Consider the following 56,815-nt stretch of genomic DNA (forward strand, 5'->3'; position numbering starts at 1 on the left):
GTAGTAAGCACATGGCATGCCAAGGGAAAGAGTTATAATTTTATTGTTTAATAACAGAGAGTTAAGTATCTACCCAGCAAGATCGGGGATGCTTGGTCCAATCAACATACTGCCAACTCTGCCAGGTCGGCAGTCATTGGCAGTCAGTCGCTGAATGAGGTTCAGGACAAACCTAGCGCCTTCAGTCGTCGGTACAAAGTACGCTCGCCAATGCCCATGTGCTTGGCCAGCTCACTGCGGGTGCCTTTAAAAGTAGCCAATACCTGTGCCAACGTGCTGTTGTCGAAAAGAGCTGGAGTGGAAATCCGCGGAGACATCTCGGCGGCTGTCCTGGGTAGATGTACCGCGCGGATGATGCCATCGTCGGCGAACAGGCAGGCTCTTTCCATGACATTACGCAGTTCACGGATGTTACCGGGCCAGGCAAACCGCTGCAGTTGCATCAGAGCATCAGCCTCTATAGTCAGCCTACGTTTGCCAGTACCCGTACGTTGTAAAAATGAATTCACAAGCAAACCAATGTCTTCAACCCGATTACGCAATGGCGGCAAGTGGATGGGAAAAGCGCTGATTCGGTAATACAGGTCCTGCCTGAACGTCTCCGTCTCCATCATTTTTTCCAGTGGCTTGTGGGTCGCGGCAATTAACCTGAAGTTTGCATGAAGGGTCTCGACGCCACCGACCCGACGATAGGTGCCAGACTCGATCAGGCGCAACAGTTTCACCTGCATGGCCAGCGGAACGTCGCCAATCTCATCGAGAAATAACGTGCCGCCTTGTGCGGTATCAACCAACCCCGGCTTGCGCGTGATGGCCCCGGTAAACGCACCCTTTTCATGGCCGAACAGCTCGCTCTCAAATAGCGTTTCGGTCAACCCCGAGCAATCAACGACTACAAACGGCCCAGTGGCGCGCTCGCTCGTTTCATGCACGGCGCGGGCGAACAACTCTTTGCCGGTACCGGACTCTCCCAACAACAATACCGGCAACATTGACGGCGCCACCCGCTGTAGTGCTGACAAGGCAAGGTTGAAAGCCGGCGAACAACCGACCAACCCCGCCTTGCTCGGTCGTGCCGACGCACTGCGAACCATGGTAAGCCGCTCCACATAAGCGGTAATCACACCATGTTCATCCAGAATCGGGCGCAGCTCGACTTCAACGTGCTCAGGGCCACGGTGCGTGTGGTGAATGTGCAGCACTCGATCCAGACCGCGCATTTCCTGGGCCTTTTTCATCGGACAATTCTCACCTGCCTGATCACAAGGGACGTCGTAGTGGTGGGAGATCCGATAACACTTATGCCCGATAAAGGGTTTGTCAGCACTGCCAAACTGCCGTTGATAGGCAGTGTTGGCAGCCAGGATGTTGTAATCGGGATCAAGCACGATCATCGGATGGGCTTCGTACTCAAGAAACGACACCAGTGATTGCACTTGGTCCCGGCGTGGGAGTGAGCTGGCTGGCGTGGGCAGGATGTTTGTCATCGTGGCTCCTAGGAATCCATTTATCCTGTCGTGGCACTGCCACTTATGTCAATACGCACTAGCAATGGCAGTGCGTTTAGGAGGGCAAAAAAAATATCAACTCGAGACAGAAGAATTAATCCAATACATTCAACTAGATAAGATATTTTTCCAGCGCAGCTTCGCCCTGGCAGACTTATTGCGTATGTCAGTCCCTAGTGTGAGTGGCTCGGTAGAAGCCCCCCTAAGGAGACAGATCATGAGCATGAAACTTCACGTCGAAGGATTCTTCGATCCGGCTACCCATACCATCAGTTATCTGGTGCTCGATGAAAGCACCCGCCACTGTGCATTGATAGACAGTGTGCTGGATTACGCTGCTGAATCAGGCCATACAGCCACAACATCTGCCGACAAACTGATTGCAAGAGCGGCCGAACTGAAAGCGAAGGTCGACTGGATTCTTGAAACCCATGTCCACGCGGACCACCTAACGGCGGCGCCATACCTGAAGGAAAAGCTCGGCGGAAAAATAGGCATCGGCAGCCAGATTTCGACGGTGCAAGAGGTCTTCGGGACCTTGTTCAACACAGCGGACGACATGGCGCGTGACGGAAGTCAATTTGATCATCTGTTCGTCAATGACGAACCCTTCACCATCGGCACACTGCACTGCCGCGCGCTCCATACGCCGGGCCACACACCGGCCTGTATGACTTATGTGATCAGCGATGGCAGGGAAACCGCCGCATTCGTCGGCGACACCTTGTTCATGCCCGACTACGGCACCGCGCGCTGCGATTTTCCCGGCGGCGATGCCCACACACTGTTCCAATCAATCAACAAGGTGTTGAGTCTGCCGGCTGATACATTGCTCTACATGTGCCACGACTACCAGCCTGGTGGCCGCGAGGTGCAATTTGTCAGCACCGTTGCTGATCAGCGCGCCCACAACATTCATGTGCGAAATGGCATCAGCGAGGAGGCGTTTGTGGCGATGCGCAACAAGCGAGATGCATCGATGCAACTGCCGTTACTGATCCTGCCATCGGTTCAGGTCAACATGCGGGCCGGGCACTTCCCCGAGCCTGAATCGAACGGAACGCGCTATCTAAAAATTCCGCTGAACGTCACCTGACGTTGCCCGCCTCTCTCCAGAAACTCATAAGAAATATACCTATACGGAGACACTTATGGACATTCGCCGCCTTGCGCCTGGACTATCAATATCAGAACAGATTTTCCCCAACCAATTGGCAGAACTGAAAGACGCCGGTTTTCGCGCCATCGTTTGCAACCGTCCGGATGGCGAAGGCGCTGATCAACCTTTGTTTGCCGAAATCAAACGCACGGCCCAGGCAATTGGCATTGAAGCGCACTATCTTCCTGCCGAATCAGGAAAAGTAACCGATGAGCAGGGCATTGCCTTCGGCAAGCTACTTGAATCACTTCCAAAACCGATATTGGCATATTGCCGATCGGGCATGCGTTCGACAACGATGTGGGCACTATCACAAGCGGGCAAACTGCCCCTGCCACAAATCGTCGAAACCGCAAAAAAAGCCGGGTTCGACATGAAAGGGGTCATCCGCCGGATTGCGAATCAGGGGCTCACACCTGTTGAAGTTGCAGAGGCGCAGCACACCGTGGTCATCATCGGTGCCGGCGCGGCGGGTATCGCGACGGCATCCAGTTTACTGGCACGAGAACCCGGGCTCGACATCGTCCTTATCGACCCCGCAGAGGTGCACTACTACCAGCCTGGCTGGACACTTGTCGGCTGTGGTGTCTTCAGCGCCCCTCAAACTGCCCACACGATGGGCGCGACCATCCCCCGTGGAGTGCATTGGATCAAGTCGGCGGTAGCTGCTTTCGAACCCGAGAGAAATGCTGTCATTCTTGATGGGTGCAGAGTCGTCAAGTACGAACAACTGGTGGTATGTCCTGGCCTCAAGCTCAATTGGCATGCCATTGAGGGTTTGTCAGACACCCTGGGGCGCAACGGTGTGAGCTCAAACTACCTGTATCACCTCGCCCCCTATACATGGGAAATGGTGCAGCAACTGCGTGGCGGCCGAGCAATTTTCACACAACCCCCCATGCCGATAAAATGCGCGGGGGCTCCCCAAAAAGCCATGTACTTATCTGCCGATCATTGGAAACGTACCGGTGTATTGGACAAAGTCGAGATCGAGTTTTACAGCGCCGGGGCGGTGCTGTTTGGAGTTCCCGACTATGTCCCAGCGCTGATGGAATACATTACGGCTTATGGTATCGACCTGAATTTCGGCAACACGCTGACCTGTGTGGATGGACCTGCGCGAACCGCCACATTCAACTGCGTTAATCCAGATGGCAGCGCCCATCTTGTTACTCGTGACTTCGATCTGCTTCATGTGGTGCCGCCGCAGATTGCACCGGATTTTGTTCGAGTCAGCCCCCTTGCTGATGCGGCAGGCTGGATCGATGTCGACCCTGACACTCTGCGTCATAAAACCTGGACAAATATTCACGCACTGGGGGATGCGACCAACTCCAGCAACGCCAAAACCGCGGCGGCAGCACGCAAGCAGGCTCCCGTTGTTGCCCACAATGTGTTGGCTGCAATGGGTAAAGCAAAGGGCAGCGCCCATTACGACGGTTACGGCTCCTGTCCGCTGACCGTTGAACGCGGCAAGATCGTACTGGCTGAGTTCACCTATGGCGGCAAGGTCGCCCCGAGCTTCCCGTCCTGGCTGATTGACGGCACCAGGCCATCAAGACTGGCATGGCTGCTCAAAGAGCGAATTCTTCCACCACTATATTGGAAGGGCATGCTGAAGGGCCATGAGTGGATGGCGAAACCTGAGCTGGCCGACCTATGAAATCAGACGTGAAAGCAGGGAAACTGAGATGATCATAGTCTTACTGCTCGGGCTGACTGTTGGCGTCATTCTGGCACTGACCGGTGCTGGCGGAGGAATACTGGCTGTTCCATTGTTGGTTTTTGGAGTGGGATTAAGCATGGCCGAAGCCGGGCCAATTGGTTTACTTGCTGTCGGTTTAGCCGCGACCCTGGGTACGGTAATGGGACTCAAGAACGGCACCGTCCGCTATAAAGCTGCACTTTTAATTGCAGGAGCGGGGATCGTATGTTCTCCACTTGGCCTTTGGTTGGCGCAGCGTACACCCAACCGTCCGTTGACGATAATTTTTGCCTTTGTACTGATGTACGTGGCACTCCGAGTATTTCAAAGATCATTGCGCTCATCCGCCGAGTCAAAGATACCGGTCACGAACAAACCACCACCCTGTCTATTGGACGCAAATAGAGGAAAGCTAAACTGGACGGCTCCGTGTGCATGGGTACTCACCGTTTCTGGTATCGTCGCCGGAGGGCTTTCCGGTTTGCTCGGTGTGGGCGGTGGCTTTGTGATGGTGCCGATGCTCCAGCGATACACCAATCTGACAGCACAGTCAGTGCTTGCAACATCTCTAGCCGTTATTGCGCTGGTTTCAATTTCCGGCGTTGCGGCAAGCTCGGCAGCTGGGCACTTACAGTGGGCAATTGCCATTCCGTTTTCCATTGGAGCATTAGCCGGCATGATTTGCGGACGCCTAGTTGCAGCGAAGCTGTCGGGACCACACTTACAAAAGGGATTTGCCATTGTATCTATGGTGGTTGCAGTGGCCCTGCTGGTAAAAGCTGTTTAGTAGACCAAGTCGACGGCGGATTGACTTCCACCGTCTTATCACACCAGCTTTGATCCGGTTACACACACAGTAAATCAGCTTACTGCCTGTGCTTGTACTCCTAGTTTTTCAGTGTTGACTCGGCCCCAAATAGAGTCCCCGGTCACGCTCAGAACACCAACTTGTACCCAATCGAAAACAGCATGACTGCCAGAAACGGTCGCAGGACGCGATCAGACACCCGCCCGGCCAGATGACTGCCGATATAGATCCCCGGCAGCGAGCCCATCAACAGAAAGCCCAGCAGCTCCCAGTTCATATTGCCCATGCTCGCATGCCCCAGGCCCGCGACCAGGGTCAACGGCACCGCGTGGGCGATTTCCGTGCCCACCAGGCGCCGGGTCGGCAGGAACGGATAGAGGATAAACAAGGCCACCGTGCCCAGGGCGCCGGCACCGATGGAGGTCAGAGCGACCATGAGACCAAGGATCAGGCCGGTCAGTACCGTCAGCCCGTTCAACTTCGAGTCACTGATCTGCGCGTGATCGACCCCACGCCGATGGGCAAATGCCAGCAACTTGCTCTTGAACAGCACCGCCAGTGCCGTCAGCAACAGCACAAATCCCAGCGACTGCTTGATGACGCTGTTCAAGGCTTCAGGCGCGGTGTGCAGGCGGCTCAGGAACCACAAGGTCAACAACACCGCCGGCACGCTGCCAAGGGTCAGCCAGCCGGTAATTTTCCAGTCGATATTGTCGTTCTTCCGGTGAACCAGAACGCCGCCGGACTTGGTGATCGCGGCGTAGAGCAGGTCCGTGCCCACGGCCGTGGCCGGGTTGATGCCGAACCACAGCAGGATCGGCGTCATCAACGAACCGCCACCGACACCGGTCATCCCGACAATAAAGCCGACCACCAAGCCTGCGACGACAAAACCGATATTACCGACATCCATTGGCAAGCCCTGTGAATTCAGCCCGAGCATAAAAAATCTCAGGGCAGCATAGCGCTTAACGTTATGAACCTTTATATAAATATAATATAACGTTATAACTATCGCGACTGGCGACTGGGTGAATGGCTGTGTACCTATGGGCGCAGCATCCTTCATTCAGCGCGTCGACTGCCACTCCGGATACTCGGCCATTCCCTCATATGCAAGCCACGGTACGTCATGAGAGACCCAGATGTGCTCCTCGGCGATCACGCCCGGATCGTCATCCAGGGTCGCGACCCGTACGATCACGATGGGCAAGTGTGGTCTCTCGGCCATCAGATGCGAGCCGCACTGCGAACAAAAATGTCGCAGTTTGCCCGGAGAGGCTTCATAAGCCGCCAGCCTTTCCTGGCCCTTTAGCCAGCGAAAATGCTCGCGTTTGACCCCGGCGGTGGTCGTAAACGCCGCCGCGTGGGTCTTGCGACAAGTACGGCAATGACAATGCCCGATCGGCATATCGATAGCGTCGATTTCATACGCGACGGTCCCACACGCACAACTACCCTTCATACCCGTTCCTTGACCATGAACCACGACAAGGCATGATCCTAACCAGCGGGCGTCAAGCTGGCCAGTCGATATCAGTCAAGGCGCATGCAGCGATAGGCTTCGGTCCGATAAGGAAAGGCGATGGTTTCCTGGCCGCGCAAGGCCGGATGGGTATGAATCAAGGCATGCAGTTGCTCGATGACCTGTGCCTTTTCCGCCGTCGGCAATGCCGCAATGAAGCTGACCGATAGAAAGCGGTCGATGATGACTTCCTCGGGCGTGCCCACATGGCTGTACTCAAAGCAACTCAACTCCGGCGCCGAAAAGTAGTGACCGTTGAATGGCTTGCGCCAGGCACCCGTGTGGAAACGCGGGGTATCGCCCTCGTAAGGGGTAATGATCCGGGTAATGGCCGCTACCCAGTCAACCGACTCGTCACGCACATTCCACACCAGTCCAAGCCGTCCGCCCGGCTTGAGGACCCGGTGAATCTCGGCGAGCGCCGCTTCATGGGCAAACCAGTGAAACGCCTGGGCACACAGCAGCGCATCGCCAACCTCGGAGTCCAGCGGTATCGCCTCGGCAGTCCCGGATAGCGCCCGAACCGCCGGCAGGCGCGCGACCAGCTCGGCCCGCATCGCCTCGACCGGCTCGATGGCCGTCACCGTGGCGCCGGTTGTCGCCAGCAGCCGGGTGAACTTGCCAGTGCCGGCCCCCAGGTCGATAACCTGCGCGCCCGGCCCGACAGCCAGGCTGTCGTGCAACCACGGCAGCAGCTCGACCGGATAGTCAGGGCGACCATGGGCATAGGTTTTGGCTTCAGCGCTGAAACCGACTTGTGCTGCCTTGTGAATACCCGACATGGCCGTGCCCCTGTGGATTAATTCCGATGAAGACAACCGAGGATCAGTCCTCCAGATCCTTTTGCGGCGCAGCCTGCTTGCCGGCCTTCTCGGCCTTGGCACCTTTTGCGCCCTTCGCCTGCTTGGCTTCCGGTGGTGCCGCTGGTGCAGGCGCGACGGCGGCTTTCTCCGAGGCCGGCAAGGCATCGACCGCACTGAACACATCCTTGAGCGCAATCGGCCCATCGTGCTCCAGGATCTTCTGTTCGCCGTCCTTGCCCACCAGGATCACCGTGGACTTGCCCTCCGGTGTGACCCCCAGCTTGAGCCCGCGAATCAGCGCCATGGTAGCCGGTTGTTCCATCCATTTACCCGCGCGCTTGCCGACGGTCTGAGCCACTTCGTAGAGCACCAGTTGACGTTCGTCGATGTCCTTCTTGTTGGCCGGATCATCGATCGCCTTCTTCAGGCTGACCAACGTGGGATCCGCCGTACTCGGCGCAATCACGATCAACGGACGGTTTTTCCCCAGATCCTGCGCCAGCGGAGACACCTCATCGGCTGCCCAGACGGGACTTGCAGCAACGACGGACAGTACAGCGAGGGTCAAAGACCGGATGAACATACACACCTCCTTCGGATATTCATGGGGTAATGATTGCGCATCGCTGGAAAAGGTCCACACGCAACGCAGTTATTTTTCGAAATTCAAGTAACTTAATCTTTCCTCCTGCAATACATCAAACAATGCCTGGGCCGCCGCCGACAGCTCATGGCTGGGTTTGGTCAGCACACCGATGGCCCGTTCGACCACCGGATCGCACAAAGTAATGCAGCGCGCGCCCAGCTCGCGCATCTGCCCGACGCACAATGCCGGCACCGCACTCACCCCCAGCCCGCTGGCGACCATGCGCCCCACCGTGGCCAGTTGATGGCTCTCGAACTCCACCGGCAAGCTCATGTCCCGCGCCCGCAGATGCTCCTCCAGCATCACCCGCACCGTGGATGGGCGCTGCAGGGTAATGAAGGGTTGCGTCAGCAAGGTGGGCCAATCGATCTGCGCCTGATCGACCCAGGGCGAATCCGCCGGCACCACGGCGACGAAACGGTCGATATACAGCGACGTGAACACCAGCGACGAGCCCTGCGGCGGTTCGAAGGCCACGCCCAGTTCGACCTGGCCATCACGCACCATCTCCAGGACCTGCTCGTTGATCACATCGTTGACCGTGACATTAACCTGGGGATAGCGTGCCCGGAAGGTCTTGAGGAGCGGTGGTAGCAGGTTACCGGCGAATGACGGCATCGCCGCCAGGGTCACCCGGCCGCGCTGCAGGGTGAAACGCTGGCGCAGTTCATCTTCGGCATTGTCCCAATCGGCGATCAGGCGCCGGGCCAGGGGCACCAGGACCTCGCCTTCCGGGGTCAGGGCGACATTGCGGGTATTGCGACTGAACAGCCTCCCGCCCAGGCCTTCTTCCAGGGCCTTGATGGTCAGGCTCAGGGCCGATTGCGACAAATAGAGACGCTCGCCCGCCACGGCGAAGCTCAGACTCTGGGCAACGGCAAGAAAGGCCCTAAGCTGTTTAACGGTCATGAGCGAGGTCTCGACTGAGGGGAAAGGCATTCTTGATCTTTATCAATCAATCGACCCTAAAAATCAACTTAACAAATATATCTTCCAGAGCAACACTCACCTCCAACGGCGAGTCCGACAAACAACAAGAGGATGGTGCATATGGCAGGTTTCGATAAACGCGTGTATTCCTACGAAGAAGCCCTGGCAGGGCTCGAGGACGGCATGACGGTCCTGAGTGGCGGCTTCGGCCTGTGCGGCATCCCCGAGAACCTGATCGCCGAGATCAAGCGCAAGGGTACTCGCGAACTGACCGTGGTTTCCAATAACTGCGGCGTCGACGGCTTCGGCCTCGGTGTGCTGCTGGAAGACCGGCAGATCCGCAAGGTGGTCGCCTCCTATGTCGGTGAAAACGCCCTCTTCGAAAAACAGCTGCTCAGCGGTGAAATCGAAGTGGTGTTGACCCCGCAAGGCACCCTGGCCGAGAAAATGCGCGCCGGCGGCGCCGGTATTCCGGCCTTCTTCACCGCCACCGGGGTCGGTACTCCGGTCGCCGACGGCAAGGAAACCCGTGAGTTCAACGGCCGTCCGTACCTGATGGAAGAGTCCATCACCGGCGATTTCGCCATCGTCAAAGGCTGGAAGGCCGACCACTTCGGCAATGTCATCTATCGCCACACCGCGCAGAATTTCAACCCGCTGGCCGCCACCGCCGGCAAGATCACCGTGGTCGAAGTCGAGGAAATCGTCGAACCCGGCGAGCTGGAACCCTCGCAGATCCACACCCCGGGCATCTACGTCGACCGGGTCATCTGCGGCACGTTCGAGAAGCGCATCGAACAGCGCACCGTGCGCAAGTGACCCCCGGCCCTTCCCTCGACTAACGGAGAACAAGAACATGGCACTTTCCCGCGAACAAATGGCCCAGCGCGTCGCCCGCGAAATGCAGGACGGCTACTACGTGAACCTGGGCATCGGCATTCCGACCCTGGTCGCCAACTACATCCCCGCCGGCATGGAAGTCATGCTGCAGTCTGAAAACGGTCTGCTCGGCATGGGTGCCTTTCCTACCGACGACCAAGTCGATGCCGATATGATCAACGCCGGCAAGCAGACAGTCACCGCCCGTATCGGCGCGTCGATCTTTTCCTCCGCCGAATCCTTCGCGATGATTCGCGGCGGCCATATCGACCTCACGGTGCTCGGCGCCTTTGAAGTCGACGTCGAGGGCAACATCGCCTCCTGGATGATCCCCGGCAAGCTGGTCAAGGGTATGGGCGGCGCCATGGACCTGGTGGCCGGCGCGGAGAACATCATCGTCACCATGACCCATGCGTCCAAGGACGGCGAGTCGAAACTGCTGTCGCGCTGCAGCCTGCCGCTGACCGGCGCGCGCTGCATCAAACGCGTGTTGACTGACCTCGCCTACCTGGAAATCGAAAACGGCGCGTTCATTCTCAAGGAGCGGGCGCCTGGCGTCAGCGTCGAAGAGATTGTCAGCAAGACCGCGGGTAAACTGATTGTTCCCGAACATGTGCCTGAAATGCAGTTTTCCTGATGAGGAATGAAGCGATGCAAGACGTAGTGATTGTGGCCGCCACCCGTACCGCGGTAGGCAGTTTTCAGGGTTCGCTGGCGAATATCTCCGCCGTGGACCTGGGCGCCGCGGTGATCCGCCAATTGCTGGAGCAGACCGGCCTGGACGGTGCGCTGGTCGATGAAGTGATCATGGGCCAGGTGCTCACCGCCGGCGCCGGGCAGAACCCCGCGCGCCAGGCCGCGATCAAGGCCGGCCTGCCCCACGCGGTACCGGCCATGACCTTGAACAAGGTCTGCGGTTCGGGCCTCAAGGCCCTGCACCTGGCGACCCAGGCGATTCGCTGCGGCGACGCCGAGGTGATCATCGCCGGCGGCCAGGAGAACATGAGCCTGTCCAACTACGTGATGCCCGGTGCCCGCACCGGCCTGCGCATGGGCCATGCCCAGATCGTCGACACCATGATCAGCGACGGCCTGTGGGATGCGTTCAACGATTACCACATGGGCATCACCGCCGAGAACCTGGTGACCCAGTACGACATCAGCCGTGAGGCGCAGGATGCGTTTGCCGCCGCCTCCCAGCAGAAAGCCGTTGCCGCCATTGAAGCCGGGCGCTTCGTCGACGAGATCACCCCGATCCTGATTCCCCAGCGCAAGGGCGACCCGGTGGCCTTCGCCACCGATGAACAACCGCGTGCGGGCACCACCGCCGAGTCGCTGGGCAAGCTCAAACCGGCCTTCAAGAAGGACGGTACGGTCACCGCCGGCAACGCTTCGTCGCTGAACGACGGGGCTGCTGCGGTGATCCTGATGAGCGCCGCCAAGGCCAAGGCCCTAGGCCTGCCGGTACTGGCGAAGATCGCGGCTTATGCCAACGCGGGCGTCGACCCGGCGATCATGGGCATCGGCCCGGTCAGTGCCACCCGTCGTTGCCTGGACAAGGCCGGCTGGTCCCTCGACCAGTTGGACCTGATCGAAGCCAACGAAGCCTTTGCCGCCCAGGCCTTGTCGGTGGGCAAGGAACTGGGTTGGGACGCGGCCAAGGTCAATGTCAATGGCGGTGCGATTGCCCTGGGTCATCCAATCGGAGCTTCGGGTTGCCGGGTGCTGGTGACGCTGTTGCATGAAATGCTCAAGCGCGATGCGAAAAAAGGTCTGGCGACCTTGTGCATCGGCGGCGGCCAAGGCGTGGCGCTGGCGATCGAGCGCTAGTTCCCGACAAAGCCGATGATGGCGGTGAATCTTACATCGCCATCGCCGGCAAGCCGGCCACAATCTCTGTGCCGAACCGAAAGTCTGCATGCAACCGGAAACCTGTGGGAGCGGCGCTTGTCGGATCGCCGCACCGCCGCGAAGCTTTTGGCGGTCTCAAGGGCCTCTTCGCGGCGGTCCGGCGCTCCGGTAAATCCGGTTCCCACAAGGATCTGCGCCGAACACAAAATTTGCGTAAGACAACAGTCCTGTGGGAGCACACCGTGTTGCAACATATCCTACAGACTTCATAGCGTTATCCGGCACGGCCAGGTAACGATCCTGCTGCTATCCTCGATCTCTACCCCGTAGAAATCGAGCCGCCCGCATGATCCTTGTCCTGCTCCCCCACTCCGACTACGACCCCACCGAAAGCAGCGTGCCCTGGCAGGCCATGCGTCGGGCCGGAATTGAGGTGCGCTTTGCCACCCCCTTGGGCGCCCCGGCCTACGCCGATCCGCGTCTGGTGGAGCAAGGCTTCGGCCTGCTGAACCCCATGCTGATGACCCGCGACAGCGATTTGCAAAGCTACAAGACGATGATTGCCGACGAACACTTCCGCCAACCGCTGGCCTACGCCGAGGTCGACCCCGGGCAATTCGAAGGTTTGCTCGTACCAGGCGGACATGCCGAAGGCATGCGCAGCCTGCTGGAGTCCGACGAGGCCAAGCGCATCGTCCTGCACTTCTTCAAAACCGGCAAACCGGTCGCCTCGGTGTGCCACGGCCCGCTGCTGCTGGCCCGCACCCTCGACCCCGACAACGGGCGCTCGGTGCTCCACGGGCGCAAGGTCACCGCGCTACTGTCCACCACCATGGAACTGGCCGCCTGGCTGATCACCGCACCATGGCTCGGCCGTTACTACCGGACTTATCCGCGAACCGTAGAGTCCGAGATCAAGGCGGCACTGGCCAGTCCAAAAGACTTCTCCCAGGGCCCACCCGCGCTGCTGCGCGATTCCGCAGCCAAGCCGGGCCGTGGCTTCGTAGTCCGCGACGGCAACCTGCTGACCGCGCGCTGGCCGGGGGATTGCCATCGCCTGGCGGCCGAGTGGATCAAGCTGCTGAGACCCGCACAAGCCGCGTAGAAGCCGATTGGCCGGCGCTGACTGTCACCTCAAGCCTGCCTGGTTGCAGAACAGCGATGGATGAAACGAAGGTTATAGCTGAATCCATCAGGGCTGCGCGGATCCTTGCGCCCCGCGCGAACGAAAACTCCCGGGGCTCTCCCCCGTCCACTGCTTGAAGGCACGGTGGAAGGCGCTGGGCTCGCGAAAGCCGACTTCCTGGGCGATATCGGCAATGCTCATGCTGGTGCTGCGCAGCCGCTCGAAGGCAATGGCCCGGCGCACCTCGTCCTTGATTTCCTGATAGGAAAAGCCCTCACGCTGCAACGCCCGGCGCAGGCTGGCCTGGTGGATATCGAACTCCACTGCCAGTTGCTCCAGGGTCGGCCAATGGTCGTAACCACAGGCGCGCAAGCGCTGGTGGACCCGGGCGCTGAAACCCTCGCGATTACGGAAGCGGATAAACACCGACTGCGGCGCATCCCGCAGAAAGGTGTAAAGCGACTTGCGGTCCTGCAACACCGGCAAGCGCAAGTATTCGCGCTCGAATTCGATCTCGGTCACCGCCGCGTCGAACTCCACATAGGCGCCCCACAACAGATGCTCGTCGCCGTGCGGCGGACGAGCATGGGCGAAACGGGCACGGCTGATGGGAATACGCCGTCCGGCCAGCCAGCACATCAGGCCGACGATCAGGATCAGGAAGGTTTCGGTGATCACCGCTTGCAGGTAAGGGTCCCGGGTCTCGGTGCGCATCACCACGACCACCCGCTTGCCACGGATCTGCAGCTGGGCGTCGATATCACGCAGGAACAGCGCGAAATACTCCAGCGACAGGCCCAGGGCCTTGCCCACGGTCGGCGCCTGGATCAGTCCCCGGCAGATCAGGGCGAAGCTGCCGATGGGCATGCCATGGGAGTCGAAACCAAAGAATTCGTCACCCAGCTCGCGGATCACCGTCAGCCAGAGTTGCGCCAGCAGCCGGGGCGCAACCCGCTCACCCAGTTCGTCCAGCGAGCGCTCGGCAAAGCCCGCGGCCTGCAGCAGCTCGGCAATGCGCTGCGGGCGGTCGAGAAAACGCACCAGCAGCGCTTTAATGAAGTAGGACGATACCGAATGTTTTTCTTTCATGAATCCCAAGCTGCATATGGCAAAAAATCACAGGTTTACTGAGCAGTTTCGGCATAGGCCGAGTGGACCGACGGTCCTAGACTGGCCGCACTGGATGAACGGCCTCCCTCCTACACGGATCATGCAAGCTGATCCCCACAATAATCAGGACTGCCCCCATGTCAAAGCCCGAAGTGTATATCGTCAGCGCCGCCCGTACCGCCATCGGCACCTTCGGCGGCTCGCTGAAAGACGTTCCCTTGAGCGAACTGGCCACCACCGCGGTCAAGGCCGCCCTGCAACGCAGTGACGTCGATCCGGCGCGGGTCGGCCATGTGGTGATGGGCAACGTGATCCCCACCGACACCCTGGACGCCTACCTGTCCCGGGTTGCCGCGATCAACGCCGGCATTCCCAAGGAAACCCCGGCCTACAACGTCAACCGCCTCTGCGGTTCGGGCTTGCAGGCGATTGTCTCGGCAGCGCAGACCCTGTTGCTCGGCGATGCCGAAATCGCCATCGGTGCCGGCGCCGAATCCATGAGCCGCGGCCCCTACCTGCTGCCCTCGGCTCGTTGGGGCGCGCGCATGGGCAATGTGCAGGCCATCGACTATATGCTGGGCATTCTCCATGACCCGTTCCACGGCATTCACATGGGCATCACCGCCGAGAACATTGCCGAGCGCAATGGCATCACCCGGCAGATGCAGGACGACCTGGCCCTGGAAGAACAACGGCGCGCCAGCCGCGCCATCGAGGAAGGCCGCTTCACCTCGCAGATCATCCCGGTGGAAGTGCGCAGCCGCAAGGGCACACAGCTGTTCAGCGTCGACGAGCACCCGCGGGCGACTTCGCTGGAACAGCTGGCGCAGATGAAAACCGCTTTCAAGAAAGATGGCACCGTCACTGCCGGCAATGCCTCGGGCCTGAATGACGGCGCCGCCGCCCTGCTGCTGGCCACGGGTGCCGCGTTGCAAAGCGACGGCCTGAAACCCCTGGCCCGCCTGGTGGCCTACGCCCATGCCGGGCTCGAGCCGGAACTGATGGGCCTGGGCCCGATCCCCGCCACGCGCCTGGCCCTCAAGCGCGCCGGCCTGACGGTGGCCGACCTGGATGTGATCGAAGCCAACGTCGCCTTCGCCGCCCAGGCCTGCGCCGTCAGCCAAGAGTTGGACTTCGACCCGGCCAAGGTCAACCCCAACGGTTCCGGGATTGCCCTGGGCCACCCGGTGGGCGCCACCGGCGCGATCATCGCCACCAAACTGATTCACGAACTGCATCGCACCGGTGGCCGCTACGGCCTGGCCACCATGTGCATCGGCGGCGGCCAAGGTATCGCCGTTATCTTCGAACGGGTTTAAGGACAACGAACATGAGTATTCAACGTATCGCCGTGATCGGCGCCGGCATCATGGGCAACGGGATTGCCCAGGTCTGTGCGGTGGCGGGTCTCGAAGTGTCGCTGATCGACGTTTCGCAGCAGGCCCTGGACAAAGGCCTGGCGACCCTGACCGGCAACCTTGACCGACAAGTGCGCAAGGCAGTGATCAGCGCCGAGGACAAACAGACCGCCCTCGGCCGCATCAGCCTGAGCAGCGACTACGCGGTGCTGGCCCGGGCCGAACTGGTGATCGAGGCGGCCACGGAAAACCTCGAACTGAAAAAACGCATTCTCCGGCAGGTGGCCGAAGTGGCCAGCGCCGAATGCATTATCGCCACCAACACCTCGTCTCTGTCGATCACCGAGCTGGCGGCGGCCATCGACCAGCCCGGGCGCTTTATCGGCCTGCACTTCTTCAACCCGGTGCCGATGATGGGCCTGCTGGAAGTCATCCGTGGCCTGCAGACCAGCGATGCCACCCATGCCCAGGCCATGGCCCTGGCCGGGCAGATCGGCAAGACCGCGGTCACTGCCCGCAACCGCCCGGGCTTCGTGGTCAATCGCATCCTCTGCCCGATGATCAACGAAGCCATCTTCGTGCTCCAGGAAGACCTGGCCAGCGCCGAGGATATCGACGCCGGTATGCAGTTGGGCTGCAACCAGCCGATCGGCCCGCTGGCCCTGGCCGACCTGATCGGCCTGGACACCCTGCTGGCGATCATGGAGAGCCTGCACTCCGGCTTCGACGAACCCAAGTACCGTCCGGCGCAGTTGCTCAAGGAAATGGTTGCCGCCGGCTATCTGGGTCGTAAAAGCGGCCGCGGCTTCCATACGTACGAGCGCTGATCGCCATGCCCCGCAGCGCCCTCGCCGCCGTGCCTGAAGCCGAGCTTCAGGCCAGGACCTCGCGCCATCTGCAAACCCGCGAAAAGGCCGTGGCGCTGTTTGCCCAGCGCGGGTTCGCCCAGGTCGGCCTGCGTGAGCTGGCCGGGCACCTGGGCATCCAGGCGGGCTCGATCTACAACCATATCGAGAGCAAGCAGGCCTTGCTCTTCGAACTGATCGAAAGCCTGCACCTGGAGCTGTTGGGGATTGTCACGCAGCCGGTGCGTAGCGCACGGTCGGCGGAGAAACGCCTGAACGAATTGATCGCCGCGCACCTGGACCTGCATCGCGCCAAGGGCGATTTCTTCCGGGTTGCCGAGCATGAGTTCCACTGCCTGGAAGCGGCGCACCAGGCGGCGATCCTGGTCTTGCGCAGGCGTTATGAAAGTCACCTGATCAAGTTGCTGGGGCCGTTGGGATTGTCGACCGACACCACCCTGGCCCTGACCACCGTGCGCACCTTTCTCTGCCTGCTGAACAACCTGCCGGCCTGGACCGAGGAAGCCGGACTGGATGCGGCGACGTATCGGGGGTTGATGCACAATATCGCGCTGGGGGCGGTCAAGGGTGCGCTGGCCCACCCTTGCGGAGAAACACGGTCCCTGCAGGAGCCGGTTTGCCGGCGATGACGGCCGAAGAGTCGATGCAGGACTCACGGGCCTCATCGCCGGCAAACCGGCTCCTACAGGGGATGCGGTGTCTCCAAGACCGGTGGCGTTACAGGCAGGTCGCCACCGCCGCCAGCCTTCTCGTGCCAATCGGCTTGCTGGTGGTGGCGTAGTAGTCGACCCGCGTGTCCGCACCTTCGTGGCGCACGTCGGCAAAGAACTCCGAACCACGGGTATAAACGGTCGAGCCGCTCTTGTAGCCGGGTTGCAGATAAGCCGCCGCATCCACACCGAACACCGCCTCGTCCTGCCAGGCAAACTGAATGCACTGGACCACGACATCCTCGGCCTTGCTCGACGTGAAGCTCTTGGTCGGCCCGGTACTACGGGTCTGGTTCATGGCTGGCCCCATGCAGCCCGCCAACGCCACTACCGCCAACGTCCCGATTAACATGCGCATGACCGTTCCCTGCCGAAAAAAGAAGCGACTTTAGCATTGTGGCGGCCCAATACGAATCACTACGGCGTGAACAGCGCCTGCGCATCCCGCCCGGCACCGTCCATATGACTGAAGACTGTGGGAGCGGAGCTTGCCCGCGAAGCTTTTGCCGCCCTCAAGGGCCTCTTCGCAGCGGTCCGGCGCTCCGGTAAATCCGGCTCCCACAATGACCGTGCTGGCGAGTCAGCACGGATCAGACTGCGGTTCAGGCATCCTCGAGAATCAGGTCCGCGCCCTTCTCCGCCACCATCAGCACCGCCGCATGGGTATTGCCCGACGTCACGTTGGGGAAGATCGACGCATCGACAATCCGCAGCCCCTTCATCCCATGCACCTTCAGGCGCTTGTCGACCACCGACACCTGCGGGTCCGAACCCATCGCGCAGGAACCGCACAGGTGATAGATCGAGCCGCTGTTCTCGCGGAAATACTCCAGCATCGCCGCGTCGTCATTCACCGCCTTGCCGGGCAACACTTCATCGACGGTAATCGCCCGCAACGCCGGCGCCTGCATGATCTTGCGAATCAACCGGCTGCCCTGCAACACCTCGTCGATATCCTTCTCGGTGCTCAGGTAATTCGGGTCGATCAGCGCTGCATCCGCCGGGTTCTTCGAAGCGATCCGCACGCTGCCGCGACTGGTCGGCCGGCAGGGGTTGAAGCACAGCAGGAAGCCCGAATAGGGTTCCGGCTTGAGGCTGGCCTTGTTGTTCTTCGGAATCTGGTACGACAAGGGATTGAAGTACATCTGCAGGTTCGGGTGCGCCTGCTCTTCACTGCCACGGAAGAAACCGCCGGCCTGGTTCACGCTCATGGCCAACGCGCCCTTGCGGGTCAGCAGGTATTGCAGGCCCAGTTTGAGCTGGCCGAACAGCGAGCTCAGTTCATCGTTCAAGGTCGGGATATTGGCCTTGTAGTAGTAGCTCACGCACAGGTGGTCCTGCAGGTTCTGCCCCACCGCGGGCAGATGCTTGACCAGCGGCACCCGGTGTTCGCTGAGCAGTGTCTGCTCGCCGACCCCGGACAGTTGCAGGATCTTCGGCGTATCCACCGCACCGGCACACAGGATCACTTCCTTGTTGGCCTTGAACGAGCGCGCCACGCCGTGCTGGCTGATGGAAATGCCGATGGCCCGCAGGTCGTTGTCGAACAGCACCCGCTCCACCAGCGCATGGTGCTCGACGGTGAGGTTCGGCCGACTCAGCGCCGGGTGCAGGTGGGCGAAGCTGCTGGAGCTGCGCTGGCCGTTGCGGGTATTGACGTCGTAGACCCCCGCCCCTTCGAACTTCGGCCCATTGAAATCGTCGCTGCGCTGGTAACCCAGTTGCTCACAGCCCTTGAGGAACACATCGCAGATCGGGTGCGTATGCCCCTGCATCGGCGTGATGCTGATCGGCCCGCTGCCGCCGTGATATTCGGTATCGCCCAGCGGGTGATTTTCCAGCTTGCGGAAATACGGCAGCACGTCCTTGAACGCCCAGCCGTCATTGCCATTGGCCGCCCAGTCATCGAAGTCATGGGCCTGGCCACGCACATAGACCATGGCGTTGATCGAGCCCGAACCGCCCTGGACCTTGCCCCGGGGGGCGTAGATTTCCCGGTTGTGCAGTTGTTTCTGCGGCTGGCTGTAGTACATCCAGTTGAAGGTCGGGTTGTAATACATCTTGGCGAAACCGACCGGGATCTTGAACCAGAACGAGGCGTCCTTGCCGCCCGCTTCCAGCAACAGGACCGTGTATTTCCCCGAAGCCGACAAGCGGTTGGCGAGGATGCAACCGGCGGCGCCCGCGCCGGCGATGATGTAGTCGTATGTCATGCAGGTTACCGCTGATTCGTTGAAAACGCCGCCCTGTCCCAGGGCGGCAGGATGGCTCAGCCCCTGGCCGGCGACGTGTCTTTCACATCGGCGGGGGTCGGCGCCATTTGCAGGTGCAACCGTTGGCCGGTGTAGGGCGTGTGCTGGCGCACCACGTCCATGTTCAGCTCGACGCCAAGGCCCGGCTCGCGGGACGGGATGATGTAGCCGTCTTCCCATTGCAGCGGCTTGGTCAGCACTTCGGCGTGGAAACCGCCCCAGGTCATGATGCTTTCCTGGATCAGGAAGTTCGGCGTGCAGGTCGCCAGCTGGAAACTGGCCGCGGCGCCGATCGGGCCGTTGTACAGGTGCGGGGCGATCTGCGCGTAGTAGGCCTCGGCCATGCTGGCAATCTTCTTGGCTTCCAGCAGGCCGCCGCAGCGCGCCACGTTCATCTGCAGGATCGACGCGCCGCCGGCCTGCAGCAGCTTGAAGAACTCGTATTTGGTGGTCAGCCGCTCGCCGGTGGCAATCGGGATCGTGGTCTTGGCCGCCACTTGCGCCATCGCCTCTTCCTGGCCGGGCGGTACCGGCTCCTCGAACCACAGCGGATCGTATTTCTCCAGGCGCTTGGCCAGGCGAATCGCCGAGGACGGCACCATTTGCCCGTGGGTGCCGAACAGCAGGTCGCACTTGTCACCCACCGCTTCGCGGATCTTGCGGCAGAAGGTTTCGCAGCGCTCCAGCACTTCCAGGGAGATCTGGTGGCCGGAATAGGCGGTGTAAGGTCCGGCCGGGTCGAACTTCACGGCGGTAAAGCCCAGCTTCATGTTCTCTACCGCGCATTCGGCGGCGAGGTCCGGGTCGTCGTAGTCATACTCGCCACGGCTGTTGACCGGGTACAGGTAGGTGTAGGAACGCAGGCGCTCGTTGACCTTGCCGCCCAGCAGCTCATACACCGGCTTGTTCGCCGCCTTGCCGATGATGTCCCAGCAGGCCATCTCCAGGCCGCTGACCACGCCCATCATGGTCAGGTCCGGACGCTGGGTGAAACCGCTGGAATAGGCCTGGCGGAAGAAGCGCTCGATATGGTGCGGGTCCTGGTCCTGCAGGTAGCGCTCGAACACGTCCTCGATGATCGGCACCATGGCCTTGGGGCCGAAGGTGGCGGCGTAGATCTCGCCGACGCCCTCGATGCCGCAGGCGGTCTTGAGCTTGACGAACAGCCAGTACATGCCGCCGATATGCGGCGGCGGTACGGCGACGATATGGGTTTCCAGGGAGACGATTTTCATATCAGGCACCTGCCTTTTTATTGATCAGCGCACGCAGCGCCAGGGCCGCCAGGGTTCCAAGCCCGCCGATAAAGGCGATGTAGCCGAAATACAGTTTGTAACCGAGGGCGCCAGGGAAGTTTTCCGTGAGATAACCGTTGATCAACGGGATAAAGGTGTCCGGCAGGTAGCCGACCACCGAGACAATGCCGATGGCCAGACCGGTGATCCGCAGCGGGATCTTGCAGGTGTCGAGGATCGCCCAGTACAAGCCGCGAATGGCGTAGGTCATCAAGCCGATAAAGATCACCGTGGCCACCAGCAGGCCGATGCTGCCCAGCGCCGGGAAGACGATCAGCCCGAGGATGCCGAGGGTCGCCAGCAGCAGCGCGACGATCAGCACCGAGATATTCGAGAACTTGTCACCCAGGTAGCCGCCGCCGAGACCGCCGATGGGGCGCATCCACAACTTGATGGTGGTGATGGTGCCGGCCATGACCGCGGTCATGCCGCTGCCTTGCAGGTAGTCGGAGAAACTGTAGGTGGCCCAGAAGATGTGATAACCGCAGAACACGATGGCGGTCACCAGCCACAACTCGGGAATCTTCACCAGGAAGGCCAGGTCGCCGAGCAGGCTGTGCGAGGCCTTTTCTTCCTGGGTTTCAACGGCCGCCACGGACTGGGGGTCCTTGAGCGACACCAACACGCAACCGATGGCGATACAGGTGAAGGAGTACAGGTAGACCACATGCTTGAAGCCTTCGGCGGCCGACTCGCTGCGGGTCTCGGTGGCGTAGGCGAACAACCCCAGTGCCACAGTGGCGAGCATGGCTTCCACCAGGCCGCGACCGCCGTCGAGGATGCCGAAAAAACGCCCCTGCTCGGAGGCCTCGGCGATCATCTTGACCCGCTTGAGCACCGAGGCCCAGAAGGTCAGGCCGGTGGTCAGCCCCCAGCAGCCGAAGATGATCATCAGACCGGTCATGGACGGTGCGGTGGAATACCAGATACCCAGCAAGCCGGTGGCCACCAGCGAGAAGAAGATCAGCAAACGCGGCGCCAGGCGATCCGCCAGCCAGCCGCTGGGCAGGTAGCTGAGCAGGAAGAGGGTACCGAGCATCGAGTACAGGTAACCCAGCTCGCTGTGATTGATATGGAACACTTCGAGCATGGTGGTCTGGTAGACCTGGCGCAGGTAGAGGATCGGGTAGATCGCCCCGGCGGCCAGCACCAGCAACATCAGTTGGAAATAACGACTGCCCTTGTCGCTTTTGGCGGACGTGGCGGCGGCGTGAACCTGAACAGCAGCAGGCTTGGACATGTACAGGGACCTCGGGCGATCCGGCAGTGCACGGTCGCCCTTCTCTATCGATTGTTGTTATTGGAGTAGCGTGTCGCGTAACGCCTGCCTCAGTACTTCATGACCACCAGCCGGGTCTGGGTGAACTCGAGCATGCCGTGCTTGCCGTCATCGCCACCCAGGCCGGAACGCTTCCAGCCGGCGTGGAATCCCTGGTAGGGGTCGGCCGGGGTGCGGTTGACATAGAGCTCGCCGGACTCGATGGCATTCGCCACTTTCATCGCCGTGCGGTAGTTCTCGGTATAGAGCACCGACGACAGGCCGAACTGGTGATCGTTGGCCATGGCCAGCGCCTCGTCGATATCACGGTACTTGAGCACCGGCAGAACCGGGCCGAAGATTTCTTCCTGGACGACCTCCATGTCCTGGCGGCAACCGCTGAGCAGGGTCGGCGGGTAGAAATGCCCGGCGCCTTCGGGGATCACGCCACCGGTTTCCAGCACCGCACCCGCAGCCACGGCGCGCTCGACCATGGCGTGGATATTGCGCCGTGAACTGGCATTGACCAGCGGTCCCATCAGGCTGGCATCCGTCGCTCGATCACCAAACCGCACCGCGCTGATTTTCTCTTTCAGCAGGACGAGGAAACGGTCGTGCACGCTTTCGTGGACATAGACCCGCTCCACTGCCGTACACAGCTGACCGCAGTGGGTGGTCTTGGAGGCGACGATGGCGCTGGCGGCCTGTGCCAGGTTTGCATCGGCCTCGATGATCGCCGGGGTCTTGCCGCCCAGTTCCAGGGACGGCTTGGCGATATTGGCCTTGCAGTAGTCGAGCACGATGCGCCCGGCGTTGACGCTGCCGGTCAGGGTGATCAGGCCGACGGCCTTGTGGGTACAGACGCTGGCGGCAGTATCGTGGTCCATGGTCAGGATATTCACCACACCGGCGGGCAGGCCGGATTGCTGCACGGCCCGGGCGATTTCAAATGCCGAGATCGGCGTGTTGTTGCTCGGACGCACCACCACGGTATTGCCGGCGATCAGCGCCGGGGCGATCTTGCGCAGCAGGGTGTAGACCGGGTAGTTGAACGGAATCAGGCAGGCGACGACGCCGATGGGCTCGCGCTGCAGGAACAGGTTTTCATCCGGGGTATCGCTGGGAATGATCTCGCCTTCGATGCGCCGTGCCCATTCGGCATGGTAGCGGGTGATCTGCGCGGCATAACGGGCTTCATTGCTGGCGTCGGCGACGCTCTTGCCGGACTCCGCCGCCAGGGCCTGGCCGATGTCTTCGGCGCAGGCTTCCAGGGCGCTGGCCAAGCTGCGCAGATGCTCGGCGCGCTCGATACTGGTGAGTTTGCCCCAGAGTTTCTGGGCGGAGGCGGCGGCCTCGACGGCCTCGACCGCTTCGCCGCAGGTGGCGGCCGGGACATGATCGATCAGGGTTTCGGTGGCCGGGTTGTAGACCGCGATCCGGGCGGAGCCGGCGGGCTCGACGAACTGACCGTTAACAAAATTGCGCTGGGTGGACATCTACGGGTTCTCGTACTTTTCTTATCTGAGAGCCAGCAGTCTTGTCATCCGGCGCGGGATGAACAAACGATTAATTCAAGCGGTAAACATTCAAAAAATGCAGGTTACCTGCTATGTCATAGATAAATCGCACTTGTGGCGAGCGGGCTTGCCCGCGCTGGGGCGCGAAGCGGCCCTGAAACCAGGCAATTCAGCACATTCAGACAGAATGCGTCAGACGGTTTTACGACTGCTTCGCAGCCGAGCGGGGGCAAGCCCCCTCGCCACCAAAACAGCCCTGCCCCCTCTTTAACGGGCAGGCATGATCACCGGGGTAGAAGGCTCCAATTGTCGCCGCGCCAGTTGCAGTTCTTCCTGCAGCCACTGGCTGAAAATCTGCAACTGGGGGATCTGCGTCTGCTCCTGGCGGGTCACCAGCCAGTAGGACTGGTGCCCGTCGACATGCACATTGAGCACCTGGGTCAACTGCCCGCAGGCCAGTTCGCCGGCCACCATGTGCCAGTCGGCGATGGTGATACCCAGGCCGTCGATAGCCGCGCGAATCGCCAGGTCCAGCAGATCGAACTCATAACCGCTCAAGGTCTCCACGCCACTGATCCGCGCCGCGTCCAGCCAGTGTTTCCAGGTCAGGTAGCGCTGGTCCTCCTTGGCCAGCACATGCAGCAGGGTCAGGCGGTTCAGGTCGATCTCTTCCTGCCCGCTCAACTCTCGGGCATACAGGCTCGGCGAACACACGGCAATATGCCGCTCATGCATCAACAACGAACTGTCCAAGCCATCCCATTCGCCATCGCCGAAACGGATCGCGCAATCCAGGGTACTGGTCTCGGCCAGGCTGTCCTGCAGCCGCGTGGTGATGCTCAGTTCCAATCCCGGATGCTGCTGACGCAAACGCCCCAGGCGCGGTAGCAGCCAGCGGCTGGTAAAGGTCGGCGGCGCATTGATGCGCAGGCGGTTGGCGTGGTTCTTCTCCTGGATGCCGCGCACGGTCATCTCGATCTTGTCGAAAGACTGATGCAGCGCGCGCAGCAACACCCGCCCGGCACTGGTCAATTCGAGGTGGTGATGACGACGCTCCAGCAGGCTTTCGCCCAGTTGCTCCTCAAGCTGACGGACCTGGCGGCTGACGGCGCTCTGGGTCACGTTCAGCAGCTCGGCGGCGCGGGTAAAGCTGCCGGTGCTGCCAGCCACTTCGAAGGCTTTGAGCGCATTGAGCGCGGGCATTTTGCGTTTCAAGAAAAGGCACTCACCAAGGGCGGACAACCACAAGCATCGCATGGGGCCAGGGGTGGGTAACATTCCTTTTTGTCTATCGTCCTACAAAAATCAGAATCCTGTACGCCGCCTCAAAACACGAACCTGCCGCAGATCCAGAGCACGACACACATCCTGTGGGAGCCTGGCGAGCCAGCGAAGGGGCCCTCAAGATCGCTAAAAGCTTCGCTGGCAAGCCAGGCTTCCACAGGTTCCGTTGTGCTCTCAAGATCAGCGACGAAGCAGGTTGCGATCAAATGTCGCTTTTGTAAGAAAACCGTCGCTGCAAGATAAATAGCACGCGTATTTCGCACACCCCTCATGAGTATTCAGCACTGGTTCTTTTCAACTTATAAACGCTACCCTGCCCTGTAACTTTAAATGAAAAATTTCCACGCACTTACATTGGGCGCCACAGCCACTTTCGCCCCATTGTGCAGCACCTCTTTCCGATAACTTACTTTTCCAGGCCACGCAATGACAGTGATTAAAAACACGCCAACAAGAACTCTCGGCCTGCTCGCCTTTATATTTACCTGCTGCAACGCCAGCACCCACGGTTTCAGTGTCTTCCTTTATTCCGCCTTGTTACCCGAGATCCGCCAGCACTTCTCCCTGAGTTACAGCCAGGCGGCCTCAATTGCCGCGTTGCTGCAACTCTTCTATATGGGCGCCTCGATTGCCAGCGGGATCGCCGCTGCCTGGATCAGCCCCCTGAACATGGTGCGCCTGACCATGCTGCTCAGCCCGGCGTTGCTGGCGCTGGCGGTCGCCACGCCCTGGGCCCTGCCCTTCGCCCTCTGCCTGGCGCTGGTTTCGGCCTGCGCGGTGTCCAACTGGAACGCGATTGCCGCCCTGGCCGGCGAAGTGATTCCCGCGTCCCACCGCAGCCGAGTGCTGGGCCTGGCCTCCTCCGGGGCGGCCTTCGCCATCTGCCTGAACGGCATCCTGATCGCCGTGCTCCAGGGTATTTCCCTGGGCGCTTTCTGGCTGATCTGCGCCGGGCTCACATCGATCGTCACCCTGCTGACCCTCTGGGCCCTGGCGCCCCTCGGCCGCCAGCCGGACACCCGCGCCACGGCGGGCACCTCATTGGGTCGGGTGCTCCGACAGTGGCTGCGCTTATGCGTGGAGCAACCCGTCGCCCTGCATATCCTGCTGCTCAGTGGCTTTATCGGCAGCATCAGCGGCCCGTTCCTCAATTTCCTCTCGGCCTTCGTCACTGAACGCCTGGACGCCGGCCCGCAGGTCACCGGCTCGCTCTGGACCTTGATCGGCGCCTGTGGCGCATTGGGCGGGATGTCGTTGGGATCACTGGCTGACCGCTGGGGGGCGTTGCGGGTGATGGCTATCAGCATCGGTGCCTTCGGCCTGGCCATGCTCGGCCTGCTGCTGCACCCCGGTCTGCTGCTGATCTGGCTGGCCGCCGGGCTGTTCGCGCTGTTCTACTTTCCAGTCTGGGGGCTGATGGCCGCCTATCTCAGTGCTCGCCTGACACCGGTGCAAAGCCTGCAAGTGGTCAGCCTGAGCATGGTCGGCTACGGCCTGGGCAGCGCCAGCGCGAACTGGGCCAACGGTTTGTTGCTGCAAGCCGGCGGCTCGTTCGCCATCATCCATGCCTGGATCGCCGGCTGGGTCCTCGCCAGCCTGCTGTTACTGCAGGTCATGGCTCGCCACCAGCGCCGTCGACCGCTGCTCCAGAAACCGATCTGAACGAAGCAACTGGCGCCCGAGCATCTCCACCATCGCGTCGAGCCCCGGTTCCAGACAGGCCGACGAACGCCAGAGCATCAAGCGAGCCGGTTCGATGGCCGGGAAGCCGTCCCGCTCATCCAGAATCCGCCAGCCTTCCGGTACCAGCCGGCGGGCGGTCACCCCGACCGTTTCACCGCCCTCGATGGCCACGCCGATCCCCCGCGGACTCTGGCTGGTGTAAACCACATGCCAGGAACGGCCAGCCTCGGCCAGGGCGTCGATGGCATTGGCGCGAAAGGCACAGCCTTCGGCATAGACCGCCAGCGGCAGCGACTGGTCGTCGGCCCAGGAACGGGCATCTGCAGTCACCCAGACCAGCGGCTCATCGCAGAGAAATTCACCTGGCTGCAGGTTGGCGTGCTGCACCCCGAGTACCAGGTCCAACTCACCGCGCTGCAAGCGCCCGACCAGGGCCACCGAGGCTTCGCAGCAAACGTCCGGACGGACCTTGGGAAAGTGTTCGCGAAAATCGCGCAAGACTGCGGCCAGGCAATATTGCGCGTAATCCTCGGGCATCCCGACATGGATGCAGGCGAGGTCATTGGGTAGATGGGCGGCGTTGATCGCCTCGTTGTGCAGCTTGAGGATGCGCCGCGCATAGATCAGGAAGGTCTCGCCGCTGGGGGTCAGGCTGATACTGCGGCTGGTGCGGTGGATCAACGGCGTGCCCACCACCTCTTCCAGCCGTTGCAGGCTCTGGCTGATGGTCGACTGGGTTTTATGCAGGCGCGCGGCCGCCGCCGAAAACCCCTGGCATTCAATAATGGCGACAAACACCTTGAGCAATGTTCCGTCCAGATGACCTGACATAACTATCGCTCCCACCGATGGATTCGATCGTAACTCATCATTTCTATTATTCCTGTTTTTAAGCAACTATCGATTCAACGCCGAGACAACTTCGAACCTTGCACTGGCGACCAATGATCGTTAACTTCAGGAGCCCGAAATGAGCCTTCAACTTGCCGATGCCGAAGTCGGTGATATCTGCGATATCGTCAACACCGAACGTTATCCCATTCATGATTCGGGCCATGTCCAATTACAGGCGCTGATCGATCACGCCCGCGCCGAACTGGCCGTCGACGGTTGCTGCCTGCTGAAGAACTTCCTGCGCCCCGAAGTGCTGGAACAGGCCCGCCTCGAAGGCCAGGCACTCTCGGACAAGACGTTTTATTCGGTACGCAAGGTCAACGCCTACTTCACCGAAGACGATCCCTCGCTGCCGGCCGAAGACCCGCGCCGCACCTTCATGGAGCGCACCAGCGGCTTCGTGACGCGCGACATGATCGCCCCGGACGCGATTATTCACCGGCTCTACGTCTCGCCGATGATGAAACGTTTCATTGGCGCCTGTCTGGGGGAACCGGAGATTTTCGAATACGCCGACCCCTTTGCCGGCCTGGTGATCAACGTGATGCCGGAGGGCACCCAGCAGCCGTGGCACTTCGACACCAACGAATTCATCGTCAGCATGATGACCCAGAAGCCCGAGGCCGGCGGCCTGTTCGAGTACGCGCCGATGATCCGCTCGCGCACGGCGGAAAACCTCGGCGCGGTGGGCCAGGTGGTACGGGGCGAGGATCGCAGCCGGGTGAAATACCTGGAACTCAATCCCGGTGACCTGCAGATCTTCAAGGGCCGCTTTTCGGTGCACCGGGTGACCCGTGTCGAAGGCGCAATCGAGCGCAATACCGCGATCTTCGCCTACTCGGAAAAGCCCGGAATCATTGGCCGCGCCGAACGCACCAAGCAGCTCTACGGGCGGCTCTCCGAAGCCCATCTGCAAGCCGAACGCAGCCGGGTGCGCAGCGACCAATTGCTCGACTGAACACACGGGCTCCTACAGGTTTCGTTGCGCCTTCGAGACGCCGCCACGCCCAGAAAGCACCTCAGTGCTCACAAGAACCTATTTTCATCACCGACCGGTATCAGCGAGGAACACCCCATGAGTCTTTCCGGCCCCAACCGCCACCCCGCCGACTGCGAACCCACCTACGCCGAGATCCAGCAGATCCAGCTGGACCGCCTGCAACGGGTGCGCAACGAGCTGAAAAAGCGCGACTACGCCGCCTGTGTGCTGTTCGACCCGACCCATATGCGCTACGCCACCGGTTCGCGCAACATGCAGGTGTACTCGGCACGCAACCCGGCCCGCTACGCCTTTATCCCCGCCGAAGGCCCGGTGGTGGTCTTCGAATTCGGTGGCTGCCTGCACCTGGCCGAGTCGTTGAACACTGTCGATGAAGTACGGCCGGCCAAGGCCATCTCCTACTACTTCTGCGACAGTTTCCTGAGCAATGTCACCGCCGACTGGGCCGCCGAAATCGACGACCTGGTACGCCAATGCGGCGGCGGCAAGCGCATCGCCATCGAGAGCGCCACCTCGGCGGCGGCCTTCGAGTTGCAGAAGCTCGGCTACCAGGTCTTCGATGCCCAGGAACCGCTGGAACGCGCACGCTGCATCAAGGTAGCGAACGAGCTGAAGATGATCCGCGCCAGCCTGCGCGCCACCGAGGCCGGCGTGAGGCTGATGGAAAGCAAACTCCAGCCCGGCATCAGCGAAAACCAACTCTGGTCGCACCTGCACCAGCATGTGATCGCCACCGACGGCGACTACGTGGAAACCCGCCTGCTGTCCTCCGGACCGCGCACCAACCCCTGGTTCCAGGAATGCAGCACGCGACCCATCGAAGCCGGCGACCTGGTGGCGCTGGACACCGATGTGGTCGGTCGTTTCGGCTACTACGCGGATTTCTCGCGGACCTTTCTCTGCGGTGAACAGGCCGCCACGCGCAAGCAGCAGGAGTTGTACAAGCTGGCCTATGAGCAGGTGCAGACCAATATGGAAATGCTCAAGGCCGGACGCAGCTTCAAGGAGTATGCGGAGCTGGCCTGGAAAATCCCCGACCACTACAAGGCCAACCGTTATTTCGCCCTGGCCCACGGGGTTGGCATGACCGGTGAATACCCCTACGTGGTGCACCGCGAGGACATCGATGCACTGGGCTATGACGGGGTCTTCGAGGCGGGCATGACCATTTGCGTGGAAAGCTACATCGGCCACGACGAAGGCGGCGAAGGGGTCAAGCTCGAAGAGCAGATCTATATCCACGAACACGGTATCGAGCTGCTCTCGGACTATCCGTTCGACCCGCGCCTGCTGCCGAGTTGAACCCTGCGGCATGGATTCGTGAAACCACCAGGAGCGTGTCTGGCGCGGGCGGACAATCAGTAATGTGCGTTTTAGGAATTTTCCTACGCTGAATTTATCGTTTGTTCATCCGCAGCCAGATGACAAAACTGCGAGCATCTCAAATAAAAACAACACGAGAACCGCACCATGTCCTATCCCACGTCCCGCCTCCTGAATGCTCCGCGCTTTGATCTGCCGTCGACGTTTTGCCTGACCGATCACGGGTCCGCCCTGGATCGCCAGCGCTAGCTGCCAACCCTCTGTTCGCAGTGGCACCCAAAAGACGCACTTACGCCCCAGTATCGGAGAGGCTCATGAAAGACCTGACTACCCTGGACGGCTCCGCGCCGCATCCAGCCGTGGATGACCTGTGCACCCAAGCCAAGCGCGGCCAGATCAGCCGCCGGCAATTCCTCCACACCGCCACCCTGCTCGGTATCACCGCTGCCAGCGCCGGCAGCTTCCTCGGCCCGGTGCTGTTCGGTGATTCGGCCCAGGCCGCCGAGCTCGCCACCCCACGCGGCGGCGGCAGTCTGCGCTTTGCCTGCGCGATCCAGGAAATCCAGGACCCGATGCTCATCACCTGGATCGAAGCCTCGAACCTGATGCGCAACAGCCTGGAATACCTGACCTGGGTCGATGCGCAGAACATCACTCATCCCTACCTCGCCGAAAGCTGGAAGCCCTCGGACGACCTCAAGGAGTGGACCTTCAACCTGCGCCAGGACGTCAAGTGGAGCAACGGCGACGCTTTCAACACCGACGACGTCGAACACAACTTCCAACGCTGGACCGGCGCCGAGTCCAAGTCGGTCAATCGCACCGCGTTCCAGGACATCGCTTCATTCGAAAAACTCGGGCCTTACCAGTTCAAGCTGGTGCTCAAGCGGCCGATCCTGGCAATTCCGGAAATGCTCAACGCCTTCACCTGCGCCATCGTCCATCGCAGCTTCAAGGCCGGTGACGACTGGTCGAAAAACCCGCTCGGCACCGGTCCTTTCGCGCTCACCTCGTTCGCCGTGAACAAGCAAGCCACCTTCGCCAAACGCGCCGACTACTGGGGCAAGCCGGCCTACCTGGATGAGCTGCGGTATGTCGACATGGGCACCGACGTGTCCACCCAACTGGCCGCCCTGCAAGCCGGGCAAGTCGACGTGCTGTACCGCGTCACCGTGGCCGAACTGGACCTGGCCAAGCGCCTGCCCAACGCCAAGCTGCTGACCTGCAAATCGGCGCAGACCGTGGTGATGCGCATGGCCGTGGACCAGAAGCCGTTCGACGACCTGCGCATCCGCAAGGCCGTGGCGCTCTGCGCCGACAACGCGCAAATGCTCAAGATCGCCTATCGCGGCATGGGCACCCTGGGCGAGGACCACCATGTGGCGCCGTCGCACCCGGAATACTTCCCGCTGCCCAAGCGCGCCCGCGACGTGGCCCAGGCCAAGGCGCTGCTGGCCGAAGCCGGACACCCCAAGGGCATCGACATCGACCTGATCGTCGGCAACACCCAGGGCCGCTACGAGCAGGACACCGCGCAGATCCTCCAGCAGAACTGCCTGGAAGCCGGCATCCGCATCAACCTCAAGGTGATTCCCGCCACCCAGTACTGGCCGATCTGGGACAAGGCCGCCTTCAGCCTCACCTACTGGGCCCATCGCCCGCTGGGGGTGATGTCCCTGGAATTGGCCTACCGCGGCGGCGGTGCCTGGAACGAAAGCCACTACCACGACCCGGCCTTTGATGCCGCCCTGGACAAGGCCATGGGCATCGTCGATCCGAAACAGCGCGCCCTGGCGATGCAAAGTGTGGAGCAGATCCTCCAGGACGCCTGCGTCATCATCCAGCCGTTCTGGGCCGACAAGTTCACCGCCACGTCACAGAAGGTCCAAGGCTTCCAGGTCCACCCATCGGACTTCTACCCGATGAACGAAACCTGGCTCAGCGCCTGATCCGACCTCTGAAACAATGAGCTCGCCCACCCCGTGCGGCGAGCCGGCAACTGTATAGCCGGAGCATGCAAACATGGCTGATTTTCTGTGGCGCAAGCTACTGGCCCTGGCAGCGACTTTATTGTCGGTGTCACTGATCGTTTTTTTCGCCCTGGAGCTGAACATCGAGGACGTCGCGATCAACGTCCTCGGTCCCTACTCCGCCGCCGACCAACGCGCCGCCTGGCTCACCGAGCACGGCTACGACCAGCCGTTCCTGTGGCGCTACCTGATCTGGCTGAAGGACTTCGTCAGCGGCCACTGGGGCACCTCGGTGCACTTTCGCGAGCCGGTGATGGACCTGCTGCTGCCCAACCTGGGACAGACCCTGATGCTCGCCGGTCTCGCCTTGCTGATCATGGTCCCCGTGGCCCTGACCCTCGGCGTGCTGGCCGGGATTCGCCAGGGTTCGCTGCTGGACCGCCTGGTGTCGTTCCTGTCCATCGTCACCACCTCGATCCCGGACTTCGCCAGTGCGGTGTTCGTCTCGGCGATCTTCGTCTTCTGGCTCAACTGGCTGCCGGGCGTAAGCAGCATGAGCGACGGTTTCAGCGCCCTGCAACTGGCGATGCCGCTGATGGTGCTGTGCCTGTTCGGCGTCGGCTACCTGGCGCGGATCACCCGCGCCTCGATGGTCGAAGTGATGCAGGCGCCGTACATCCGTACCGCCCGCCTCAAGGGCGCCTCGACGGCGCGTATCGTGCTGCGCCATGCGCTGCGCAATGTGCTGATCGCGCCGATCACGGTGATCATGCTGTACATCCCGTGGCTGCTGTCCAACGTCATCGTGGTCGAGGTGTTCTTCGCCTACAAGGGCTTCGGCTCGCTGCTCTACACCGCCTCCCTGAACCATGACGTCTACCTGATCGAGGCCTGCGCCATGATCAGCGCGCTGGTGGTCGGCGCGACCAAGATCTTCTCCGACCTGGCCTATACCTGGCTCAACCCGCGCATCACCTTGCGCAGCCTCGGCGGGAGTGCCCGATGAATCTTCTGCATGCTTTCAAGAACCCCTTGGCGGCCCTGGGCCTGTGCCTGGTGGGCGGCTGGGTGATCCTCGGGATCTTCGCCCCGTGGCTGGCGCCCCATGACCCGCTGGAAAGCTTCACCCCGCTGCTGACGCCGTTCAGCGACGACGGCAGCGGCCAGACCTTCCTGCTCGGCACCGATGTACTGGGCCGCGATATTCTCTCGCGGCTGATCTGGGGCACCCGCACGGTGCTGCTCTGGTCGACCCTGGCGACCCTCACCGCGTTTGCCTTCGGCATCGCCATGGGCCTGTGCGCCGGCTACTTCAATGGCTGGGTCGACTCGGTCCTGTCCTATATCGCCGACACCGTGCTGTCGTTCCCGGTGCTGGTGCTGTACATCGTGATCATCATCGCCCTCGGCGCCTCGGCGCTGAACATCCTGATCGCGGTGACCTTCACCAGCGCCCCGGCGATCTTCCGGATCATGCGCGCCCTGACCATGGACCTGCGTTCACGCGACTATGTACTCAGCGCCATCACCCAGGGCGAAGGCGCGCTACGGATCATGACCGTGGAAATCCTGCCGAACTGTGGCGGCCCGCTGATCGTCGATTTCTGCCTGCGCATCGGCTACACCGCGATCATGATCGGTGCCCTCGGCTTCCTCGGCCTCGGCCTGCCACCGCCGACCCCGGACTGGGGCGGCATGATCAACGAAGGCCGCAGCATGGCCATCGCCTTCCCGCACCTGGTGATCTTCCCGTGCATTGCCATCTCCACCCTGATGCTCGGCCTCAGCCTGCTGGCGGACGGCCTGGACGAACACGCCCAGAAAGGCACAAGGAGTTGAGTATGAGCAGCCAACAAGTATTGCGCGTCGAGGGGCTGTCCATCGAACTGCCGCCAGGCGCGGACCGCCGCCATGCGGTAGAGAAGATCGACCTGGACGTGCGCAAGGGTGAAATCCTCTGCGTGATCGGCGAGTCCGGCTCGGGCAAATCTGTGCTCTCCGGCGCCATCATGGGCGACTACGCCAAGGGCCTGCGCCACAGCGAAGGGCGGATCGATTTCCTCGGCGAGGACATCTGCAACATGCCTGAAGCGCAGTTGCGCGGCCTGCGCGGCAACCGCATCGCGATGATCTTCCAGGAGCCCATGGCGGCCCTCAATCCGGCGATCCGTATCGGCCGGCAAGTGGAGGAGATCTTCGAGATCCACGCCCCGCGGATGGGCGCGGCCGAGCGCCGCGAACGCATGCTCGCGTTGCTCGAGTCGACCCAGTTGCCGGAGCCGCCACGGATCGCCCACAGCTTTCCTCATCAACTCTCCGGCGGCCAATGCCAGCGGGTGGTGATCGCCATGGCCCTGGCGATGAACCCCGACCTGCTGATCGCCGACGAGCCGACCACCGCCCTGGACGTCACCACCCAGGCCCAGGTCCTCAAGCTGATCCGCGAACTGCGTGGGCGCGGCCAGCACGGCATCCTGTTCATCACCCATGATTTCGGCGTGGTGGCGGAAATCGCCGACCGCATCGCGGTGATGGAAGGTGGCCGGCTGGTGGAGATCGGCGAACGCGACCAGGTCCTGCAGGCGCCCCGCCACGCCTACACACGCAAGTTGATCGCCGCGGTCCCGGCACTGAACCCGGAGCTGCATGCACCCTGCGCCGACGGTGAGATCGCCCTGCGCATCGAACACCTGAACAAGACCTACCACGTCGAAGGCCGCCAGGTCTGCGCGCTCAAGGATGTCTCGCTGCAACTGCCACGGGGCAAGACCCTGGCGATTGTCGGCGAGTCCGGCTCGGGCAAGAGCACCCTGGTCAAGGCGGCGATCCGCCTGGTGGACAGCGACAGCGGCCATGTCTGGCTCGGCGACAGCGACTTCCTCGCGCTCAAGGGCGAGGCGCTGGCCCGGGGGCGGCGGCAGATCCAGATGATTTTCCAGGACCCCTACGGCTCGCTCAATCCGCGCCATCGGGTCGGCGACATCATCGCCCGCGCCGCGCAATTGCGCGGCCTGTCGGCCAAGGAGGCGTGGATCGAAGCCGGCGACCTGCTGGAGCAGGTCGGCCTCAAGCGCGACGCGCTGAAACGCAAGCCAAGGCAGTTCTCCGGCGGCCAGCGCCAGCGCATCGGTATCGCCCGCGCCCTGGCCATGCGCCCGCAGGTCCTGATTGCCGATGAAAGCGTTTCGGCACTGGATGTCTCGGTGCAGAAACAGGTGCTGGAGTTGCTCGCCGAACTCCAGCAGCGACTGAACCTGAGCATCCTGTTCATCACCCACGACCTGCGCGTGGCGGCGCAGATCAGCGATCACATCGCGGTGATGCGCCAGGGCGAAGTGGTCGAGTACGGCAGCGCCGAACAGGTGCTGTTGCAACCTCGGCACGCCTACACCCAGACCCTGCTGGCCGCCGCGCCCGGGGCTTCGGTGCGACCGCCAACCCAGGCGGGACCGGCAGCGGGCCTGAGTGCCGCCGGCGCCTGACCCACGCGGCCCGCTACCACCTGGAGGCTGTTCGCAAGCTTCGTCGTAGCGGGCCCTACCCCTTTCATCCAGACCGCGCTTTTGCCGTGGCCGGGATGGCTGTTGCCAACAATAAACCTAGAGAAGAGACGGAGCGACCATGAACTTGAACACCACCCGGGCCTTGCGCTCATTGACCCCGCTGGCGCTGTTGGGCGCCCTATCCACGCCCGCGATGGCGATCCAGGTCACCGACAACCTGGACATCGGCGGCGCCATCCGCTATCGCTGGGACTACGCGCCGGATCGCGATATCCAGAAGTTCAACTTCGACACCGCGTTCATCACCGCCAAGTACAACTCCGACACCTGGATCGCCGCCGCCAAGTACCGTTTCTACGGACGCTCCTACCCCTACCAGTACACCGATCGCATCGGCGCGGTGCAGTTCGCCGAGACCGCCTGGGTCGGCTATAAATTCAACCCGGACCAGCAGGTGCAGGTCGGCCTTAACCAGATTCCATTCGGCCTGCAACCCTACTTCGGCAGCACCTTCTATGAAACCCTGGGCAACGTGGTCGGCCTGGAAGACGTGGAACAGGTCGGCGCCAAGTACATCCAGCAGAGCGGCGACTGGAACCTGCAAGCCGGCTTCTACCTGCGCCCGGCCCTGCAAGGGCGTGGCACCAGCAACGGCGACACCTACTCCAGCGTGGTCTCCCGGGCCGACAGCTATGTGACCGATGGCAGCAACAACCAGGAGCACAACACCGCGGTGGTGCGCCTGGCCAAAGCCATGCAACTGGGTAACTGGAAGTCCGAGGTGGGGATCTCGGGCCTGACCTCGACCCTGGAGAACCGCGACACCCGCGAAGACGGCCGGCGCAATGCCGTGGCCATCCACTACCTGGGCAAGGACGGTCCGTGGGGCCTGCAATTGCAGGCGGCGCGCCAGCAGATGTCACCACGCAATCCCGGCAGCAACGAGGTGGTGACCTTCGGTGGCTATGACGGCACCTTCAACGTCGCCAGCCGCGGTAACCTCTACGTCGCCGACTTGAGCTACGACGTCGACGGCAAATACCTGCTCGACCAGATCAGCGGGATCAAGCTGTACGCCAACTACAGCGCGTTCGACAAATCGGCGGACGACTTCAAGACCTCCCAGCGCCTGATCCTCGGCACCTCGTTTTCGCTGAGCAAATTCTGGGTCGCCACCGAATGGCTGATCGGCAAGAACGATCCTTACATCGGGGGCAGCAGCTATACCCAGAGCCTCGCGGCCGGTGGTACCGATCTCTGGAAAAACCAGTTGTATGTGAACATCGGTTATTACTTCTGATTGTTCTGCCTGATGTGGAGCTGGCTTGCCAGCGATGAGGCCGGTGAGTCTTGCGCCGTCTGTTCAGCCTTCATCGCCAGCAAGTCGGCTGCCACATATCACCTGCTCATTTCATTGCGCATCTTTGTGGGAGAGCACCTGGGCTCTCCCACCTTTTTCCATTCCCGACGTTTTTTTTCACTCACTCCCGTCAAGCAATGCTTGCATCGTCCCCCCGCTGATAGTCAGATATCCCCTACAGAAAAAACACTTCCGAGAACAACAATAAACCGACTCCGCACTGGTCGACCCCGTGCTTCAACACGGTGTTTTCAAGGTGTGTGCCAGCCGGCCCGGAGTATCCATTTCATGCGTCAACTGCCCTCGCTGAACATGCTCCGCGTGTTCGAGGAAGTCGCCCGGCATCGCAGCTTCAGCCAGGCCGCCGCGTCCCTGAACGTCACCCAGGGCGCGGTCAGCCGACAGATCAAGCAACTGGAGGATTATCTCGGCGTCGCGCTGTTCGTGCGCACGCCCCGGGGCTTGTCGCTGACCGAATCGGGAACGGCCCTGGCCCCTCGGTTGGGCGATGCCTTCGACCATGTCGAGCGCGCCCTGCAAGCCGTGCGCGTACCCAACCTGCGCCAGCGCCTGCGTATCCTCGCGCCACCGACCTGGGCCACCCGCTGGCTGTCGGCGCACCTGCGGGCGTTCTGCCAGCGCTACCCTGATATCAGCCTCAGCGTAACCAACCAGGCCAGTCATGACAGCCTGGCCGAGGTCGACTGCCAGATCCGTTTCGGCCTGGAGGCGGCGGCGCATTGCAGCAGCCAACTGCTGGTGATGGAGCGACATATTGCCGTGGCGAGCCCGGAGTTGTTCGAACACGGCGAGGCGCCGGACCTGCGCCACTCTCCCCTGCTGCATATCCTGCATGACGGCAAGCGTCTCAAGGTCTGGGAAAACTGGCTGGCGGCCATGGGTCGTGAGGATGTCGATGCCCGGCAAGGACTGGAATTCAGCACATTGGACCAGGTGATCAACACCGCGCTGGCCGGTGGTGGGCTGGCGGTGATCGATCGGCAGATGATCGTCAGGGAGCTGGCCAATGGCAGCCTGCTGCCCATCACCCCGGTGGAGGTGGTCGGGCCGTATGGCTATTGGCTGGATGTGGCGAACGACAAGCAGGGACTGTCGAAAGTGCGGCTGTTTACCGAGTGGTTGAGCCTGGTGAGCAATCCCTGAGTTTTTCAGTGTTTGTGAGTTCCCCTTCGCGGCGGTGCGGCGATCCGACAAGCACCGCTCCCACATCGGAGCCGGGTCGAACACCTGATGTGCAGACGACACAAAACCTGTGGGAGCGGTGCTTGCCCGCGAAGGGGCCTACAGGGTCGCCGCCTTCATCGGCTTGACCACCTCAGCGGGCACAACCGCCTCGACCTTGAGCGCCCCACCCCACAGGGAAAGACTGGTGGCGTATCAGAGACCGCCCATCAACAGATATTTGATTTCCAGATAGTCGTCCAGGCCATAGTGCGAACCTTCACGTCCCAGGCCCGATTCCTTGATGCCACCAAACGGCGCCACTTCGGTGGAGATAATCCCTTCGTTGATCCCCACCATCCCGGCCTCCAGACCCTCGGCCATGCGCCAGACGCGGCCGATATCGCGGCTGTAGAAATACGCCGAGAGCCCGAACGGCGTGTCATTGGCCCGACGCAATACCTCGGCCTCGTCCTTGAAGCGGAAGCACGCCGCTACCGGACCGAAGGTTTCCTCCTGGGCGATCAGCATGCCGTCGCCGACCTCGGTGAGGATGGTCGGTTCGAAAAAGGTCCCGCCAAGGGCATGCCGACGCCCGCCGCACAACAGCTTGGCGCCCTTCTCCAACGCATCGCCGACATGCTGCTCGACCTTGCTCAAGGCCGCGCTGTTGATCAGCGGCCCCTGCTCGGTCTCGCCGTCCAGCGCATGGCCGACCCGCAGGGCCTTGACCGCCTCCGCCAGCTTGGCGGTGAAGGCCTCGTACACACCGTCCTGGATAAAGAAGCGGTTCACGCAGACACAGGTCTGCCCGGTATTACGGAACTTCGACGCCATCGCGCCCTTCACCGCCGCGTCCAGGTCGGCGTCGTCGAAGACGATAAACGGAGCGTTGCCGCCCAGCTCCAGCGAGACCTTTTTCAAGGTGTCGGCGGCCTGGCGCATCAGCAGCTTGCCGGTGCGGGTCGAGCCGGTGAACGACAGCTTGCGCACCACCGATGAGGCTTGCAGCGCGCCGCCGATAGCTACCGCATCGCCGGACACGACGTTGAACACACCGGCCGGGATCCCCGCCTCTTCCGCCAGTACCGCCAGGGCAAAGGCCGACAGCGGCGTCTCCTCCGAAGGCTTGAGAATCATCGTGCAACCGGCGGCCAGGGCCGGGCCGACCTTGCGCGTGACCATCGCCAGCGGGAAGTTCCACGGGGTGATCGCCGCGACCACGCCGATGGCTTCCTTGGTGACGATGATCCGCGCATCGGCCTTGTGGCTCGGGATCACATCGCCATAGGCACGCTTGGCCTCTTCACCGAACCACTCGAGGAAACTGGCGGCATAGACCACTTCGCCCATGGCCTCGGCCAGTGGCTTACCCTGCTCGCGACTGAGCAAGCCGGCGAGCTCGCGCTGATTGCTCAACATCAATTCGCTCCAGCGCTTGAGGCGCACGCTGCGCTCCTTGGCGGTCAGCTTGCGCCAGGCCGGCAAGGCGCGCTCGGCGGCGGCAATCGCCAGGTTGGTTTCCTCGCCGCCGTCGCGTTGGACATGGACGATCAACTCGCCATTGGCCGGGTTCAGCACCGGATAAGTGGCTCCGCCGCTGGACCATTGGCCGTCGATGTAGTGACCGGTACGGATCAACTCGCTCATGCCATGGCCTCGGTCAGGGTGAAGGCTTCCTGGGCCGGACGAGCCGAGCGCAGGATACGTTTGCCGGCGGTGTAATCGTTGATCACATCGCACGGGGTGTAGTTGCGTTCCAGCTCGTACAGCTCGTCGGCGTCCAGGCGGGTCTCCAGGGCCGCCAGGGCACTGTCGAACTGCTCGGTGGTGTCGGCGCCCACCAGCATGCAATCCACGCCCGGGTGATTGACCACCCAGGCCTGGGCGATCTGCGCATTGGAGACCCCGCGACGGCGGGCGACACGCTGCACCGAATGGGCGATTTCAAAGGAGGCTTCATCGCTATACATCTGCTGGGTGAAAAAGTCGGTCTGGTTGCGGGTCGACTGCGCATCGCCGGTCAACAGGCCACGGGCCAGCGGGCTGAACACCGAGACGCCGAGGCCCTGGTCACGGCAGAACGGCAGCATCTCGCGCTCTTCTTCGCGATAGGCGCAGTTCAGTTGCAGCTGCATGTTGATCGGCTTGACCCAGCCGTTGCGCTCGCAGGCCATGAGGATCTTCGCCAACTGCCCGGTGAGCATGGTCGAGACCCCGATATAGCGAGCCTTGCCGGAACGCACGATGTCGTTCATGGCACTCATGGTTTCCTCGACCGGGGTGTTCACGTCGAAGTAATGCAGCATGAAGACATCGACATAGTCCATGTCCAGGCGCTTGAGGGAGGCGTCGATGCTGTCCATGATGTGCTTGCGCGAGTGGCCGCTGGCGTTGATCCCGCTGCGGGTGCCGTAGCCGACCTTGGTGGTCACCACGATGTCCTCGCGACGGGCCAGGCGCTTGAGGATGCGCCCCACCACCTCCTCGCCGACTCCGGCGGAATAGAAGTCCGCGAGGTCAATGAAGTTTACGCCGTTGTCCAGCGCGTGCCTGACGATCGGTTCGCTTTTCTTCTCATCGAAGATCCATGGTTTCCAGTCCGGCGTGCCCATATTCATGGTGCCGAGGCACAGCTTGGAAACCTGCAGGCCGGAATTGCCCAGACGAATGTATTGCATGGCGCGGACCTCAGGCTTTCGGGGTGTAGAAAGGGTTGGCGATGTGCTCGACCACATCGGCGAGCTGGGCACGCACCGGCAGGCCGGTCAGGGCGGCGCGGATCGCGGTGCGGCAGGCGTTGTAGTTGTTCAGGTAGACGGCATCGAGGTCATCGCAGGAAGGGTTGACCCAGTTGGCGGTGACGATGGCCCACTCGTCCTCGGCTTCGGCCGGCAGGCTGCCGTCGAGCAGGGCTTCGAGCACGGCCTTGGCGATCCCGGCCTGGGACGCACCCCAGGTGGCGTTGCCGTGGAAGTCGCTGTCGATGGCGGCCTTGTTGACGTAGAGGGTCATCGGCTTGACCGGGATATTCGGCTGGGCGATCACCATAAATGGGCAATGCCCCTGGCTCGGCGACGCCAGGCTGTTGGCGAACGCCTGGCCGGCCGGACCGTTGCGCGGGCCGATCAGGATATTGATATGGGCAGCGTTCACGCCGGGGCCTTCGAAACCTTCGCCGATGTACAGGTCTTGTTCTTTCATGGGTTTTATCTCGCGGACGCAGGGAATGGAGGGTGATCAGAAACGCGTACGCACCCTGGGGCACGAACGGTCAAAATCGGGAAACGCAGAGCGCAGCAGGAAGCTGGCGAGGACGCGGCAGTGGGGCTGGGTCATGGTGCAAACGCTCTTTGTTTTTATGAGTGAGCTGGTGTTTGCGCTTTTTTATCACTGGGGTTGGCGGGGGCTGTAACCATTAAAAGTCATGGAGGCATGAGGTTTAGTCATCCCCCTGAAAACATTCGGCCGATACTCCGAAAAACACCTGACGTCCAAGCGCGCAATACCCACGGCCCTGTTCGGAGGCTACCTTCGTTTCGGCGTTTCCAGGCCTTGGAATGCTGCGAGCTGACATCGCCCGGAAAACTCCAGGCAAAAAAAAGCCCAAGCGGCTGATGGACGCTTGGGGCTAAAAAATGCATAAACCGTGGTAGGTGAACGCCGAACCATATTACCTCACTGCGACAATCTGTAACAAGATGCTTTTCGGATTCTTATTGACATAAGCCCTTCAATAGCCACATGTTTTTCATGGCTTGGCGTGAACCAGAATGGGGCACAAACAGTGTTCTTTATTCCAGAAAGAAGCGGTGGACCGATTTGATATCACCGACAACAGTATTTGCTTCGCTAACCGCGGACGGCGACAATTGTCGCTCCATTTTCTTTCGAGGTTTGCAACATGCGTAAAGCACTTACCGTCCTGGCTCTCAGCGCCCTGTTTGCCCAAGGCGCCATGGCGGCGGGCGGCACACAGGCCGCGGTCGGCGGTGGTCTGGGCGGCGCCCTGGGCAACGTCTTGGGCCAGAAGATGGGCGGCAGCACCGGCGCAGCCGTCGGTGCGGGCCTGGGTGGCGCGGCCGGTGGCGCGGTTTCAGCCAAGAAAGGCAAGAAAACCAAAGCCGCCATCGGCGGTGGCCTCGGCGCAGCCGGCGGTTCGCTGCTGGGCAACCAGTTGGGCGGCAAGACCGGAGCAGCCATCGGTGCCGGCCTCGGCGGCGCAGCCGGCGGTGCCCTGGGCGGCAAGTAAAATCACGCGCTCATTGTAGGAGCCGACTGGCTCCTACACGTTTTGCGGTATTTTCCAGTTCCCATTGCCTTTGCCCAGTATCGATCACGCTGATATCCGCTATCGGCAAGGATCCGTTCTACTGGCACCGGTACCGTTCGTAAAATGGCGCCACTGCCTCACTACCGTCAGGTGAGGGGATGTCTTTCCGGAGACCGCCATGAAATACCTTCTGTTTGTCCTGCTCTCGCTGTTCAGCCTGGTTGCCAGCGCTCAAGGCGATGCAAGCACTACTCCCCAAGGCCAGGGTGCAACAGCCAGCGCCAACGCCGAACCCTATGATTATTCCGAAGACCTCGACATCGCCAAGGCCGTGCGCGCCGACAGTGCCGCCGCGTCCGATTGTGGCCCGGTGCAGGGGCATGTGATCTACGTCGACCCCCAGGGCGTACGCCACGAACTGAACTTCATTCGCCTGGGCAATGCTTGCCAGCACGGCTGATCAGCCGCCCGATGCAAGACACAAGCCGGCTTGCTGGCGATGAGGCCCGCACGTCCTGCGTCGACTATCCGACCGTCCTCGCCGGCAAGCCGGCTCCCACAAGGTTGGGCGGCGCTCCCAAGATCCCATGTCCCCGTGTGACCCCGTCCTGCACAAATCTCCCCTCCGCCCTCCTGATCCCCCGTCTGAAAATACTTGCAAGGAGTGACTTGCAAATTGAAAGTCGCCAATATACATTGCAGTCATAATATTACACCCGTAATACCAGGCACATTACGAGGCCCTGACGATGAAGAAGACCAGCTTGGCCCACCTGCACTGTCCCGTGGCACGCAGCCTTGAACAGGTCGGCCAGTGGTGGAACATCCTGATCCTGCGGGACGCTTTCTACGGTCTCAGCCGTTTCGATCAGTTTCAGGAAAGCCTCGGGATCGCTCCCAGCATCCTGACCCGCCGCCTGAATGACCTGGTGGAACGCGGGCTGCTCGAACGCCAGGCCTACAACGATGCCCCGCCGCGCTTCGACTACCTGCTGACCGCTCGCGGCCGGGACTTCAGGCCCGTGTTGCTGACCCTGATGGACTGGGGCAACAAGCACCTCTCGCCCGAAGGCCCCGCCACTCAACTCGTCGACGACGGCAGCGGCGAACTGGTCGAACTGGCCCTGATCGACAAGCGCACCGGCCAGGCCATCAGCCGGCAACACAAGGTGGTGGCCGGCCCGGCGGCTGACGAGCCCATGCTTCGGCGCTTTGAAAAACGCCGCCAGCTGGCGGCGCGACAGCCCCCTGATATCGCCCACCCCCTCCCCGCCAACCGGTAACTCCGCCATGACCAACCTGTCCTCGGCCGCTGCTTCTGAACTGGCCGTTCAGAAAAAACCACTACTTCTCAAGCGCCTTCTGCTGCTGACGGTGGCCACTGGCGCACTGGTTTTCGCCGCTTTCTACGGCCTGCACTGGTGGACCGCCGGGCGCTTTATCGAAAGCACCGACGATGCCTATATCGGCGCCGATGTGACAGTGATCGGGCCGAAAGTGCCGGGCTATATCGCCGAGCTCAAAGTCACCGACAACCAGTTCGTCCATGCCGGCGACCTGCTGGTGAAGATCGACGACCGCGACTACGTTGCCGCCCTGCAAAAGGCCGAAGGCGCGGTAGCGGCCCAACAGGCGCTACTGGCCAACCTCGACGCCACCGAGCAGTTGCAACACGCCGTGATCAACCAGGCCCGGGCCGGCATCGATGCGGCCAATGCGGAAACGGTACGTTCGCGCAACGACCACGCCCGTTACGAAAGCCTGGTGGGCCGCTCGGCGGTGTCGGTGGAAAGCGCCCAGCGGGTCGATGCCACCTTCAAGACCGCCCAGGCCAACAGTGCCAAGGCGCAAGCCACGCTGCTGGCCAATCAACGCCAAGTGGATGTGATCGAGACCCAGAAATTGCAGGCCAAGGCCGCACTGATGCAGGCAGTCGCCGAACGCGACTTGGCTCGCCTAAACCTCTCCTACACCGAACTGCGGGCGCCGCTGGACGGCGTGATCGGCAATCGTCGGGCCCGGGTCGGTGCCTTTGCCGCGGCCGGCTCGCAGTTGCTTTCCGTAGTGCCGCAACAGGGTCTCTGGGTCGACGCCAACTTCAAGGAAGACCAGTTGACCCACATGCTTCCCGGCCAGGCCGTGACCATCCGCGCCGACGTGCTTCCCGGCAAGGTCTTCCACGGCCACCTGGACAGCCTGGCCCCGGCCACCGGCGCCCAATTCAGCGTGTTGCCGCCAGAAAACGCCACCGGCAACTTCACCAAGATCGTCCAGCGGGTGCCGGTCCGGGTCATGCTCGACCAGGCCGACGGTGTGCTCGGGCAACTGCGCCCAGGGCTTTCGGTCACCGCTGAAGTCGATACCCGGCACAACACCAGGGGTGTCGCCGGTCGCCCCGCCGACGAACGCGCCGCCAGCCAACTGGTCAGCACACCATGAGTACCCGCGCCCCGGCCATACCTTTCGACGCGGCGTCGATGAGCACCTCGGTCAAGGTGTTCGCCTTTGCCACCCTGTGCGTGGGCATGTTCATCGCCCTGTTGGATATCCAGATCGTCTCCGCTTCGTTGCGCGATATCGGCGGCGGACTGTCGGCCGGTACCGATGAAACCGCCTGGGTGCAGACCAGCTACCTGATCGCCGAAATCATCGTGATCCCGCTGTCGGGCTGGCTGTCGCGGGTGTTTTCCACGCGCTGGCTGTTCTGCGCCTCGGCGGTGGGTTTCACCCTGGCCAGCCTGCTATGCGGCGCGGCCTGGAATATCCAGAGCATGATCGTGTTTCGCGCCTTGCAGGGTTTCCTCGGCGGTTCGATGATCCCCCTGGTCTTCACTTCGGCGTTCATGTTCTTCAGTGGCAAGCAGCGGGTTATCGCCGCCTCGACCATCGGCGCCATCGCCTCCCTGGCCCCGACCCTCGGGCCGGTGATAGGCGGATGGATCACCGATATATCCTCCTGGCACTGGCTGTTCTACATCAACCTGGTGCCTGGCGTGTTCGTCGCCGTGGTGGTGCCGATGCTGGTGCGGATCGACGAGCCCGACCTGCGCCTGATCAAGGGCGCCGACTACCTGAGCATGCTGCTGATGGCGGTATTTCTCGGCTGCCTGGAATACACCCTGGAAGAAGGCCCCCGCTGGAACTGGTTCAGTGACAGTACCATCCTCGCCACCGCGTGGATTTCCGGCCTGGCCGGGCTTGCCTTTGTCAGCCGCAGCCTGATGGTGGCCAACCCGGTGGTCGACCTGCGCGCACTCAAGGAACGCAATTTCGCTCTGGGTTGCTTTTTCTCCTTCGTCACCGGTATCGGGCTGTTCGCGACCATTTATCTCACCCCGCTGTTTCTCGGTCGGGTGCGCGGCTATAGCGCGCTGGACATCGGCCTGGCGGTGTTCTCCACCGGTTTGTTCCAGTTGGCGGCGATTCCGCTGTACGCGTTCTTTGCCAACCGGGTCGACCTGCGCTGGTTGATGATGGTCGGGTTGGGCCTGTTTGCCGTGTCGATGTGGGATTTCTCGCCGCTGACCCATGACTGGGGTGGCAAGGAGTTGATGCTGCCCCAGGCACTGCGCGGCATGGCCCAGCAATTCGCCGTGCCGCCCACCGTGACCCTGACCCTCGGCGCCCTGGCACCGGCACGCCTGAAACAGGCCTCGGGCCTGTTCAATCTGATGCGTAACCTGGGCGGCGCCATTGGTATCGCCGCCTGTGCGACGATTCTCAACGATCGGACCAACCTGCATTTCAACCGGCTGGCCGAACACCTGAACAGCACCAACGAAGCGTTGAACCAGTGGATGACCACGGTCGGCGGTAACTTCACGACCCTCGGCCAGACTGGCAGCGAAGGCCTGACCGCCAGCCTGCAGCAACTCTGGCAACTGGCCTATCGCGAGGCGCAGACCCAGAGCTATGCCGATACCTTCCTGGTGATCATGGTCTGTTTCATCATCGCCACGGCCCTGGTTCCGCTGATGCACAAGGTGAAACCGCCGCCTGCCGCGGCAGCGTCACCCGATGCACATTAGAACCGGTGCAAACACCGATACGCATGACTCAGAACGCGAAACACGAACAGCCAAAAGCACCCCAGAAACCCTGAAAGTCACTGACCGGCACACTCGACATCCGCGCCCGCTCGTGACCATGGGCATGCACCCCGCAAGGACCGCTGCACTGGTGCACCTGGGCCTGCAACGGCGAGTTCGGCCGCCAGTGTCCCGGCACCTTGACCACCGGCGACCAGTCGGGTGTCACCGGCAGCGTCGGCGGCGCGAGTTTGTCGAAATCACCCGCCGCGTGTACTACCTTGCCGTCGACCACCGTCAACACCGACTCGATCCACTTGATAGCCTCGGCCTCGACACTGAAATAGTCCGCCGACAACGCCACCAGGTCCGCCAGTTGCCCGACCTTGATCTGGCCTTTCTTGCCCTGCTCCGAGGAAAACCAGGCACTGCCATGGGTGTACAGCTCCAGCGCGGTTTCCCGTGGCAGCCCCTCGGGGTAGAGCTCAAGCCCACCGACGGTGCGCCCGCTGACCATCCAGTACAGCGAGGTCCAGGGGTTGTAGCTCGACACCCGCGTGGCATCGGTGCCGGCGCCCACCGGCACGCCTTCGGCCAGCATGCGCTTGATCGGCGGCGTGGCTTCGGCGGCCTTGGCACCGTAACGCTCGACGAAGTATTCGCCCTGGAAGGCCATGCGGTCCTGAATGGCGATACCGCCGCCCAGCGCCCGCACCCGCTCGATATTTTTCGGCGTGATGGTTTCGCAGTGATCGAAAAACCACGGCAGGCCATTGAACGGAATATCCCGATTGACCGCCTCGAAGACATCCAGCATCCGCGAAATCGATTCGTCATAGGTGGCGTGCAGGCGGAACGGCCAACGCTGTTCCACCAGATGGCGGACCACCGGTTCCAGTTCCTGTTCCATGGTCTGTGGCAGGTCAGGGCGCGGCTCGAGGAAATCCTCGAAATCCGCCGCCGAGAACACCAGCATCTCCCCTGCCCCGTTGTGCCGCAGGAAGTCATCACCCTGGCCGTAGGTCACCTTGCTGGTCCAGTTCTTGAAGTCCGCCAGTTCTTCCTTGGGCTTCTGGGTAAACAGGTTGTAGGCGATCCGTACGGTCAGCTGTTGCTTGGCGGCCAGTTCGTTGATGACTTCATAGTCGTCGGGGTAGTTCTGGAAACCACCGCCGGCGTCGATGGCGCTGGTGACGCCCAGGCGGTTGAGTTCGCGCATGAACTGGCGGGTCGAGTTGACCTGATACTCCAGAGGCAGCTTCGGCCCTTTGGCCAGGGTCGAGTAGAGAATCATCGCGTTGGGTCGGGCAATCAGCATGCCGGTCGGCTCGCCCTTGGCGTCGCGGACAATCTCGCCACCCGGCGGGTTCGGCGTATCGCGATTGTAGCCAACCACCCGCAGCGCCGCCCGGTTGAGCAAGGCGCGGTCATACAGGTGCAGGACAAACACCGGGGTGTCCGGCGCCGCCTTGTTCAGCTCTTCCAGGGTCGGCATGCGTTTTTCGGCAAACTGGAATTCGTTCCAGCCGCCCACCACCCGCACCCATTGCGGTGCCGGAGTCCGCTCGGCCTGGTCCTTGAGCAGACGTAGCGCATCCACCAACGAGGGTACGCCTTCCCAGCGCAGTTCCAGGTTGTAGTTCAGGCCACCACGGATCAGGTGCAGGTGCGAGTCATTGAGGCCGGGGATGACGGTGCGGCCCTTGAGGTCGATCACCTGGGTGGCGCTGCCGCGCAAGGCCATGGCCTCGCCGTCGTTGCCCACGGCAATAAAGCGACCGTCCTTGATCGCCACCGCCGTGGCCTTGGGTTGGGCGCGGTCGACGGTGTACAGGCGGCCATTGTGCAGAATCAGGTCAGCGATCACATTGTTCATATCAGTTCTCCTTGCTTGACGGAATGTAGCGGTCAGCGAAATCAGTTGTTTGCCGGCTGCAGCCAGCGGCTGAACAGGCGAGTCACACGGGGCATGAACACGTAGACCACCAGCAGCACGATGCTCAGGGTGATCAGCACGTTGGCCTGCACGTAGCCGCCCAGCCAGGGCAGCAGCGTGAACAGCGGACGCCACAACAGCGGTACGACAAAACTCAGCGGCAGGATCACCAGGAAGGTCACGCAGGCCTGTTTCCAGCGCGGCACCGGACTGGGCGAACCGACTTCGGCCGGGGTGAACCAGAACTCGCGGTCGGCGTTGATCTCGGTCTGGTCGCCGTCGGCCAGCATCGATTGGGCCTCTTCCACCAACTCACGACGGTCATTGGAGTCCAGCCAGTGTTGCAGTTGTTCGGTAGAGGTGAACCGCAGTACGCTGGTAAACAACGTTTGCCCTTGGCTGTGCCCCCGCACCACATCGACCCCCAGGTGCCCCGGATAACTGCGAGCCATGGCGACGATGCGCCGCAGCCAGGCTTCATAGGCCTGGTCCTGGCCTGTCTTGATCCGGTGGCGGACCAGCAGGGTCACCACACCGTCGAGCATTTCGATATTCATGGGCGAAGGCTTCCCGGATGAGTGAAGGCTGCGAAACGCCGATCCAGGGCGATGCTCCCGGAGCCACCGATCAGTACGGCGCCAAAGACGATCAACAGCAACCAGGCGAATTGCCCTTCGGTCAGGCTCCACTCCGGGTGCACCCACACCAGCGAAACCAGCAGCAGGAACAATACCGGCAGCGTTGCCAGGCGGGTCAGCAGACCAAGGATGATCAGCAACGGGCACAACACTTCGGCGAAAATCGCCAGGCTCAGAGTCAGGTGCGCTCCCAGGCCGAAAGGGTCTTCGATCAAGCTCAACTGGTGCTGGAAGTCCAGCAGCTTGGGCAGGCCATGAACCCGCAGCAGCAACGCCGAACCGGCCAGGCGCAGCCAGAGCAGCGCCCAGTCCGCCGAAGCGCGAGAGAACAACAAGGGGCGAGTGACCATGTCAGGTCTCCCTGTGAAGGCTCGATGAAAGAAGATGTCTGGCGCTGGCGGCGCAGCGTGCCACGCCGTCGGCAAGGGATGTCACTCCCCCTGGATAAAGGCCAGCAGATCCGCGTTGAGTCGGTCCTTGTGGGTATCGGTCAGGCCATGGGGCGCCCCCGGGTAGACCAGTAGCTTGGCGTTGCGAATCAGTTTGGCCGAGGCCAGGCCGGCGGCTTCGATCGGGACGATCTGATCGTCGTCGCCGTGCACCACCAGCGTCGGCACATCGAACTTTTTCAGGTCCTCGGTGAAGTCGGTTTCCGAGAAGGCCTTGATACTGTCGTAGGCATTCTTGTGCCCGGCTTGCATGCCCTGCACCCAGAACCAGTCGATCATGCCTTGGGACACCTTGGCGCCGGGGCGGTTGAAGCCGAAGAACGGGCCCGAAGCGATGTCCTTGTACAACTGCGAACGGTCGGCCAGGGCTGCGGCGCGAATGCCATCGAATACTTCCAGTGGCAGACCGCCCGGATTGGCCGAGGTCTTGAGCATCAACGGGGGTACGGCCGAGATCAGCCCGGCCTTGGCAACGCGCCCGGTGCCATGGCGACCGATATAACGCGCGATTTCCCCACCGCCGGTGGAAAAGCCGAACAGCACGGCGTCCTTGAGGTCCAGGCGTTCGATCAGTTCGGCCAGGTCGTCGGCGTAGTGATCCATGTCGTTGCCGTCCCACGGCTGGCTCGAACGGCCATGGCCGCGGCGGTCATGGGCGATCACCCGATACCCCTTGGAGGCCAGGAAAAACATCTGCGCCTCCCAGCTGTCAGCCTGCAACGGCCAACCGTGACTGAAGACCACCGGCTGGCCGCTGCCCCAGTCCTTGTAATAGATTTCGCTACCATCGCGCGTAGTGAAAGTGCTCATTGGAAGTCTCCTTGCTTTCAATCGATGGGGTTCAGGCGTCGGGCGCGGCGAGCGCGCCCGACTCACTTCACTATTTGGCTTGGCGCTGCGGCGCGTTGTGCACCATGGTGTAGGCGTAGTCCACACCCATGCCGTAGGCGCCGCTGTGCTCGCGCACCAGGTCCATCACCGCGTCGTAGGTTTCCTTGTGTGCCCAGTCACGCTGGAACTCCAGCAGTACCTGCTGCCAGGTCACCGGTACGGCACCGGCCTGAATCATCCGCTGCACGGACATGTCGTGGGCTTCCTGGGTCGTGCCGCCGGACGCGTCGGTGACGATATAGACCTCGAAACCTTCAGCCATGGCTTCCAGGGCCGGGAAGTTCAGGCACACCTCGGTCCACAGCGCGGCCATGATCAGTTTCTTGCGACCGGTGGCCTTCACCGCCTCGACGAACTTCTTGTCTTCCCAGGAGTTCATCGAAGTGCGTTCGATGGGCTGCTGGTCCGGGTGCACCGCCAGCAGTTCCGGCCAGATATAACCGCTGAAGCTTTTGGTTTCCACCGAGGTGAAGATCGTCGGAACGTTGAAGATCTTCGCCGCCTTGGCCAGGCCCACGGTGTTGTTCTTCAAGGTCTGGCGATCGATCGATTGCACGCCGAAGGACATCTGCGGCTGGTGGTCGATCAGGATCAGGGTGGAGTTGGTTGGGTTGAGCAGTTCACGGATAGACATTGCAAGTACCTTTGGCTGTCGAAAGTCTGAGTAGTCTGGTAGCTCGGCACATTCTGCGCTTGGACGTATGTGCTGCCGGCTTGGAATGAACTTTAGGCCACCGACATAATCAGGACAATCCACCAAAATAAGGAATCATTGTTTCCATATAAGGGACAAACGTACATTTCGATCTGCGTCCAATTCCACCCCGCTCACTGACAGCAGCGTCTATTTGGCACGGCTCGGCGGAAAAGTCGAAACAAACTGTATATACATACAGATAAAGGTTGCCCGCCGCGCCAACACTGAGCATCCTGTAGTCCTTGCCAGATGCTGATGAAACAAGGTGGTTATGCGGTTGTTCCTCTGTGAGAAGCCCTCCCAGGCCAAAGACATTGCCGCCGTGCTCGGCGCCACGCGGCGTGGCGACGGCTGCTGGGTGGGTCCGAATGCCACCGTCACCTGGTGCATCGGCCATCTGTTGGAAACCGCCCCACCGGATGCCTATGACGCCCGCTACAAACGCTGGGTGCTGGCCGACCTGCCGATCGTTCCGGAAAAATGGAAGATGCAGGTCAAGCCCAAGACTGCCAGCCAGTACAAGGCGGTCAAGCGCCTGCTGGGCGAGGCTACGGAACTGGTGATTGCCACCGATGCCGACCGCGAAGGGGAAATGATCGCCCGTGAACTGGTGGAGCACTGTCGCTATCGCGGGCCGATCCAGCGACTCTGGCTGTCGGCTCTGGACGACGCCTCTATCCGCAAGGCGCTGGCAGCACTCAAGCCTGGTAGCGAAACCTTTTCGCTCTATCACTCGGCCCTGGGCCGCTCGCGGGCCGACTGGCTGATCGGGATGAACATGAGCCGCCTGTTCACCCTGCTAGGACGCCAGTCCGGCTACCAGGGCGTGCTGCCGGTGGGGCGCGTACAAACCCCGACCCTGCGTCTGGTGGTGGACCGCGACCGCAGCATCGCCGACTTCGTGCCGATAGCTTACTGGGCGATCGACGTACATCTGCTGCACGACGGCCAGCCCTTTATTGCGCAGTGGCGCGCACCGCAGGACGCCTGTGACGACCAGGACCGTTGCCTCGACCAGACCCTCGCCCAACAGGCCGCGAGCGCCATGGGCGCGGCTTCCAGCGCCAGGGTGGTGAAGCTCAAGACGGAGCGGATCCGCGAGGCTGCGCCCCTGCCCTTCGATCTCGGCACCTTGCAGGAAGTCTGTTCGAAAAGGCTCGGGCTGGGCGCCCAGGAGACTCTGGACATTGCCCAGGCGCTGTACGAAACCCACAAGGTCATCACCTACCCGCGCAGCGATTGCGGCTTTCTGCCCTTGAGCCAACACGGCGACGCGAGCCGGGTCCTGGCGGCACTGGAACGGGCCGATCCGAGCCTGGACAAACTGGCGCCGTATCTCGATCCGACGCGCCGCTCGCGAGCCTGGAACGACGCCAAGGTCACCGCCCACCACGGCATCATCCCGACGGGCAGCGGCGCCAGCCTTGAGCGATTGCAGGGCAAGCCACGCGCCGTCTACAGCCTGATTCGCGCCCGTTACCTGGCGCAGTTCCTGCCCAATCACGAATACGACCGGACCCAGGCCGATTTCGACTGTGCGCAGCAGGCATTGCGGGCCGTGGGTAAACAGATCGTCGAACCGGGCTGGAAACGTGCCCTGCCTGAAGCGCTGGCACCGGCCAAGGGCCGCGAAGCCCCCGAGCCGCAGGCCTTGCCGGCGTTGCGCGAAGGCACCGAGTGCGCGCTGAGCCGGATCGACCTCAAGGACCTCTGGACTCAGCCGCCAAAACCCTTCACCGAAGGCGACCTGATCAAGGCGATGAAAAACGTCGCCAGGTATGTGGAGGACCCGCGCCTCAAACAGAAACTCAAGGACACCACCGGCATCGGCACCGAAGCCACCCGCGCCGGCATTATCCAGGGCCTGCTCGATCGCAGCTACCTGGTCAAGCACGGCAAAAGCCTGTCAGCGACCCCAGCGGCCTTCAGCCTGATCGATGCGGTACCACGGGCGATTGCCGACCCGGGCACCACGGCGATCTGGGAGCAGGCGCTGGACATGGTGCAAAGCGGCGAGATGAGCCTGGAAGAGTTTGTCGCCAAGCAGGCGGCCTGGATGAGCAAGCAGGTGGGACGCTGCGTCGAGCTGAAGTTGCAGATTACAATGCCGGCCGGCATGGCAGGACAAGGCGCGGCACCCTGGAAGAAGAAGCGCAAGGCGGCGGGAGCCAAGACCACAAGGACCCGGCGTACACCGAAGTCGGCGGCCGGTTCCTGACGAATCGAGCGTTCCCACACAGGAGCGTGGGAACGGTCCAAGCAAGTGTCCGGGCTTAAGTGAGAGCTATCGGAGCACTCGTCACTTCACCTTTCGGCTCAAATCATCAACGCTACGCTTCAGGTTGTTCAGATCGCTCTTTTGATCACTGACATCACGCTTGAGGCTGGACAGGTCACTGGCACTCGAACTGGAGCTTGAGCTGCGCTTGAGATCGTCCACTTCGCGACTGAGCTTATCGATACTGCGACCCTGATCGCTCACGCTACGTTTGAGACTGGACAGCTCGCTGCTATTCGAACTGGAGCCGGAGCTACTGTTGCGCTTGAGCTCCTCGATGGCACGGGCCTGATCGTTGATGATCTTGTTCAGGCTATCCAGTGTCTCGGCATTACGTTTCTGCAGGTCCTGCATCTTCTGTAAATCGTCAACCGTGAAGTGGGTGTTGCGCACCTCATAACCGAGCCCCGCCACGCCATGGGTCGCAGCGAGGTGATCGGAATACTCGGCACTGGAGTCGCCGACATCGACGGCGGCCTGAGCCGGTAGCGCCAAGCTGCCAAGCAGCAGTACAAACAAGCCGGTGGCGGGAAGCGTGAGAGAGGGATTGAAACGAGCGAGCATCACTAGCGTCCTTGTGAAGTGCCGAGATGGCACATAGCTATGACTCACTTTGCCTGAAGTGGTTCCGTAACCGACACCCCGCTGAAAGCCCACCCTCGTCGCAGAAATCGACGGCTTTCAGCGTTAGGTCTGACAGCGCCCCCAAAAAAGAACGCGGCAAAAAAGTCCTCGGCGGTCGAACCCAACCGATCGGATGGCCATGCTCGTCAGGTGATATCCAACAGCTGTCGCATATTGCGATGGCGTGCCGCAAAAATGCGGTTCATATAGGCATCAACCAACAGCCACTCCAGCGCCGCACCGCCAATGGCCTGGTAAGTGACCCGGTCGGTATACAACGTTCCACCCTCGACAGCCTCGACCCGATGCTCATGGCGAAAGGCACGGAGCGGCCCCTTGATCATCTCGTCAATGAAGTGCCGGCCATCCTTGACCTCGCAAATGCGCACCGTCCAGTTGGCGGGGATGAAGCCGAACATCCAGTGCCGGAAACGAAACTCACGCCCCTGCTCGATACGCAGGTCGGCGATGTCGATCTTGCCCAGCGCTGTGACACGCTCCGGAAAAATCTTCGGGAAGTTGGCGCCGTCCAGGCAAAAATCAAACACTTCGGCGCAACTGCGCCCCTTGATCAACGTGTTCTTTTCCAATGTGGGCATGTAGCACGTGCTCTTCAGATCGATTGGGCAACCGAATGGAAAGGGTCTCGGAACAACTGCGTCCTGTAATGGAACAGCTCAACGATGAGAATAAGAATCTATCACACTTATATTGAGTAGATACAAATCACTGAACGGCCCCTCTTACCTGAGAGTCTGAGAGTGATTTCTCAGAATGGAACTGATCAAGTCGTTATCATATCGGGCCGCCGATAGGGGCGGTTCGACAGGCGTCCGGGACCATCAGGGTCGACGAGGCAGCCTTCGAAACCATTGGCCATGTCAACGGGGGCGATCCCTGAACACGCTGGCAGCATGCTCAGGGATGGCTTGCTCGTTCATCAAAGGAACGAAATATGACCCGCAATATGATCGGCAGCGTGGCTGCCGGTGCAGCTGCACTGATCCTGCTCATCGTGTTTTTCGGCAGCTGGTACACCGTGGATGAAACAGAGCGCGGCGTACTCCTGAGAAACGGCGCACTTGTCGGTGTAGTGGACCCGGGACTGTCGTTCAAGACACCCTTTATCGAGACCGTCAAACTGATCAGCACCCAGAGCCAGGTCTCGGCTTACGAAAACCTCCAGGCCTACAGCAAGGACCAGCAATCGGCGCAACTCAAGGTCTCGGTATCCTGGCACGTCGCCCCCTCGGATGTGGCCAAGGTGTATACCCAGTTCAAGGATATCGAGGGCATCCGCGATCGGCTGATCAGCCGCCAGGTCCCGACCCAGGTCGAGAACGTCTTCGGCCAGTTCAACGCCGTGGCGGCCGTGCAGAACCGCGTCCAACTGGTCAATGATATTTCTGCCGCGATCAAGGCGTCGATCACCGGACCTGTGATCATCGACAGCGTGCAAGTCGAGAATATCGACTTCAGCGATGCCTATGAAAAAGCCATTGAGGCGCGCATGGCCGCCGAAGTGCAGGTCAAGACCCGCGAACAGCAACTGGCCACCGAACAGGTCCAGGCACAGATCCGTGTAACCCAGGCACAAGCCGAGGCTGACGCCCAATTGGCACAGGCCAAGGCCGATGCCCAGGCCACCGAGCTGCGTGGTCGGGCCGAGGCCGAAGCGATCAAGGCCCGCGCCCAGGCACTGGCAAGCAACCAGAACCTGGTGGAGTTGACCAAGGCGGAGCGTTGGAATGGAGTGTTGCCAACGACGGTATTGCCAAGTGGCACCCTGCCCTTTATCGATGTCCGGCAGGACCGCAAGTCCGATTGATTGCAGGAGTCAGCCTGCCCGCGATGGACGTCAGGGATGACGGGCATCGCGGCATTCCCAGCCCATCGACTTGGCGAGTGACGGCAGCTACGGGACTTGGGCCTCTCCATCGATCCAGCCTTTGAATGCCTCCAGGGCTGAAACGATTTGTTGGCGAATCTGCGGGTCCGCCGCAATGCCCGCTTCATCCATATCTTTGGCCAGCAGATTCACGGTAATCGATGCTGGTTCGACGATAGTGGCTGACATCGTTTCCAGCACCAGCCTGAGCGCCGCCTGGGCATGACTCGCCCGCGGTGATGCATTGAACAACGCCACGGGTTTACCGGGAAATTCGTGACTGGCCACGAGCCAATCCAGCGCGTTCTTGAACGCCCCTGGAATACCCCGCGCATATTCGGGACAAGAAATCAGAACGCCATCCGCCCGACCGATCAGTTCGCGCAACGCCAGCACGATTTCCGGAGGTTTGTCGGCCAGGTCCGGGTCGAAATGCGGCAACTGCCCCACATCCAGATAATGCTGGATCACCATTCCTTGCGGACTGAGCCTCTCGGCGGCACGAAGTAGCGAGGAATTTGAAGAGGCCGCCCGAAGGCTCCCGGAAACTGCCAGTAACCGAACCATTGATACCCCGATGCAACCGAAAGGCCCAGGAAAGAAAAGTCCGCTCAATGGCGGGCACTTGTGAAGCTCGACACTCATGAGCCCATTGTCCGGGAGTCTGCGAATATCGACCAGCGCCGGAACAGAAACTAGAGTTTCGTCCCCAGCCAAAAGGTACAAAGTCGAAAAGCCGGTGATCGCCGCTCCAGCCCCCAAGCCAGCCACCGAGTCAGACACCCAGCGAATCGTTTTATTGTCCATGCCGCATACTTGCGTAAAACGTAGCAGAACGCGTCTACCCTGACGCCCACCACCGAAGTCCATTGAGGGTAAGTAAAAAGCCCAACGTTTGAGAATGGATTTTTAGAGAAAGATGGGCGGCGGTCAACCAACCGAATGTGTGGCGGTATTTCAAGAAAGGCGTGGCTCGACTACCAAACCGCTGCAGGGACGGCCTGCCAGGTACGGATTCGATGTGCGAGAAAACTCGTCATACACGAGACGCAAAAAAGGGCCAACCTTTCGGTTGACCCTTCCAGACCGCCCAGCAGAGCGGATTTTGTTTGGTAGGCGCGATTGGACTCGAACCAACGACCCCCACCATGTCAAGGTGGTGCTCTAACCAACTGAGCTACGTGCCTGCTGTGAGGCGGCATTCTACGGATTTCCGAAAGGCTGTCAACCCCTTTTCCTTCCGCTAAGCCTATGAATATGCGTATTTTTTAGTGAACACCCGGAAAACGAAAAGGGTCAACCTTTCGGTTGACCCTTTCTGACCGCCCAGCAGAGCGGATTTTGTTTGGTAGGCGCGATTGGACTCGAACCAACGACCCCCACCATGTCAAGGTGGTGCTCTAACCAACTGAGCTACGTGCCTGCTGTGGGGCGACATTTTGCGGATTTTCTCAAAGGTGTCAACCCCTTTATTTCGCTAACCCTTTGAATACGCGTATTTTTTACTGAATCGCGGACAAACCGGCTTTTTCCCGGATGGCTGGCGAGGGTATTTCATCTAAGGTACGATCTGGCCACTCGTAAAAAATATAAAACAGAGGTTGCAGG

At 61.5% G+C, this 56,815-nt stretch carries 51 protein-coding genes and 2 tRNA genes; 26 read left to right on the forward strand and 27 right to left on the reverse strand.

Going from position 1 to position 56,815, the window contains the following annotated elements:
* Nucleotides 1-161: 161 nt before the first annotated feature.
* Nucleotides 162-1,487, reverse strand: coding sequence for a sigma-54 interaction domain-containing protein (locus M5B99_RS22790; protein ID WP_248806126.1), 1,326 nt, complete (start codon nt 1,485-1,487; stop codon nt 162-164).
* 238 nt (nt 1,488-1,725) lie between these two features.
* Here M5B99_RS22790 and M5B99_RS22795 point away from each other — a divergent pair, with 238 nt between their 5' ends.
* Genes M5B99_RS22795 through M5B99_RS22805 form a run of 3 tightly spaced genes read left to right on the forward strand, consistent with a single transcriptional unit; the run spans nt 1,726 to nt 5,159 of the window.
* Nucleotides 1,726-2,604: an MBL fold metallo-hydrolase gene (locus M5B99_RS22795; protein ID WP_248806127.1), complete on the forward strand. Its 879-nt coding sequence runs from the start codon at nt 1,726-1,728 to the stop codon at nt 2,602-2,604.
* 55 nt (nt 2,605-2,659) lie between these two features.
* Nucleotides 2,660-4,330, forward strand: coding sequence for a bifunctional protein tyrosine phosphatase family protein/NAD(P)/FAD-dependent oxidoreductase (locus tag M5B99_RS22800; protein WP_248806129.1), 1,671 nt, complete (start codon nt 2,660-2,662; stop codon nt 4,328-4,330).
* Nucleotides 4,331-4,358: 28 nt separating this feature from the next.
* Nucleotides 4,359-5,159: a sulfite exporter TauE/SafE family protein gene (locus M5B99_RS22805; RefSeq protein ID WP_248806131.1), complete on the forward strand. Its 801-nt coding sequence runs from the start codon at nt 4,359-4,361 to the stop codon at nt 5,157-5,159.
* 148 nt (nt 5,160-5,307) lie between these two features.
* On the opposite strand, the gene M5B99_RS22810 is transcribed toward M5B99_RS22805, so the two are convergent.
* From M5B99_RS22810 to M5B99_RS22830, 5 genes are all read right to left on the reverse strand, one after another.
* The gene (locus M5B99_RS22810) at nt 5,308-6,093 is read right to left on the reverse strand and encodes a sulfite exporter TauE/SafE family protein (RefSeq protein WP_248806132.1); all 786 of its coding nucleotides are present in this window, start codon (nt 6,091-6,093) and stop codon (nt 5,308-5,310) included.
* Nucleotides 6,094-6,249: 156 nt separating this feature from the next.
* Nucleotides 6,250-6,645, reverse strand: coding sequence for a GFA family protein (locus M5B99_RS22815; RefSeq protein ID WP_248806133.1), 396 nt, complete (start codon nt 6,643-6,645; stop codon nt 6,250-6,252).
* A 71-nt stretch (nt 6,646-6,716) separates the two neighbouring features.
* A complete protein-coding gene (locus tag M5B99_RS22820) occupies nt 6,717-7,487 on the reverse strand; it encodes a class I SAM-dependent methyltransferase (RefSeq protein WP_248806134.1) in 771 nt (256 codons plus the stop codon).
* Nucleotides 7,488-7,530: 43 nt separating this feature from the next.
* The gene (locus M5B99_RS22825) at nt 7,531-8,091 is read right to left on the reverse strand and encodes a DUF4174 domain-containing protein (RefSeq protein WP_248806136.1); all 561 of its coding nucleotides are present in this window, start codon (nt 8,089-8,091) and stop codon (nt 7,531-7,533) included.
* A gap of 69 nt (nt 8,092-8,160) precedes the next feature.
* Entirely contained in the window at nt 8,161-9,063 is a 903-nt protein-coding gene (locus M5B99_RS22830; RefSeq protein ID WP_248806137.1) for a LysR family transcriptional regulator, read from the reverse strand.
* 141 nt (nt 9,064-9,204) lie between these two features.
* Between M5B99_RS22830 and M5B99_RS22835 the strand changes: the two genes are divergently transcribed.
* From M5B99_RS22835 to M5B99_RS22850, 4 genes are all read left to right on the forward strand, one after another.
* Entirely contained in the window at nt 9,205-9,903 is a 699-nt protein-coding gene (locus M5B99_RS22835) for a CoA transferase subunit A (RefSeq protein ID WP_248806139.1), read from the forward strand.
* A gap of 37 nt (nt 9,904-9,940) precedes the next feature.
* On the forward strand, nt 9,941-10,600 hold the full coding sequence (locus tag M5B99_RS22840) for a CoA transferase subunit B (protein ID WP_248806140.1): 660 nt from the start codon (nt 9,941-9,943) through the stop codon (nt 10,598-10,600).
* 14 nt (nt 10,601-10,614) lie between these two features.
* Nucleotides 10,615-11,793 (forward strand): acetyl-CoA C-acetyltransferase, encoded by a 1,179-nt coding sequence (locus M5B99_RS22845; RefSeq protein ID WP_248806141.1) that lies wholly within the window; start codon nt 10,615-10,617, stop codon nt 11,791-11,793.
* Between the two features lie 367 nt (nt 11,794-12,160).
* Nucleotides 12,161-12,919, forward strand: a complete 759-nt coding sequence (locus M5B99_RS22850) for a DJ-1/PfpI family protein (RefSeq protein WP_248806142.1) — start codon at nt 12,161-12,163, stop codon at nt 12,917-12,919.
* Between the two features lie 87 nt (nt 12,920-13,006).
* Here M5B99_RS22850 and M5B99_RS22855 read toward each other — a convergent pair whose 3' ends face one another.
* Nucleotides 13,007-14,029 carry an AraC family transcriptional regulator gene (locus tag M5B99_RS22855; protein ID WP_248806143.1) on the reverse strand — a complete coding sequence of 341 codons (1,023 nt, stop codon included), beginning with the start codon at nt 14,027-14,029 and terminating at the stop codon, nt 13,007-13,009.
* 158 nt (nt 14,030-14,187) lie between these two features.
* Between M5B99_RS22855 and M5B99_RS22860 the strand changes: the two genes are divergently transcribed.
* The 3 genes from M5B99_RS22860 to M5B99_RS22870 are packed head-to-tail and all read left to right on the forward strand — an operon-like array spanning nt 14,188 to nt 16,903.
* Nucleotides 14,188-15,369: an acetyl-CoA C-acyltransferase family protein gene (locus tag M5B99_RS22860; protein WP_248806144.1), complete on the forward strand. Its 1,182-nt coding sequence runs from the start codon at nt 14,188-14,190 to the stop codon at nt 15,367-15,369.
* Between the two features lie 11 nt (nt 15,370-15,380).
* On the forward strand, nt 15,381-16,235 hold the full coding sequence (locus M5B99_RS22865) for a 3-hydroxybutyryl-CoA dehydrogenase (protein ID WP_248806145.1): 855 nt from the start codon (nt 15,381-15,383) through the stop codon (nt 16,233-16,235).
* A gap of 5 nt (nt 16,236-16,240) precedes the next feature.
* Complete coding sequence (locus M5B99_RS22870) at nt 16,241-16,903, forward strand: TetR/AcrR family transcriptional regulator (RefSeq protein WP_248806147.1); 663 nt, start codon at nt 16,241-16,243, stop codon at nt 16,901-16,903.
* Between the two features lie 88 nt (nt 16,904-16,991).
* Here M5B99_RS22870 and M5B99_RS22875 read toward each other — a convergent pair whose 3' ends face one another.
* From M5B99_RS22875 to M5B99_RS22900, 6 genes are all read right to left on the reverse strand, one after another.
* Nucleotides 16,992-17,342: a hypothetical protein gene (locus M5B99_RS22875; RefSeq protein ID WP_248806149.1), complete on the reverse strand. Its 351-nt coding sequence runs from the start codon at nt 17,340-17,342 to the stop codon at nt 16,992-16,994.
* A gap of 244 nt (nt 17,343-17,586) precedes the next feature.
* Nucleotides 17,587-19,197 carry a GMC family oxidoreductase gene (locus M5B99_RS22880; protein ID WP_248806151.1) on the reverse strand — a complete coding sequence of 537 codons (1,611 nt, stop codon included), beginning with the start codon at nt 19,195-19,197 and terminating at the stop codon, nt 17,587-17,589.
* A 56-nt stretch (nt 19,198-19,253) separates the two neighbouring features.
* Nucleotides 19,254-20,471, reverse strand: coding sequence for a mandelate racemase/muconate lactonizing enzyme family protein (locus tag M5B99_RS22885; protein WP_248806153.1), 1,218 nt, complete (start codon nt 20,469-20,471; stop codon nt 19,254-19,256).
* A gap of 1 nt (nt 20,472) precedes the next feature.
* The gene (locus M5B99_RS22890) at nt 20,473-21,771 is read right to left on the reverse strand and encodes an MFS transporter (RefSeq protein WP_248806155.1); all 1,299 of its coding nucleotides are present in this window, start codon (nt 21,769-21,771) and stop codon (nt 20,473-20,475) included.
* Between the two features lie 89 nt (nt 21,772-21,860).
* Nucleotides 21,861-23,285: an aldehyde dehydrogenase gene (gene aldA, locus M5B99_RS22895; RefSeq protein WP_248806157.1), complete on the reverse strand. Its 1,425-nt coding sequence runs from the start codon at nt 23,283-23,285 to the stop codon at nt 21,861-21,863.
* Nucleotides 23,286-23,573: 288 nt separating this feature from the next.
* Nucleotides 23,574-24,521 carry a LysR substrate-binding domain-containing protein gene (locus tag M5B99_RS22900; protein ID WP_248806159.1) on the reverse strand — a complete coding sequence of 316 codons (948 nt, stop codon included), beginning with the start codon at nt 24,519-24,521 and terminating at the stop codon, nt 23,574-23,576.
* Between the two features lie 495 nt (nt 24,522-25,016).
* Between M5B99_RS22900 and M5B99_RS22905 the strand changes: the two genes are divergently transcribed.
* Nucleotides 25,017-26,252 carry an MFS transporter gene (locus M5B99_RS22905; protein ID WP_248806161.1) on the forward strand — a complete coding sequence of 412 codons (1,236 nt, stop codon included), beginning with the start codon at nt 25,017-25,019 and terminating at the stop codon, nt 26,250-26,252.
* Here the strand turns inward: M5B99_RS22905 and M5B99_RS22910 are convergent.
* Nucleotides 26,193-27,104: a LysR substrate-binding domain-containing protein gene (locus M5B99_RS22910; protein ID WP_248806164.1), complete on the reverse strand. Its 912-nt coding sequence runs from the start codon at nt 27,102-27,104 to the stop codon at nt 26,193-26,195. The genes M5B99_RS22905 and M5B99_RS22910 overlap by 60 nt on opposite strands.
* Before the next feature lie 139 nt (nt 27,105-27,243).
* Between M5B99_RS22910 and M5B99_RS22915 the strand changes: the two genes are divergently transcribed.
* From M5B99_RS22915 to M5B99_RS22950, 8 genes are all read left to right on the forward strand, one after another.
* Entirely contained in the window at nt 27,244-28,125 is an 882-nt protein-coding gene (locus tag M5B99_RS22915; protein ID WP_248806170.1) for a hypothetical protein, read from the forward strand.
* Between the two features lie 117 nt (nt 28,126-28,242).
* Nucleotides 28,243-29,469, forward strand: a complete 1,227-nt coding sequence (locus M5B99_RS22920; protein ID WP_248806172.1) for a M24 family metallopeptidase — start codon at nt 28,243-28,245, stop codon at nt 29,467-29,469.
* A gap of 335 nt (nt 29,470-29,804) precedes the next feature.
* Complete coding sequence (locus M5B99_RS22925; RefSeq protein ID WP_248806175.1) at nt 29,805-31,439, forward strand: ABC transporter substrate-binding protein; 1,635 nt, start codon at nt 29,805-29,807, stop codon at nt 31,437-31,439.
* Nucleotides 31,440-31,512: 73 nt separating this feature from the next.
* On the forward strand, nt 31,513-32,466 hold the full coding sequence (locus M5B99_RS22930; protein WP_248806178.1) for an ABC transporter permease: 954 nt from the start codon (nt 31,513-31,515) through the stop codon (nt 32,464-32,466).
* Nucleotides 32,463-33,299, forward strand: a complete 837-nt coding sequence (locus M5B99_RS22935; protein WP_152737538.1) for an ABC transporter permease — start codon at nt 32,463-32,465, stop codon at nt 33,297-33,299. The genes M5B99_RS22930 and M5B99_RS22935 overlap by 4 nt, the downstream gene beginning before the upstream one ends.
* Before the next feature lie 2 nt (nt 33,300-33,301).
* Nucleotides 33,302-34,942: a dipeptide ABC transporter ATP-binding protein gene (locus M5B99_RS22940; protein WP_248806179.1), complete on the forward strand. Its 1,641-nt coding sequence runs from the start codon at nt 33,302-33,304 to the stop codon at nt 34,940-34,942.
* 139 nt (nt 34,943-35,081) lie between these two features.
* Complete coding sequence (locus M5B99_RS22945; RefSeq protein WP_248799340.1) at nt 35,082-36,263, forward strand: hypothetical protein; 1,182 nt, start codon at nt 35,082-35,084, stop codon at nt 36,261-36,263.
* 348 nt (nt 36,264-36,611) lie between these two features.
* Complete coding sequence (locus tag M5B99_RS22950) at nt 36,612-37,487, forward strand: LysR substrate-binding domain-containing protein (protein WP_248806183.1); 876 nt, start codon at nt 36,612-36,614, stop codon at nt 37,485-37,487.
* A 234-nt stretch (nt 37,488-37,721) separates the two neighbouring features.
* Here the strand turns inward: M5B99_RS22950 and M5B99_RS22955 are convergent, their stop codons facing one another.
* Genes M5B99_RS22955 through fae form a run of 3 tightly spaced genes read right to left on the reverse strand, consistent with a single transcriptional unit; the run spans nt 37,722 to nt 40,709 of the window.
* Entirely contained in the window at nt 37,722-39,155 is a 1,434-nt protein-coding gene (locus tag M5B99_RS22955; protein WP_248806184.1) for an NAD-dependent succinate-semialdehyde dehydrogenase, read from the reverse strand.
* On the reverse strand, nt 39,152-40,186 hold the full coding sequence (locus tag M5B99_RS22960) for an aldo/keto reductase (protein WP_248806185.1): 1,035 nt from the start codon (nt 40,184-40,186) through the stop codon (nt 39,152-39,154). Before M5B99_RS22960 ends, M5B99_RS22955 begins: the two co-directional genes overlap by 4 nt.
* Nucleotides 40,187-40,196: 10 nt before the next feature.
* On the reverse strand, nt 40,197-40,709 hold the full coding sequence (fae, locus tag M5B99_RS22965; protein WP_248806186.1) for a formaldehyde-activating enzyme: 513 nt from the start codon (nt 40,707-40,709) through the stop codon (nt 40,197-40,199).
* A 700-nt stretch (nt 40,710-41,409) separates the two neighbouring features.
* Between fae and M5B99_RS22970 the strand changes: the two genes are divergently transcribed.
* From M5B99_RS22970 to M5B99_RS22990, 5 genes are all read left to right on the forward strand, one after another.
* The gene (locus M5B99_RS22970) at nt 41,410-41,757 is read left to right on the forward strand and encodes a bacteriocin (RefSeq protein WP_248806187.1); all 348 of its coding nucleotides are present in this window, start codon (nt 41,410-41,412) and stop codon (nt 41,755-41,757) included.
* A gap of 199 nt (nt 41,758-41,956) precedes the next feature.
* Nucleotides 41,957-42,238, forward strand: coding sequence for a DUF2790 domain-containing protein (locus M5B99_RS22975; protein ID WP_248806189.1), 282 nt, complete (start codon nt 41,957-41,959; stop codon nt 42,236-42,238).
* A gap of 289 nt (nt 42,239-42,527) precedes the next feature.
* Nucleotides 42,528-43,061, forward strand: coding sequence for a winged helix-turn-helix transcriptional regulator (locus tag M5B99_RS22980; protein WP_248806195.1), 534 nt, complete (start codon nt 42,528-42,530; stop codon nt 43,059-43,061).
* Nucleotides 43,062-43,068: 7 nt separating this feature from the next.
* On the forward strand, nt 43,069-44,217 hold the full coding sequence (locus tag M5B99_RS22985) for an HlyD family secretion protein (RefSeq protein WP_248806197.1): 1,149 nt from the start codon (nt 43,069-43,071) through the stop codon (nt 44,215-44,217).
* Entirely contained in the window at nt 44,214-45,806 is a 1,593-nt protein-coding gene (locus tag M5B99_RS22990) for a DHA2 family efflux MFS transporter permease subunit (RefSeq protein ID WP_248806212.1), read from the forward strand. The genes M5B99_RS22985 and M5B99_RS22990 overlap by 4 nt, the downstream gene beginning before the upstream one ends.
* A 28-nt stretch (nt 45,807-45,834) precedes the next feature.
* Here the strand turns inward: M5B99_RS22990 and M5B99_RS22995 are convergent, their stop codons facing one another.
* The 5 genes from M5B99_RS22995 to M5B99_RS23015 all read right to left on the reverse strand — a co-directional run bounded on the left by M5B99_RS22995 (nt 45,835) and on the right by M5B99_RS23015 (nt 50,354).
* Nucleotides 45,835-47,673, reverse strand: a complete 1,839-nt coding sequence (locus M5B99_RS22995; RefSeq protein ID WP_248806232.1) for an amidohydrolase — start codon at nt 47,671-47,673, stop codon at nt 45,835-45,837.
* A gap of 50 nt (nt 47,674-47,723) precedes the next feature.
* The gene (locus tag M5B99_RS23000; protein ID WP_248806213.1) at nt 47,724-48,299 is read right to left on the reverse strand and encodes an antibiotic biosynthesis monooxygenase; all 576 of its coding nucleotides are present in this window, start codon (nt 48,297-48,299) and stop codon (nt 47,724-47,726) included.
* The gene (locus M5B99_RS23005; RefSeq protein ID WP_248806215.1) at nt 48,296-48,730 is read right to left on the reverse strand and encodes a DoxX family protein; all 435 of its coding nucleotides are present in this window, start codon (nt 48,728-48,730) and stop codon (nt 48,296-48,298) included. Before M5B99_RS23005 ends, M5B99_RS23000 begins: the two co-directional genes overlap by 4 nt.
* An 81-nt stretch (nt 48,731-48,811) precedes the next feature.
* The gene (locus M5B99_RS23010; RefSeq protein ID WP_248806216.1) at nt 48,812-49,639 is read right to left on the reverse strand and encodes an alpha/beta fold hydrolase; all 828 of its coding nucleotides are present in this window, start codon (nt 49,637-49,639) and stop codon (nt 48,812-48,814) included.
* 70 nt (nt 49,640-49,709) lie between these two features.
* Nucleotides 49,710-50,354 carry a hydrolase gene (locus M5B99_RS23015; RefSeq protein ID WP_248806217.1) on the reverse strand — a complete coding sequence of 215 codons (645 nt, stop codon included), beginning with the start codon at nt 50,352-50,354 and terminating at the stop codon, nt 49,710-49,712.
* Between the two features lie 334 nt (nt 50,355-50,688).
* On the opposite strand from M5B99_RS23015, the gene M5B99_RS23020 reads away from it, so the two are divergent.
* On the forward strand, nt 50,689-52,635 hold the full coding sequence (locus M5B99_RS23020) for a DNA topoisomerase III (RefSeq protein WP_248806218.1): 1,947 nt from the start codon (nt 50,689-50,691) through the stop codon (nt 52,633-52,635).
* Nucleotides 52,636-52,716: 81 nt separating this feature from the next.
* Here the strand turns inward: M5B99_RS23020 and M5B99_RS23025 are convergent, their stop codons facing one another.
* Nucleotides 52,717-53,259: a hypothetical protein gene (locus M5B99_RS23025; RefSeq protein ID WP_248806219.1), complete on the reverse strand. Its 543-nt coding sequence runs from the start codon at nt 53,257-53,259 to the stop codon at nt 52,717-52,719.
* A 206-nt stretch (nt 53,260-53,465) separates the two neighbouring features.
* Entirely contained in the window at nt 53,466-53,918 is a 453-nt protein-coding gene (locus M5B99_RS23030) for an SRPBCC family protein (RefSeq protein WP_248806220.1), read from the reverse strand.
* A 356-nt stretch (nt 53,919-54,274) separates the two neighbouring features.
* Here M5B99_RS23030 and M5B99_RS23035 point away from each other — a divergent pair, with 356 nt between their 5' ends.
* Nucleotides 54,275-55,147, forward strand: a complete 873-nt coding sequence (locus tag M5B99_RS23035) for an SPFH domain-containing protein (protein WP_248806221.1) — start codon at nt 54,275-54,277, stop codon at nt 55,145-55,147.
* An 87-nt stretch (nt 55,148-55,234) separates the two neighbouring features.
* On the opposite strand, the gene M5B99_RS23040 is transcribed toward M5B99_RS23035, so the two are convergent.
* From M5B99_RS23040 to M5B99_RS23050, 3 genes are all read right to left on the reverse strand, one after another.
* On the reverse strand, nt 55,235-56,014 hold the full coding sequence (locus tag M5B99_RS23040) for an NADPH-dependent FMN reductase (protein ID WP_248806222.1): 780 nt from the start codon (nt 56,012-56,014) through the stop codon (nt 55,235-55,237).
* Between the two features lie 303 nt (nt 56,015-56,317).
* Nucleotides 56,318-56,394: transfer RNA gene (locus tag M5B99_RS23045), tRNA-Val, on the reverse strand.
* 159 nt (nt 56,395-56,553) lie between these two features.
* Nucleotides 56,554-56,630: transfer RNA gene (locus M5B99_RS23050), tRNA-Val, on the reverse strand.
* Nucleotides 56,631-56,815: the final 185 nt, after the last annotated feature.

It is taken from the genome of Pseudomonas sp. MWU13-2100 (genome assembly GCF_023242365.1).
Classification (GTDB): domain Bacteria; phylum Pseudomonadota; class Gammaproteobacteria; order Pseudomonadales; family Pseudomonadaceae; genus Aquipseudomonas.

Coding starts and splice junctions, on each gene's coding strand:
- aldA (WP_248806157.1), bottom strand. CDS start 23,285: ATGTCCACCCAGCGCAATTTTGTTAACGGTCAGTTCGTCGAGCCCGCC.
- M5B99_RS23000 (WP_248806213.1), bottom strand. CDS start 48,299: ATGAATATCGAAATGCTCGACGGTGTGGTGACCCTGCTGGTCCGCCAC.
- M5B99_RS22905 (WP_248806161.1), top strand. CDS start 25,017: ATGACAGTGATTAAAAACACGCCAACAAGAACTCTCGGCCTGCTCGCC.
- M5B99_RS22855 (WP_248806143.1), bottom strand. CDS start 14,029: ATGAAAGAAAAACATTCGGTATCGTCCTACTTCATTAAAGCGCTGCTG.
- M5B99_RS23035 (WP_248806221.1), top strand. CDS start 54,275: ATGACCCGCAATATGATCGGCAGCGTGGCTGCCGGTGCAGCTGCACTG.
- M5B99_RS23015 (WP_248806217.1), bottom strand. CDS start 50,354: ATGTCTATCCGTGAACTGCTCAACCCAACCAACTCCACCCTGATCCTG.
- M5B99_RS22790 (WP_248806126.1), bottom strand. CDS start 1,487: ATGACAAACATCCTGCCCACGCCAGCCAGCTCACTCCCACGCCGGGAC.
- M5B99_RS22955 (WP_248806184.1), bottom strand. CDS start 39,155: ATGAGCGAGTTGATCCGTACCGGTCACTACATCGACGGCCAATGGTCC.
- M5B99_RS22805 (WP_248806131.1), top strand. CDS start 4,359: ATGATCATAGTCTTACTGCTCGGGCTGACTGTTGGCGTCATTCTGGCA.
- M5B99_RS23030 (WP_248806220.1), bottom strand. CDS start 53,918: ATGCCCACATTGGAAAAGAACACGTTGATCAAGGGGCGCAGTTGCGCC.
- fae (WP_248806186.1), bottom strand. CDS start 40,709: ATGAAAGAACAAGACCTGTACATCGGCGAAGGTTTCGAAGGCCCCGGC.
- M5B99_RS22860 (WP_248806144.1), top strand. CDS start 14,188: ATGTCAAAGCCCGAAGTGTATATCGTCAGCGCCGCCCGTACCGCCATC.
- M5B99_RS22880 (WP_248806151.1), bottom strand. CDS start 19,197: ATGACATACGACTACATCATCGCCGGCGCGGGCGCCGCCGGTTGCATC.
- M5B99_RS22920 (WP_248806172.1), top strand. CDS start 28,243: ATGAGTCTTTCCGGCCCCAACCGCCACCCCGCCGACTGCGAACCCACC.
- M5B99_RS22820 (WP_248806134.1), bottom strand. CDS start 7,487: ATGTCGGGTATTCACAAGGCAGCACAAGTCGGTTTCAGCGCTGAAGCC.
- M5B99_RS22830 (WP_248806137.1), bottom strand. CDS start 9,063: ATGACCGTTAAACAGCTTAGGGCCTTTCTTGCCGTTGCCCAGAGTCTG.
- M5B99_RS22870 (WP_248806147.1), top strand. CDS start 16,241: ATGCCCCGCAGCGCCCTCGCCGCCGTGCCTGAAGCCGAGCTTCAGGCC.
- M5B99_RS23040 (WP_248806222.1), bottom strand. CDS start 56,014: ATGGACAATAAAACGATTCGCTGGGTGTCTGACTCGGTGGCTGGCTTG.
- M5B99_RS22825 (WP_248806136.1), bottom strand. CDS start 8,091: ATGTTCATCCGGTCTTTGACCCTCGCTGTACTGTCCGTCGTTGCTGCA.
- M5B99_RS22845 (WP_248806141.1), top strand. CDS start 10,615: ATGCAAGACGTAGTGATTGTGGCCGCCACCCGTACCGCGGTAGGCAGT.
- M5B99_RS22970 (WP_248806187.1), top strand. CDS start 41,410: ATGCGTAAAGCACTTACCGTCCTGGCTCTCAGCGCCCTGTTTGCCCAA.
- M5B99_RS22835 (WP_248806139.1), top strand. CDS start 9,205: ATGGCAGGTTTCGATAAACGCGTGTATTCCTACGAAGAAGCCCTGGCA.
- M5B99_RS23020 (WP_248806218.1), top strand. CDS start 50,689: ATGCGGTTGTTCCTCTGTGAGAAGCCCTCCCAGGCCAAAGACATTGCC.
- M5B99_RS22800 (WP_248806129.1), top strand. CDS start 2,660: ATGGACATTCGCCGCCTTGCGCCTGGACTATCAATATCAGAACAGATT.
- M5B99_RS22950 (WP_248806183.1), top strand. CDS start 36,612: ATGCGTCAACTGCCCTCGCTGAACATGCTCCGCGTGTTCGAGGAAGTC.
- M5B99_RS22975 (WP_248806189.1), top strand. CDS start 41,957: ATGAAATACCTTCTGTTTGTCCTGCTCTCGCTGTTCAGCCTGGTTGCC.
- M5B99_RS22940 (WP_248806179.1), top strand. CDS start 33,302: ATGAGCAGCCAACAAGTATTGCGCGTCGAGGGGCTGTCCATCGAACTG.
- M5B99_RS22850 (WP_248806142.1), top strand. CDS start 12,161: ATGATCCTTGTCCTGCTCCCCCACTCCGACTACGACCCCACCGAAAGC.
- M5B99_RS22795 (WP_248806127.1), top strand. CDS start 1,726: ATGAGCATGAAACTTCACGTCGAAGGATTCTTCGATCCGGCTACCCAT.
- M5B99_RS23025 (WP_248806219.1), bottom strand. CDS start 53,259: ATGCTCGCTCGTTTCAATCCCTCTCTCACGCTTCCCGCCACCGGCTTG.
- M5B99_RS22960 (WP_248806185.1), bottom strand. CDS start 40,186: ATGCAATACATTCGTCTGGGCAATTCCGGCCTGCAGGTTTCCAAGCTG.
- M5B99_RS22890 (WP_248806155.1), bottom strand. CDS start 21,771: ATGTCCAAGCCTGCTGCTGTTCAGGTTCACGCCGCCGCCACGTCCGCC.
- M5B99_RS22925 (WP_248806175.1), top strand. CDS start 29,805: ATGAAAGACCTGACTACCCTGGACGGCTCCGCGCCGCATCCAGCCGTG.
- M5B99_RS22910 (WP_248806164.1), bottom strand. CDS start 27,104: ATGTCAGGTCATCTGGACGGAACATTGCTCAAGGTGTTTGTCGCCATT.
- M5B99_RS22810 (WP_248806132.1), bottom strand. CDS start 6,093: ATGGATGTCGGTAATATCGGTTTTGTCGTCGCAGGCTTGGTGGTCGGC.
- M5B99_RS22865 (WP_248806145.1), top strand. CDS start 15,381: ATGAGTATTCAACGTATCGCCGTGATCGGCGCCGGCATCATGGGCAAC.
- M5B99_RS22935 (WP_152737538.1), top strand. CDS start 32,463: ATGAATCTTCTGCATGCTTTCAAGAACCCCTTGGCGGCCCTGGGCCTG.
- M5B99_RS23005 (WP_248806215.1), bottom strand. CDS start 48,730: ATGGTCACTCGCCCCTTGTTGTTCTCTCGCGCTTCGGCGGACTGGGCG.
- M5B99_RS23010 (WP_248806216.1), bottom strand. CDS start 49,639: ATGAGCACTTTCACTACGCGCGATGGTAGCGAAATCTATTACAAGGAC.
- M5B99_RS22990 (WP_248806212.1), top strand. CDS start 44,214: ATGAGTACCCGCGCCCCGGCCATACCTTTCGACGCGGCGTCGATGAGC.
- M5B99_RS22915 (WP_248806170.1), top strand. CDS start 27,244: ATGAGCCTTCAACTTGCCGATGCCGAAGTCGGTGATATCTGCGATATC.
- M5B99_RS22815 (WP_248806133.1), bottom strand. CDS start 6,645: ATGAAGGGTAGTTGTGCGTGTGGGACCGTCGCGTATGAAATCGACGCT.
- M5B99_RS22875 (WP_248806149.1), bottom strand. CDS start 17,342: ATGCGCATGTTAATCGGGACGTTGGCGGTAGTGGCGTTGGCGGGCTGC.
- M5B99_RS22840 (WP_248806140.1), top strand. CDS start 9,941: ATGGCACTTTCCCGCGAACAAATGGCCCAGCGCGTCGCCCGCGAAATG.
- M5B99_RS22980 (WP_248806195.1), top strand. CDS start 42,528: ATGAAGAAGACCAGCTTGGCCCACCTGCACTGTCCCGTGGCACGCAGC.
- M5B99_RS22985 (WP_248806197.1), top strand. CDS start 43,069: ATGACCAACCTGTCCTCGGCCGCTGCTTCTGAACTGGCCGTTCAGAAA.
- M5B99_RS22885 (WP_248806153.1), bottom strand. CDS start 20,471: ATGAAAATCGTCTCCCTGGAAACCCATATCGTCGCCGTACCGCCGCCG.
- M5B99_RS22945 (WP_248799340.1), top strand. CDS start 35,082: ATGAACTTGAACACCACCCGGGCCTTGCGCTCATTGACCCCGCTGGCG.
- M5B99_RS22930 (WP_248806178.1), top strand. CDS start 31,513: ATGGCTGATTTTCTGTGGCGCAAGCTACTGGCCCTGGCAGCGACTTTA.